The sequence below is a fragment of the Vibrio zhugei genome (assembly GCF_003716875.1).
In the GTDB taxonomy this organism is placed as follows: Bacteria; Pseudomonadota; Gammaproteobacteria; order Enterobacterales; family Vibrionaceae; genus Vibrio; species Vibrio zhugei.
In genome coordinates this window covers 1,845,489-1,903,159 of the sequence record NZ_CP033078.1, presented here as the reverse complement: position 1 = coordinate 1,903,159, position 57,671 = coordinate 1,845,489, and the positions used below count along the sequence as shown (strand labels likewise).

The window sequence follows — 57,671 nt, the reverse complement described above, 5'->3', positions numbered from 1 at the left end:
AATGAAGATGATGTCTTCCGAGCCATTACCAATGTGCACCGCACCATTAAAGGGGCCTATGCGGTCGTAGCAATGATTATCGGTCACGGTATGATTGCCTTTCGTGATCCCAATGGGATTCGTCCACTGTGTTTGGGAAAACGTGACGTTGCGGGTCGCACGGAATATATGGTCGCATCTGAATCGGTTGCGCTTGATGCTGTTGGTTTTGACTTTGTGCGTGATGTGGCTCCCGGTGAAGCGATTTACGCAACCTTTGAAGGCCAGTTATTCACCAAACAGTGTGCCGATTTTCCAGTCCTAAATCCTTGTATTTTTGAGTTTGTTTATTTTGCTCGTCCTGATTCGTTTATCGATAAAGTGTCGGTATACAGTGCACGTGTTGAAATGGGCAAAAAACTGGGTGAGCGTATTCAAAAAGACTATGCCGATTTGGACGTCGATGTCGTGATTCCTATTCCTGAAACCTCGTGCGATATTGCCCTGCAAATTGCTCAGGCCATTGATAAACCGTACCGTCAAGGGTTTGTGAAAAACCGTTATGTAGGGCGCACCTTTATCATGCCGGGACAGCAAGAGCGCAAAAAGTCGGTTCGTCGTAAGTTGAATGCGATTCGCAGTGAATTTAAAGGGAAGAATGTCTTGCTGGTCGACGACTCGATTGTCCGGGGAACCACTTCGGAGCAGATCGTGGAAATGGCTCGTGACTCTGGTGCGAAGAAGGTCTATATGGTGTCTGCTGCTCCAGAAATTCGCTTCCCGAACGTCTATGGTATCGATATGCCAAGTGCGAACGAATTGATTGCTCATGGCCGTGATAATGAAGCGATTTGTCAGCAAATTGGTGCGGATGCCCTAATTTTCCAAACGTTAGATGATCTTGTGGCAGCGGTCGGTGAAGGTAACCCCGATATTCAACAGTTCGAAACATCGGTATTTAACGGCGAATATGTAACTGGCGATGTTGATCAAAATTACCTTGAGTTTCTTGAGTCGATGCGCAGTGATGACGCGAAGCTCGAGCGCGATATACAGCAAGAGCTGGTCAATCTGGAAATGCACAACGAAGGTTAAACGTGCCTCACAGAGACAAAAAAGCAGCATCTAGGATGCTGCTTTTTTTTATGGGTAAGAGTCGGCGTATCGGTTGATGAGTCATGATACTCGCCTGACGCTCACGCCTAACGAGTATCAACGACGACTCGAGATTTTTCGGCTACAGGACCATAGCGGCAATCCAGCCCGCGATAATCAGTGGGATATTGTAGTGTAAGAAGGTGGGAACAACGGTGTTCCAAATATGCTCATGTTGACCGTCGGCATTCAGACCCGATGTTGGCCCTAAGGTTGAGTCCGACGCCGGTGAGCCTGCATCACCTAACGCTGCCGCCGTGCCGACGAGCGCGATGGTGGCCATCGGTGAGAAACCAAAAGCCAGCGCTAGGGGCACATAAATCGTAGCGATAATTGGAATAGTGGAAAATGATGAACCAATTCCCATGGTAACCAGTAGGCCAACGACGAGCATCAATAGTGCGGCTAACGGCTTGTTATCGCCGATATTACTCGAGACGGCCTGAACGAGTGTTTCGACGCCACCTGTGTCTTTCATAACGGCGGCAAATCCCGCTGCAGCGATCATGATAAAGCCAATCATGGCCATCATATGAACCCCCTGATTGAACACATCATGGGTTTCCTTCCAAGCAATCACGCCGCCAAAGGTAAACACCATAAAGCCAGCCAGTGCACCGATGATCATTGAACCGGTCAGCAGTTGCACACTCAAGGCCGCTACAATGCCGATAACGGCCACCACAATGTGACGTTTATTAATGGTCACGGCTTTCGTTTCTGTTTGGGTAAATTGAGTTTCACGATAATGACGGGGTTTACGGTAACTGATAAATACGGCAATAAGTAGGCCAGCAACCATGCCGAAACCAGGTAACATCATTGCCATTGGCACTTGCGCCGCGGTAATGTCTGTTAATCCGTTATCACGCAGATTTTTAAGGAGAATGTTATGTAAGAAAATGCCACCAAAACCGACCGGCAACACCATATAGGGGGTGATCAAACCAAAGGTTAGAATACACGCAACAAGACGGCGATCCAGTTTCAGTTTTGCCAATACGCCTAACAGAGGTGGAATCAAAATAGGGATGAAGGCGATATGTACAGGAATGATGTTCTGAGAAGCCACCGCCATCAAAAGAAATACAACTAAAACGCCATACTTCAGGCCAGTTGTTGCCACACCGTGTTCTTTACCGTGCAGTTTTTTAATGACCGATTGTGCGAGTAGGTCGGTAATGCCTGAGCGAGAAATCGCTACGGCAAACGTGCCAAGCATGGCATAACTTAATGCAATCGTGGCACCACCACCGAGTCCGCCTTCAAATGCGGCGACGGTATCGGTAATGCTCATGCCGGACATCAATCCGCCGACGATGGCACTGAATGTCAGTGCGACGACGACGTTGACTCGCACCAATGCTAATAACAGCATGATGCAAACAGAAATTATTACTGGGTTCATAAATGTCTCAATTAATTAGTTCACTGGGTTAAATCGATGACCTTAGTCTTCTCTTTCGTCATTGGATTGTGTGCTGTCGTCTGCTGGAGGTATCGGCCATCCGCCTAATGCTTTCCACTTATTCACAATTCGGCAAAATAACTCTGCCGTTTGCTCCGTATCGTATAACGCAGAGTGGGCCTCATTATTATCAAACGCCATACCTGCAGCACGGCAGGCCTTGGCAAGGACTGTTTGTCCATAAGCTAAGCCACTGAGTGTTGCCGTATCGAAAGTGGCAAACGGATGAAACGGCACGCGTTTCAAATGACTCCGTTCATTTGCCGCCATAACAAAGCCGTGATCAAACGCTGCATTATGTGCCACCATAATCGCCCGGTTGCATCCGGCATTTTTTTGTTCTTTACGGATCAGCTTGTAGATCTCTTTGAGAGCATGCTCTTCACTGACTGCGCCACGTAGAGGGCTAAAAGGGTCATGAATCCCTGTGAATTCTAATGCCGCTTTTTCAATATTGGCACCTTCAAAAGGTTCGACATGAAAATGAAGGGTAGAAGCCCGATGAAGGACACCGTGTTCATCCATGCGTAACGTGACTGCGCAAATTTCAAGTAATGCATCCGTGTGCGAGTTAAATCCGGCGGTCTCTACGTCAATGACCACAGGAAAATAGCCGCGAAAGCGCTTCTTTAGTGTCAATCTTTCATCTATTTCGTTCATGTTTACTCTAATAGGTGTGACAAGGGCAGCATTATTACAGATTCTGGGAATAAGAAAAACCAATCAGGCGGGTTTGTGCGAATTAATTTGGCTCTCTTGGGTGGAGACAAAGTCGGCCAGATAAGGCACCAAAGCGACGGGGTACAATGGCGGATATATTGTTGCGAATGCGCTATCTCCAAGGAGTTTTGGCTAGATTATTGCATAATTCCAAAGGCACATCAGGGGTCGGCAATTTGCTGCCTATCGTGAACGGCACACTGAAGAGAAGAAAGTTATGAAAAACAGGGTGATGTATGGGCTAGGCGCATTATTCATGATGATGTCATGGCATGCCCTTGCATTTGAGCAGCACTACGTTGCCAAGCCAGAGCAGTCAACATGGACCATGGCAGAAAATACGCCACTAGAGTGTCGTCTGGTACATCCGATCCCGCATTACGGCACTGCGGTATTTTCTTCTCATGCCAGTAAAAAAATCAATTTAGACTTTGAGCTGAAAATGTTGCGCCCTATGGGTAAGACGGAACCCGTCAGTTTAGTATCGATGCCGCCCGCGTGGCGTCCAGGTGACGCTGCTATGCGCATGAGTCAATTGAAGTTCTACCAGCAATTTGATGGGTATGTTGGCGGACAAACCGCGTGGTCGATGCTCAGTGAGCTCGAACATGGTAATTACCCAACGTTTAATTTCCAAGATTGGCATAACTCTGGGCAACATATTTCTGTGGCGCTTTCTTCGGTTTTGTTCCAAGACAAATACACCGCATTTAGCCATTGCTTGGCAAATTTATTGCCTTATAGTTTTGAAGACATTTCGTTTACGATTTTACACTATGATGCAGGTGACAGTGTTGAGCTTAATAAAGCATCGCAAAAGCGCTTGCAGCAAATTGCCAACTATATTCGTTACAATCAAGATATTGATTTGGTGTTAGTGGCAACATATACCGGTGCTGCCATGACAAAAGATGTCAGTCAGGATTTATCTGATAGACGAGCGATCAAACTACGTAAATACTTTGAATCGTTAGGCTTAGCGCAAGACAGAATTCAAGTGCAAGGCTATGGTAAACGTCGACCAGTAGCGGACAATTCGTCGCCGATTGGCAAAGCCAAGAACCGCCGTGTGGTGATTTCCTTGGGACGTACGGACAAGCTTTACTAATCGCGTCGTGGTGGTGTTAAGTATCGAGCAAAAAAAAAGTGGCCAGCAGGCCACTTTTTTGTAAGTCGATTGAGCCACTTAGCCTTCTAAGCCTTTGCTGGCTTGTGAGTTTTGGATAAGCTCGATTTTGTAGCCATCAGGATCTTGTACAAAAGCAATATGCGTGGTGCCGCCTTTTACTGGTCCCGGCTCACGGCTGACAGTTCCGCCCGCAGCTTTGATGTTATCGCAGGTGGTATAGATATCATCAACACCAATAGCCACATGGCCATAGCCGTCACCAAGGTCATAGCTGTCTTGACCCCAGTTATACGTTAATTCGAGCACAGCACCTTCTGATTCGTCGCAGTAACCCACAAAGGCGAGGGTGTATTTGTAGTCAGGGTTATCACTCTTACGTAGCAGCTTCATGCCCATGATATTGGTATAGAACTCGATAGAGGTATCAAGGTTACCAACACGTAGCATTGTGTGTAAAATACGATTGTTCGACATTATGTGCTCCTAATCTTCCGGATAAATTTTGTCTTTGTATTCACAAAGATCTTCGATAATACAACTGCCACAGCGTGGCTTTCTTGCCACACAGGTGTAGCGTCCATGTAGGATTAACCAATGATGGACGTCCACTTTAAACTCTTTTGGAACCACTTTTAATAACTTAGCTTCCACGTCATCCACCGTTTTCCCCATCGCAAACTTGGTTCGGTTTGAGACCCGGTAAATATGCGTGTCGACCGCAATGGTTGGCCAACCAAATGCGGTATTCAATACCACATTGGCGGTTTTACGTCCTACGCCCGGCAGCGCTTCCAATGCCTCGCGATCTTCTGGCACTTGACCGCCGTGCAAATCGACCAAACATTGACATGTTTTAATCACGTTTTCCGCTTTTGAGTTAAATAGCCCAATGGTTTTGATGTAGTCTTTTACACCATCAACCCCAAGAGCCAAGATTGATTCCGGTGTGTTTGCAACCGGATATAACTTGGCGGTGGCTTTGTTAACACTCACATCCGTTGCTTGTGCTGACAATAACACAGCGATCAGTAACTCGAAAGGCGATTGCCAATTCAGTTCTGTCTCTGGATGTGGGTTGTTTTCTCGAAGTCGCTCGAGAATTTCACGGCGTTTTATATTATTCATGATGGCAGCTTTCAGTCCGAGCCGCGTCAGGACGATGACATCATGACGCGAAGGTTTATTATTATGTGGTGTTGATAGAACACTATCCTACGTTGGTCACACGCGCCCGTTCAATTTCCGGTTTATCTTGTTGTGGTTGACGTTCCGCAATGCGTTTATCAATGACATTTTTGAGGGCGATGAGTAAACCAACACCGAAAAAAGCACCCGGGGGGAGTAAGGCCAGTAAGAAACTGTTATCAAAATGAAAAACCTCAATACGCAGTGACGTCGCCCAATCACCAAGTAATAAATCGGCCCCATCAAATAATGTGCCGTTGCCGATGATCTCTCTTAAGGCCCCAAGTACGACGAGCACACTTGTCATCCCCAGCCCCATCCAAAAACCGTCTAAAGCGGACGGCAGCACATCATTTTTCGAGGCGAAGGCTTCCGCTCGGCCAATGATAATGCAGTTGGTGACGATCAGTGGAATAAAAATGCCTAGAGATAAATAGAGCCCATATGCGTAGGCATTCATCAGTAATTGCACGCAAGTCACCAGCGAGGCAATGATCATAACAAACACCGGAATTCGTACTTCTTTCGGCACATGGTCACGGACGAGAGAAACAATGACATTGGAGCCAACGAGAACCAGTAGCGTGGCAATGCCTAACCCGAGCGCGTTGGTGATGGTCGATGAGACCGCCAGTAAGGGACAAAGACCTAATAACTGCACGAGAGCTGGGTTGTTATCCCACATGCCATCTTTGAGTAGTTTTCTATTCGTATCCATCTTATTTGACCTCACATTGGTGAGCTTGAGCAAACAGTTTTTCACGGTTTTGTTTGACGAACTCAACCGTATTGCGTACCGCTTTTACGACGGCTCTAGGCGTAATTGTCGCTCCGGTAAACTGATCGAATTGTCCACCATCTTTACGGACTTTCCAAGTGTCATAGTTTTGCTCGGTGACCGTTTTACCCGTAAAACTTAAAATCCAATCGGTCACACGCAAGTCGATCTTATCACCGAGGCCGGGGGTTTCATTTTGAGCAAGCACACGAGTGCCAGTAATGACACCTTGAGTATTGACCCCAACAATGATTTTGATGGCGCCGTTGTAGCCATCTGGCGCGATGGCTTCAATGGCAATCGCGGACAATTCACCATTTTTTGTACCAAAATAAGCGGGCATGGCTTTCGTGGTACCGAGCTGTGGATCACGGATCATCGCACAGGTATTCGACAGCGTATTATCATGCAATGATTTTGGCACGACTTGATTTAAAATTGAGAGCAGTTGAGCCTGCTCTTGCTCTTGAATTTTATCCTGCGTGAAATAGTCAGTTAGAGCGACAACCCCCGTTGAGGCACAAGCGAAAATGGCTAGGATGGCGCCATTTTTACGAATAGCATTGAGCATACGTTTCCTTAATGACCATAGGTTCGAGGTTTGGTGTAGTAATCAATCATCGGCACGCACATATTGGCGAGCAGGACTGCAAAGGCGACGCCATCTGGGTATCCGCCCCAGTTGCGGATAATCACCACGAGTGAGCCAATGAAAGCCCCATAAATGAGTCGACCTTTATCTGTGGTAGACGCTGAGACCGGATCGGTGGCAATAAAAAAGGCGCCCAACATCGTCGCACCAGATAACAAGTGGATTAATGGGCCTGCCGTGGTTCCGGGGGCTAAGAGAGTAATGATCGAGCTCGTGAGCAAAAGACCCGCCAGAAAGGCGAGGGGGATGTGCCAGTTAATAATGCGCAGGCGCAATAATACTAAACCACCCGCCAGATAAGCGAGGTTGACCCATTGCCAGCCAATTCCTGCAATGAAACCAAACTGTGGTTTTTGCATAATATCGCTTAGCGCCTGCCCGGTGCGAGCTGACGTCTTAATGGTATCGAGTGGCGTTGCCATGGTAATACCATCGAGCCCAGTACGAATTTGTTGTAGTGAATAACCATCAATACTGAAGCCCGTAAAGATCGTCGAGATAGCATCACCGAACGACACACTTTGTGGGGCAAATTGTAATGGCGGCATCCAACTGGTCATTTGTACTGGGAACGAAATCAATAGTACGACGTATCCCACCATGGCTGGGTTAAACGGGTTTTGACCTAATCCACCGTACAATTGTTTACCGATCACAATGGCAAAAATAAGCCCGATCACCATAAGCCACCAAGGGGATAAGGGTGGAATCGAAACGGCGAGTAACCAAGCGGTGACGAGCGCACTATTATCACGCAATGCCAATTTAATGGGGCGTTTACGACATTTCATAACGATCGCTTCAAAGCTCAACGCCACCACAATCGCAAATAGTAATTGTACCAAAGTGCCCCAACCGAAGAAGTAGAGCTGGGTCAACAAGCCTGGAATCGCACACACGGCGACCCATTTCATGATGTCAGCCGTACTTCGCTTAACATGGGTATGCGGGGAACTTGCAATAAAGAAGGCCACTAGTCATTCTCCTCGGAATTAGTCGCTGAATGTTGCTTATTGGCCGCTTTACGTGCTTTGGCACGAGCAATGGCAGCGGCGACGGCGGCTTTTTTCGGGTCGCTGTCTTGCGCAGCCGAGTCGGTCTCAGCGTGTGATGGCGGCGCGGTGTCAGGCGCGGGTGATGCATCGGTGTCTGACGATGTCGCTTGCTGCTGCTTGCGAGCTTTAGCGCGAGCAATGGCTGCGGCAACGGCGGCTTTTTTCGGGTCGCTGTCTTTAGCAGCCGAGTCGGTCTCAACGTGTGATGGCGGTGCGGTATCAGACGCGGGTGATGCATCGGTGTCTGACGATGTCGCTTGCTGCTGCTTGCGAGCTTTAGCACGGGCTATGGCAGCGGCGACGGCGGCTTTTTTCGGGTCGCTGTCTTTAGCAGCCGAGTCGGTCTCAGCGTGTGATGGCGGCGCGGTATCAGACGCGGGTGATGCATCGGTGTCTGACGATATCGCTTGCTGCTGCTTACGAGCTTTGGCGCGGGCAATGGCAGCGGCGACGGCGGCTTTTTTCGGGTCGCTGTCTTGCGCAGCCGAGTCGGTCTCAGCGTGTGATGGCGGCGCGGTGTCAGGCGCGGGTGATGCATCGGTGTCTGACGATGTCGCTTGCTGCTTACGAGCCTTGGCGCGAGAAATCGCTGCGGCGACCGCATCACTTTTGCTTTCACTTGGCGCGGTGTTATTGGTGGAGGAAGCCTGAGACGCCGATTCATTATCGCTGTTGGTCTGTTGTTGCTTCGCCGCCTTACGCTCACGTGCCTGACGTTTACGCTCTTCACGCAATTTCATCATTTCACTATTATCAGGCGCTTCTGCTTCTTGGCCCATGGCTTCGGCTTGTTTGGCTTTGGCGCGAGCAATGGCAGCCGCCACTGCGGGTTTAGGACCAGCCTCTTGTTGGGATGTTTGCTTTTGTGCTTTAACGCGTTCAATCGCGGCAGCCACAGCATCATTGCCGTTATTGGCTTCGGTCATTTTTTGACGGCGTTGTTCCGCTGCTTTTTTAAAGCGTTCCTCACGTTCCGCTTTATCGCGCTCCATCCGTGCTTTCTTCGCCTCAAAGCGCTGTTTGGCACGATCCGCCGCTTCCGCTTCAAGACGGCGTTCTCTGATTTCTGCTTTCGCTTGGCGATAATATTGCACGAGCGGAATATCGCTCGGACAAACATAGGCACAAGCCCCACATTCAATGCAGTCTTTTAGATTGAGCTCTTCACACTTTTCATATTCTTCAGCTTTGGCGTGCCAAAAGAGTTGCTGTGGTAATAACGAAGCAGGGCAAGCATCGGCACACGCGCTGCAACGAATACATGGCATTTCCGGTTTTGGTGGTGCCAGTTCACGACGCGTCGGTGCTAAAATACAGTTGGATATTTTGGTGATCGGCACTTGGCTATGAGGAAGAGCAAAGCCCATCAGTGGGCCTCCCATGATCAAGCGAGGGATTTTTTTGTCTTCTTTGTAGCCAAATTGATCCAATAAAAATTGAATAGGGGTACCGAGCCGAGCCCACACGTTCTGCGGGTGCTTAATGGCTTTTCCGGTTAGCGTCACTACGCGTTGAATCAAAGGTTCACCGTCAATAATGGCATGCTTTATGGCATGCACCGTACCGACGTTAAATACCATTTGCCCAAGCTCTGATGAGCGTCGCCCACTGGGGACTTCTTGATTGGTTAATAATTTGATTAACTGTTTAGCGCCACCGGAAGGATACTTAGTCGGCACCACGCGAATGAGTATATTCTCGTGGTCAGCCGCGGCCGCTTCCAACGCTTTGATGGCTTGTGGCTTGTTATCTTCAATACCAATGACAGTCAGCTTAGGAGACAGAATATGTTCAACAATATCGATCCCTTTGATGATATCGTCCGCGTATTCGCGCATTAGGGCATCGTTGGCCGTAATGTAGGGTTCACATTCTGCTGCGTTAATGATGACCATGTCGATTTTAGCTTGGCCAGATTCAATCTTACGAGCGGTCGGGAAACCGGCTCCGCCCATACCTGAAATCCCTGCACGGCGAATGTGCTCAATTAGCTCCGATGGCGTGGCTAAGCGAAAGTCTTGGTAAGGGGAACGTTCAATCCAGCGATCATGACCATCGGATTCGAGAATCAGACAAGTCTCTTCTAACCCTGAAGGATGGGCGACTGTACGTTGTTCAATAGCGGTGACAATACCCGAAGTCGGTGCATGCACTGGCACGGTAAAACCGGTATTACACTGGGTCAGTGGCTGACCTTTCAAGACCTGGTCACCGACGTTGACAATGACATCGCCCGCTCGTCCGATATGTTGTTTTAACGGAATGATTAATTCGCGGGGAATTCCCGCATCAACAAGCGGTTTTTTGGTGGATTGTTTTTTGTTCTCTGGTGGGTGAATGCCCCCAGGGAAATCCCACAATTTTCCGCTTTTGATTTGTTCGATTAATGACATGTTATCCATTAGTTGACACCTTGCTTGGCGGCCGCATCTGTGACATCGACGATAGGGATCGCCTCCAGTTGCCACTTCCAATTATCCGGTGTGGTTTCAACTGGGATCATTTCAATACAGTCCGTTGGGCAAGGGGCGACACATAAATCACACCCCGTACATTCATCTTTGATGACGGTATGTAAGGCTTTGGTGCCCCCGACAATGGCATCGACAGGACACGCTTGAATGCATTTGGTACAGCCAATACACATGTCTTCATGAATGAAAGCCACGGTTTTGACATTGTCGTCCAGATCGTGCGCCGGTTCTGGTACGTCAACCCCCATTAAGTCGGCCAACTTTTCTATGGTGGCTTGGCCGCCAGGAGGGCATTTATTAATGGTATCGCCATTGGCGATGGCTTCTGCGTACGGGCGGCAACCAGGGTAACCACATTGACCGCACTGGGTTTGTGGAAGAATTGAATCAATTTGATCAACAATCGGGTCTGCATCGACTTTAAAGCGTACGGATGCAAACCCAAGAATTGCACCGAATACTGCCGCAAGAACGGCCAGTGCAATAACAGCAATCAAGATGGTACTCATTACAGTTTCACCAATCCGGTAAAGCCCATAAAGGCAAGAGACATTAATCCTGCGGTGATCATCGCAATCGATGCACCTTTAAAGGGAGCAGGGACGTCGGCAACGTGGATCCGTTCACGCATTGAAGCAAAGAGAATTAACACCAATGAAAAGCCTAATGCGGCACCAAATCCGTAAATGATCGATTCGATAAAATCATGATTTTCATTAATGTTAAGCAATGCCACACCGAGTACTGCACAGTTGGTTGTGATTAACGGCAAAAAGATCCCCAGCAGTCGATACAAAGTCGGACTGGTTTTATGGACCACCATTTCCGTAAATTGCACCACTACCGCAATTACTAAGATGAAACTCATTGTGCGTAGGTAATCAATACCAAGCGGCCGTAAAATATAGGTTTCAACCAGATAAGAGCATACCGACGCAAGCGTGAGTACGAACGTGGTGGCTAACCCCATACCAATAGCGGTTTCTAGCTTTTTCGAAACCCCCATGAATGGGCATAAACCTAAAAATTTTACCAGTACAAAGTTGTTCACCAGCACAGTGCCGATCAACAGCAACACATATTCGGTCATAGTCAGTCTAGGGTGATGTTCTGATCCTGGTATTATCCGGTTTTGTAGCGAAGATAACAACCGAGGAAAGCTAGGGTTTTATACGGCTGGATACAATCTGTCTGCGCGTCGCATGATGGAACACGAATCCGTGTTCTATGCCGTATCTGGATATTGAATTCGACAGTCATTCAATAGCGGTAATTGTAACACAAGACACAAGACACAAGCAAAAGAAGGGAGGGCTTGATGGGAAAAGCGGCGATTAATGTCAAGAGTGGCGATTGTCAGTATGCGCATCAAGTTTGCGACCTTGATGCGCAGGATAGGATGGCGTTAATGATTAGAACAACATGACTCGGCAAACACAGGATCTTGTTGCTGATTGTCACGTGGTACCATCAATTTATAGTTATCGCTGTAGTCCACGGGAATCGCCACCACTGATGGCCCTTCGACGTCCATGGCGGCTTTTAATACCGACTGTAACTCGTGGCGATTGGTCACAGCAAACCCTTTTGCTCCAAATGATTCGGCATACATTTTGAAATCAATTGGGCCAAATTTGACGCCAGAGTAACGCTGGTATTTCTTCATTTCCTGCATTTCTACCATGTTATAGGCGTTGTCTACCCATATGATATGCACAATGTTGCATTTTAATCTTACGGCGGTCTCCAATTCCATGCTCGATTGCATGAATCCGCCATCCCCTGAAACCGAAATAATTTTATGACCCGGTTTAAGTAGGCTGGCGCCAATCGCCCAAGGAAGCGCTACTCCCATGGTTTGCTGTCCGTTGGATACCAGCATTTGGCGAGCTCGGAAGCAGCTTAGGTAACGCGCAATCCAAATATGGAAACTGCCCATGTCTAAACACATGGTGGTATCTGTTGACACTATCTCTTGCATGGCTTTGATAAGGGTCAGCGGATGAAAGCCTTGGGCGGTGTGTTTGATAGGGTAGTGCTTAATCACTTCTCGTTGGGTAGCGACTTCATCCAATATCGACGCAGCCATTGGCGAGAGTGATGTGGCTTCAGATATGGCGTTACTGACCTGTTCGAGCGATTGAGCGATATCGCCGACAATTTCGACACAAGGCTGGTAATTTAATTGGTACTCAGCGGGTTCAATATCGACATGGATGATGGCAGAACGATGACGATTCCACAATTCTGGGTCATATTCAATCGGGCTAAATCCCACTGTGATAATTAAATCGGCATCACGCAGCAGCACATCGCCGGGCTGATTATTAAAGAGTCCGACTCGTCCGGCAAAGTGATCATAGTAAGTAATATCGACGGCGCCAGCGGCTTGATAGGTGCCCACCACGGGCAACTGTGTTTTTTGTAAAAAACGTGCGATAGCGGCTTTGTTGGTGCTGCGGCTGGCATGTAATCCCAGTAAGACGACAGCGCGCTGCGAGTGTTTGATACGACTGATGGCTTCTTCTGTTGCTGCGCTATCCGCGATCCCCGGTTGACTGTAGTGAGACGGAACAATGATGTCCGTTTGGGTTTGGTCGGTTAAGACGTCTTGAGGAAGGCTGACAAAGCAGGCCCCCGGACGACCGGACTCGGCGATACGAAAGGCGTTCGCCATGACTTCAGTGGCGGCATCGGCGTGTTGTACTTCGGCACTGAATTTAGTGATGGAACGAAAGATACTAACGGTATCAATACTTTGGTGAGTCTGTTTTTGTTGGTCAGTACGTTTCACCGCGCCACCAATCGCCAGCATTGGATCGCCTTCTGAGTTAGCCGTCGCCACACCTGAGACTAGGTTTCCGCAGCCCGGTCCTGAGGTCACCAGCGCGACACCGGCTTTACCGGTTAAGCGACCGACGACGCCGGCCATAAAGGCGGCGTTTGCCTCGTGACGTACGGGAATCATATCAATATTGGTATCTTCGATCGCATCAAACAAGGGATCTATTTTGGCGCCAGGAATACCAAAAATAGTTTGGATACCCAATGATTCCAGTTGCTGTGCGATTAACTGGGCGCCGGTATGTTTTGAAGGTTGAGATGACATTTTTTATTCCTTATTAGGTTGACCTAATTGTATTATTTTTCGGCTTTTTCGATCGCGGCGCGAATATTTTCCGGTGCCAAATCGGCGTTAAGGAAGTCTGCGGAGGATGGCGTGTCAATGACCAGTCGCGAGACTTTGCCTATCTGAAGAAAACCGGATGACACGCGATAATCTTGAATGTGTCCGCCGCCTTGTCGGTCATCGGTAATGAAGTGTTCGTGGTAGCCGGGAACATTGATACCCGTGGTGTATTGTGGACTACGAAAGCCTGCCACCACCCCATGTCTTTGATTAAATTTGAAGGTCGGTTGCGCCTCGACCACATCGATCATTGGACGATAAGGGCGAGTTTGTTTTGGAACGGTGCGTGTACGTACAAAGTCAAACACGCCATCGATACGTACGGCGCAGAAGACGTTGTCACTGGGCACCATATTGTCGATGAGCGCATGTACCTCTGAGCGCGACATGGTCGAGGTTAATGGAAGTTCGATGTCCGCTTTGAAGAAAGTCATAACGGCAAAAGGGGTTTTCTGTTCCTTATCCGCAGGATTGGCTGAACCATCGGATTTCAGTTGATAAACGTCTTTATCAAAGGCAATAAGCTCGCCATCAAGCTGGTCAAATGTCCCCAAGCCAAAATCACCGTGTTCGAGCAACTGCGCTATGCTTGTGGTACCTTCGTAGATGCCAGCAATCAGGGCACTCATCAATGAGGTTTGATAAATCTCTCCCTCGCCGGTGGTGTGATGATAAAGCGCATATTCTTTTGCGACATCAAACGAGCAGGCACATTGAGAGTTAGAAAGTTCACGCATGAGTTTATCCATGTATGCAATAGTGTGTATATTTAGATTGACTTTATTGCTCCGATAAATCCAATATAAAAAAGATTTATTTCGATATAGAAAAAATATGGAATTTCGTCACCTAAAGTACTTTGTCACCGTTGCCCAGTTACGCCACTTTACTAAAGCGGCTGACCAGATCGGGATCGCACAGCCACCCTTGAGTCAGCAGATCAAAAAGCTGGAACATGAGCTAGGGGTGGATTTATTTAAACGGTTATCTCGTGGGGTTGAATTGACCCGCGCAGGAGAAATATTTTTAACAGATGCGCAGAATATTTTGGCGGATGCGCAGCGCGCGGAAGCCAGAGTGAGGCAAGTAGCTCGTGGTGAAAATACGCAGGTGAACATTGGTTTTGCCACATCCACTTCAACCTGTATCCCAGTGCTTGAAAAAATGGCAATGATTCAAAGTGACGGTATTCATTTTAATACCGCAGAAATGCCGATGCCCGAGCTGGTGAGTCAGCTTAAAAACAAGCAACAAGATCTCGCGATTATGCGAGTGCCGTGTTACGCCAGTGAGCCGTTTGAACGCAAAAATCTGCTGGATGATCCATTTGTTGCGGTGATCCCAGCCAATCATGTGTTGGCAGAGTGTCACAGCCTTCAACTGCATCAGCTCAAAGAACAAACCTTGTTACTTTTTCCGCGAGAAACGGGGCCTGCACTGTATGATGCGTTGAGCGCGTTATTGAGTGATGCTGGCATACGCATACAGCCACAATTTGCGTCGCCGCAACTGCGCACGACGATTGCTATGGCTCAGGCCGGATTTGGTATCGCCATCGTACCGTATTCTTTGGCGGAGCATTTGGACAATTCAGCGGTCATTGTCAGCATCGAGGATATGACGCTCACGAGTCAAATCGTGGTGGCTTGGCAAGCATCCAATCTAAATCCTCAGGCACTGAAGGTCGTGGCCAAATTAAACGCGATCTCTAAAGCGGAGCGCTTCTGATTACCTTCTATCACGTTCGGCTCTGGCGAGATGGACGCCGAGTGATAGAGAGTTAGGCATGGCATGTTGAAATCATGATACTTTTGTTGTTTTTAAGGTGAGATTGTAAGAATGGTTAGGGAGGATTTTTCTTTTTGTGCTTGAGACGTAGCGGTTCGGTAAACGCGATGCTTCGGTTTCGATCGAGAATATTATCTGCATCAGTTTGTTGCAAACTTAACAGATATTTTTCGGCATTTATTGGGTACACTAGTAACGTTGTTAGATTACGTAAGATTGGGTATGGAAGTAGAAGAGATCTATCGTCGAGATTTAAATCTATTAGTTGCATTGCGCATACTGGTTGAGGAGCGCAGTGTTAGCCGAGCCGCGAACCGTTTAAACCTAAGCCAGTCAGCGATGAGTCGGATTTTAGGGCGATTACGTTGTTTACTCTCTGACCCGCTTTTTACCCGCCAAGGACAGTACTTGATCCCGACGGAAAAGGCGTTGTCGGTGAATCGAGCGTTAGGCGAGCCACTTGAGTCTTTTCGACAACTGTTATCGCCCATCGACTTTGACCCTAAGTATTGCGATCAAACCTTTACCATTGCGACGACTGATTATGCCATGCAAACGCTGTTACCCTTTGCTTTACCGCGCATTTGTCAGGAAGCCCCGAATGTCGCGTTTGACTTTTTGCCGCTACAGAACGAGCATTTTAAAGATCAATTCACTTATGGCCGCGCCGATTTAGCCATTTGCCGTCCCATTCACTCGATTGAACCATTACAGCATGAAATATTGGGACGTGTCGGTGTGTTGTGTTTACTCTCTAAGCAACACCCTTTAGCGAACCAAACGATGGGGCTTGATGATTATTTGAAGTACCCCCATGCCATGATTGCGATTAGTGATGGGGTTAAATCATTGCTTGAACAGGCATTGGAAAACAAGCCTCAACGGCGTATGGTGTTAAGGGCCTATCACTTAGAAGCGGCACTCGCGATCGTGGATATGATGCCATTAATTATCACGGTGCCAGCGGATTTAGCTTACTTAGTCTCTGAGCGTTATGACCTGATAGTCAAACCCCTTCCATTTGATTTTACGCCTTTTGATTATTCGATGATTTGGCATCCTCGCTGTGAACATTCACCGGCCCAGAAATGGTTAAGAAGCATTGTAAAAGAAGAATGTGGCAGGCTCATTGCCAAGCGTGTAGAAGAGATGGGGCTGGACAAATTAAGGCCCTAATAGGGTAGGGCCTTATCGGAGAGTCGCTTAAAGTTTGATAACAACACGGCCAGTATTTTGACCTGTGGTGATTTTCTCGGCATAGAGCGGCGCTTCATTCAACGTGATTTCTGTGCAGGCTTGCTCGAAATATTGAGAAGGCAACAATTGCGCCAGTTTTTCCCACGCAGCCATGCGTTTTTCACGTGGGCAGTTCACAGAATCCACACCTTGTAGACGCACATTGCGCAAAATGAATGGCATCACTGTGGTAGGGAGATCAAAACCGCCCGCGAGACCACACGCTGCAACCGCACTGTTGTAATCCATTTGCGCCAATACTTTCGCTAACATTTTGCTGCCAACCGTATCAATGGCACCTGCCCAAACTTGTTTTTCTAGCGGGCGAGCTGGCTCTTCAAATTCTTTACGATCAATAAGTTGGCTCGCACCGAGTGATTCTAATAATGGGCCGTTCTCTTCAATTCGACCCGTCACTGCCGCCACTTTGTAGCCCAGTGTCGAGAGCAGGGCAACGGCGACAGAGCCGACACCACCGCTGGCGCCAGTCACCAATATGGTGCCGTTTTCAGGTTTGATGTCAGCGTCAATCAACGCCTGAACACACAGCATGGCGGTGAAGCCAGCGGTGCCAACCATCATCGCTTGTTTTGCACTGAAACCCTGTGGAAGAGGAACAAGCCAGTCGGCTTTCAAGCTTGCTTTTTGAGCCATGCCACCCCAATGGTTTTCACCCACACCCCAACCAGTCAGTACCACGGAGTCTCCTTCTTGATAACGAGAATCGTCAGAATGGAGTACTTTGCCTGCTAAGTCGATGCCCGGCACCATCGGGAAATGACGGATAATTTTACCTTTGCCTGTAATAGCGAGACCATCTTTGTAGTTCAATGATGAGTAATCGACCGCGACCAACACTTCTCCTTCTGGAAGTTGTGACTCATCAATCGGCTCTATCGTCGCCATGGTTTTTTTATCTTCTTGATTCAGAATTAACGCATCAAACATACTGTTCTCCATACATAGGAAGTGACAAATTGACGGAAGTCTAGCGCTGATACCAGTATGAATTAAATGAAAGTTTAGCATAGATAACTATGCAAAATAATCATAGCGATTGGTGTGATAGAGACAGGCTAGATTCGGGGTTAACGAGGTGTCGCTTCTGAACCATTGACCTTATGTCGGGCTGTTCACAGCAAGATTTAACGCGTTTATTTCCCTCCGCTCATGAGCCTCAATGTTATTTTTCAGCCTAAGCGTAAGCCGACCACTTCACTTTCCAAAGGCTGCGCATTCTTTATGCACAAGAGTCATGATGTATATGTAAATAAGTCATTTTACTCATAGATTTATTTCCATGATATTACTGTGGTTATTGAATCTCTAAGTTTTCATATCAAACTGGCTAACCATCAAGCATTCACTATGTACTCAAGCTTGAGTGATTGGCGCGTTTAACATGAGAATTAATCTATTAGAGGAACAATCTATGACTCAGTTAACCGATGGTATCGTATTCCAGTCTGGTGGGAAGCTTCATAATCGTATCGTGATGGCGCCCATGACGATTCAATCTGCGTTTTTTGATGGGGGTGTGACCGATGAAATGATCACCTACTACGCGGCTCGTGCCGGCGATGCAGGAGCGGTGATCGTCGAAAGCGCGTTCGTTGAAAAATATGGTCGAGCCTTTCCCGGGGCTTTAGGGATCGATACGGATAGCAAAATAACCGGTTTACGCAAACTCGCTGAAGCCATTCAGGCCAAAGGGTCAAAGGCAATTTTACAGATCTATCACGCAGGTCGAATGGCCAATCCCGAAATTAACGGTGGCCATCAGCCGATCTCGGCAAGTCCAGTGGCTGCGTTGCGTGACAACGCAGAAACCCCATTGCAAATGACCCAAGAGCAAATCGAAGACATGATTGTACGCTTTGGTGATGCAGTGAACCGTGCGATTCTTGCTGGCTTCGATGGCGTCGAAATTCACGGCGCAAACACCTACTTACTCCAGCAGTTTTTCTCTCCCCATTCAAACCGTCGAAGCGATCAATGGGGCGGTGATATCAATAAACGGACTACCTTCCCGTTAGCGATATTGGCAAAAACAAAAGAGGTCGTGCAATCGCACAATAAATCCGACTTCATTATCGGGTATCGTTTTTCTCCTGAAGAGATTGAACAACCGGGTATCCGCTTTGATGACACCATGTATTTGCTAGAGAAGCTCGCGGCATATGGTTTGGATTACTTGCATTTCTCCATGGGGAGTTGGTCTCGTAATTCGATTGTGACCCCAGAAGATCTTGAGCCGATCATCACCAAGTACCGTCAGCTTCAGTCTGAAACGTTAGCCAAAGTACCGGTGATTGGCGTTGGCGGCATCGCTCAGCGTAGTGATGCGGACAAAGCACTGGAAAATGGGTATGACATCGTGGCGGTAGGCAAAGGTTTCTTGGTCGAGAAAACTTGGGCTGAGAAAGCGCTTAACGGTGAAACGTGTGCCGAGTTTGCTGATATTGAGCAACAAGCCGCGTTAGAAATTCCTACGCCATTGTGGGAGATCATGGACTATATGATCGTCGACAGTGCCGCTGAGGCCATTAAGCACCAGCGCATTAAAGAGCTACAGAACATCCCGATCAAATTTAACGCGGGTGATTATACCGCCTATGGCCGTGGTCATAACGATGATTTACCTGTGACTGTCACGTTCTCTGAAGATAAGATTCTAGATATCATTGTGGATTCATCGAAAGAATCAGACGGCATTGCTAACCCAGCCTTTGAGCGCATTCCGCAACAGATTCTTGATGGTCAAACACTGAATATTGATGTTATCTCGGGGGCGACCGTCAGTAGCCAAGCGGTGCTTGATGGGGTGGCTAATGCTGTGGATCTTGCTGGTGGTAACTCTGAAGCCCTTCGTTGTAAAGCAAGAGAGGCCGTTGAGTGGTCTACTAAGACCATAGAAGAAACGGTTGATATTGTGGTCGTTGGTGGTGGTGGTGCCGGTTTAAGTGCGACATTAACCACTTTAGATGAAGGGAAATCCGTTATCTTGCTTGAGAAATTTCCAGCGATTGGCGGCAATACCGTGCGCACCGGTGGTTGGGTGAATGCGGCTGAACCGAAATGGCAAGGCGAGTTTGCTTCACTGCCAGGCGAAAAAGAAACGTTGATGCATTTGGCGAATACACCTGAATCTGAGTTTGTCGACGGATATTTGGCTGATTTTAGAACCTTGAAATCACAACTTGATCACTACTTTACCGATCTTGAAAAAGGTAAGCCGTACCTATTCGATTCAGAAGAGCTGCATCGTATCCAAACCTATTTGGGGGGTAAACGTACTGACCTTAATGGACAAGCAATCCATGGGCAGTATGATCTGGTACAGACGCTGACTTCACGTTCTATGGAATCCATTGATTGGTTAACGGAGAAGGGCATTGATTTTGACCGCAGTGTGGTTGAAATTCCCGTTGGTGCATTATGGCGTCGAGCGCATAAACCAAAACGCCAAAAAGGCGTAGAGTTTGTTGATAAGCTGTCCAAACGTATCCAAGAGCAAAATGGCCGCATCATCACGGATACACGGGCGACCGATTTGATCGTCGAATCGGGTAAAGTGGTTGGCATCAAAGCGATGCAAGCCGATGGTACGGAACTGATTCTGCACGTGAACAATGGTGTGGTGATGGCGTCTGGCGGATTCGGTGCCAATACGCAGATGATTAAAAAGTACAATACGTATTGGAAAGACATTGCTGATGATATTAAAACAACAAACTCACCCGCACTGGTCGGTGATGGTATTGAGATTGGCGAAAAAGCGGGAGCCGAACTTGTCGGCATGGGCTTTGTTCAGTTGATGCCTATAGGTGACCCTAAATCTGGGGCATTGTTGACGGGCTTGATTGTACCACCTGAAAACTTTGTGTTTGTTAACCAACAGGGTAAACGCTTTGTGGATGAGTGTGGCAGCCGAGATGTGTTATCTGGCGCCTTTTTCGATAATGGTGGTCTCGTGTATATGATTGCGGATGAAAATATTCGTCACACGGCAGCCAATACGTCAGATGAAACCATCGAGCGAGAAATCAAAGAAGGTACCATTATTAAAGCGGATTCTATTGAAGAGTTAGCGGAAAAAATTGGGGTACCAGCAGAGGCGTTATCGAACACCATTACTCAATACAATCATTATGTGGAGCAAGGGCATGATCCTGAGTTTAATAAGAGCGCCTTTGGGCTCAAAGTCGTTAAGGCGCCTTTCTATGCAACGCCACGACAACCGTCGGTTCACCATACCATGGGTGGCCTGAAAATCGATACGCAAGCACGCGTTATTGATAAAGATGGTCAAGTCATTCAAGGCTTATATGCGGCTGGTGAAGTCGCGGGTGGGATCCATGCCGGTAACCGCCTCGGTGGTAATGCATTGATTGATATCTTCACATATGGTCGTATTGCGGGAGCGAATGCGGCCAATCTTGTGTAGTGTTATCTCAATAAAATCGGTCATGATAAAGGGGAGCTTTGCTCTCCTTTATTACTTAACATTCCATTGAGATAGAACGATGAACAGCTATAGCGCAAGATTTGAAATGATGGGGACCTTTATTGATTTGGTGGTCCATCATCAAAAGGGTGAGCAGCTTATCAAGCAAGCGTATCTTCAATTGCAGGATTATGCCGATCGGTTTACGGCCAATCGCGCTGATTCTGAGTTGATGCGAGTGAATCAAAATGCTGGGATCGCGCCAGTGAGGGTTGCCCAAGATTTGTTTGAGCTTATCAAACTGGGTAAACACCATAGCGAAGATAGCAATACACCGTTCAATATTGCGATTGGCCCTTTGGTTAAAACATGGCGGATTGGTTTCAAATCCGCGACGATACCTTCACAAGCGGTGATCAATGAAAAGTTGGCGCTGGTCGATCCCACACAGATTGTCTTGAATGAGCAAGACCATTCCGTATTTCTGCGCCAAGCAGGAATGGAAATAGATTTAGGTGCCATTGCCAAGGGGTATTTTGCCGATCAAATCAAGCGCATGCTTATAGACGCGGGGGTTGAGCACGGCTTTATCAGTTTGGGGGGGAACGTCCTCACTCTAGGACATTCACCAAATAACATGAACCGGGCTTGGAATGTAGGCATTCAGAACCCTTTGTCCAAACGAGGCGATGTGATTCGAGTAGTGCCGTTGCAGGATATGTCGATGGTCACCTCCGGTATCAACGAGCGTTTCTTTGAATTGAATGGTCGGCGTTATCATCACTTGTTGGATGGGGAAACCGGTATGCCGCTGGCAACCGATATCGCGAGTCTTACGATTGTGTCCAAACGTTCGGTGGATGGTGAGATTTGGAGTACCGCAGGGTTTCTACACTCGGCGGCACAATCGATCAGCTACTTAAATTCAATTGCAGGTATTGAGGCGGTGGTTATTTCGGTAGATGGCGACGTGATGACGACGAACGGATTTCGAGGTCCTCAACAAGCGACCGATTTAGCGAGCAACGTTTAGTCGCGAGCGGTCGCGTCAGCGTTTATATAAAGATACGGGATAGTATTGAGCGAGAAAATCCATCAGTGTGACATCATCTGTGTTATCAGATAAGTCCTTAAGCGTGTAAGTTCATCCGTTGAGCTCGCTCAACATCGACCGTATCAACAACGTGGATCAGTAAAGTACCGAGTTAGTTGCATAAACTACGAGAAATACAAGCAGAACGAGGGAAATGAGAGAGGTGATGATTATCGCCAATTTCTTCATGTAGCTTACTTTATCAAATACTTCGCCTTTGGCTTCTCTTACTCTTCTATCTTCCTCAAAATGCCACTTAATCGCAAAATAGCCACCAATACACATGACAATAATCTTGAAAGCGCCTGCAACGTATGGGAAAGAGTCACCTAAAATATGGCCCATTACTTATCTCCATCAAATACAATATTGATTTCATAATAACATAATTGCAAAGGCATGTTTACTTTGAGTATCGTTAGACGGTCGTCTTTTTATGGCTAGTATCCGTGTGCTATGACGTTAAGGTTCACTCACTCAATGTGCAAAGCGAATCTTTCTGATTCCGTGTCGTGACCGCTCCCGCCCTCGTTGAGTCGTTTTTCTATCATTTTTTCATCCTTGCTACGAAGCGAGTTATGGACCACAACAGGATTGGCATCACGGACTGTCGATACCATCTCTCTCTACTACAAACACACCACAAAAAGGCAGGTAAATTAAGACAGAACGGCTTCGGTAGAGCTCGGGCTTTACTTAGGAAAAAAATTGGCGTGTATCAGGGATAATAAGGAAGGTTTATGACTGGCAACACATTTCGCTGGGGAATCATCGGCCTAGGTCGCATAGCACATAATTTTGCTAAAGCATTAGACGTTGTCCCTAATGCTCGCTTATATGCCGTTGCGAGTTCGAATCGAGAACGTGCGAATACCTTTGCGCAAGAATACGGGAGTGAGCATGCTTACGATGATTATCAACCTTTAATTGATAATCCACACGTCGATGCCATTTACATCGCCACCCCACATCGGTTTCATTATCAATGGGCAAGGCAATGTTTGATGGCTGGCAAGCCTGTATTGTGTGAGAAGCCATTGACAGTGAATGAGGTACAGGCGCGCGAGCTTGTTGCTTTGGCTGAAAAGCATCAAACGTTCTTGATGGAAGCGTTATGGACACGTTTTTTGCCGACATGGCAGCAGGTATTCACTTGGCTCAGCGAACAACGCATCGGTGACTTACGTTTATTGAGCTCCTCATTCGCCTTTAACGTCCCCCGTAATGAAGAAGACCGCCTGTTAAATAATGCGCTTGCTGGCGGAGCTCTGTTAGATATGGGCATCTACAACCTTGCCATGTCACAGTTTGTGATGCAGCGTGAACCCAGCGTCATTGTTGCCAATGGCATGATTGGTGAAACTAACGTAGACGAACGTACTAGCGTGATCCTTGATTATGAGGGGGTCGCCAGTCAGTTCACATGTGGTTTGAATACCACATTAGAAAATGGCTTTACCCTCTATGGCAGCAAGGGAAGTATCCTTGTTGAGTCGATGTTTTGGGCGGCAACGCAAGCGGTATTATGCGTGGATGGCGAAGAGCCACAACGGGTCGCGTTTCCGTTCAGAGCGACAGGTTTTGAATATCAAATTGAAGAGGTCATGAGCTGTATAGCGAAAGGGCAATTGCAGAGTGATGTAATGAGCTGGCAGCAAACCATCAATACGATGAAAACAATGGATGAGATTCGCCAACAAATTGGGCTTGAGTATCCTTTTTTGCATCGGACTTAACCGTATTGATATGTATTATTGCGTATCGACGCGGCCACCGCGCGCGCTGCAGAGGGAGTGCATTGAAGGGATGATGCCGCGTGACGTTTAACCTGTGGCTCTTAGCTGTAGCCGATTAATATAGTGATTCATCAAGTCATGCTCGTCTTCTCATGTTATAGAGGTGAGTTGCATGACTTGGATATTTCGCGAGCGGTTACGCGCGTTTGACTAAGCAAAAATGTTTTTTACCACGCTGAAGCAGCCAGTACTGGTCAAACAGGGGAAAACCGAGTTGTGAATGCACAGGCGTTATTTTTTCACCATTGACACGAATGGCATTGTTTTCAATGAGTTCACGAGCGATGCGTTTTGATTTGGCGAGCCCTGACTCGACCAACACGTCTACCGTATCTTGCTGATGACTTGTGATGCTAGGTATACCATCCAGCTCTAACTGTTTAAGTTCACTGATATTAAGAGTGTCGACACCCCCAGTGAACAAAGCGTGAGTAATCCGCTCTGCACTATTTAATCCAGCCTCACCGTGAACAAAGCGCGTCATATGTTGCGCGAGAATGTTTTGTGCTTCAGGTTTGCGATGACTGTTTCGGTCGCTGGATTCAATCTGAGCGATCTCATCGCAGGATAAGAAGGTGTAGTAACGAAGTAGATTGTAGACATCGCTATCTTCAGTCGACAACCAGAACTGATAAAACATGTAAGGCGAGGTTTTTTCTGGATTCAACCAAACGGCGCCGCCTTCTGTTTTACCAAATTTGCTCCCATCGGATTTGGTGATCAGCGGTAGAGTTAAGCCAAACACGTGTTCGCCATTTTGACGACGTGTTAAATCAATACCGCTGACGATATTTCCCCATTGATCATTTCCGCCAATTTGTAGGCGACAGCCATAGTTACGATTAAGGACGGCAAAATCATAAGACTGCAGCAGACTGTAGCTAAATTCTGTGAATGAAATACCCTGTTCAGGTCGGTGTAAGCGTTGCTTCACCGACTCACGATTGATCATGGCGTTGATTGAAAAATGCTTACCGATATCTCGAAAAAAATCGATAACATTGATGTCTTTCATCCAAGCGGCGTTGTTAAGAATCGTTATCGGTTGGTTAAGATGGGGCGCGAGTAACTGCTCAATTTGCGTCGTGAGATCGTCAACCCAACCGTTAACCGTCGCTTCATCATTGAGATTACGCTCAGCGGCTTTGAAACTTGGATCGCCAATCATCCCTGTTGCACCGCCAATCAGCGCGAGTGCCTGATGTCCGGCGTCCTGAAATCGTTTGAGCATAATCAGTGGCACCAGATGCCCAATGTGTAGGCTACCTGCCGTTGGATCGAAACCGCAGTAAACGGTTTGTGGTTGGCTCATCTGTTGCTGTATTTGTTCTAAGTCGCTCGCTTGAGCGATTAAACCACGCGTCTGTAATTCCTGAATCAATGTCATTTTAGGCGTCTTATCGATATGAGTGAGGTGACGTACAGATTACGAATAGACGCAGAGAGGGGATATATCCCTAAAGGGATAATATGGGCATTTATCGAGTGATCAGATGGTTGAGGAACACTTGGAAAAGTTCACTGAGCGATGTAACGCGTAGCTGAGCGTAAATGCGCTTTCGGTGATTTTTCACCGTGCCTTCTTTAATGTTTAATTGTTGTGCGATTTCTTTACTATCAAGACCTTGTACGATTAATCGGGCAATTTGTTTTTCTCGGTTCGAGAGGACACCGTGACCAAAAGAATGCAGACTTTCCTCAACCATTTCACGTCTTTGCAGGGAGTAAGATTCAGGGTGAAAGAGCGGTTCTGCGAGAAGGAATTCCGTGTCTCTCCAATGCTGCTGACATAAAGATTGGATGATGGCGAAGTGGGAGTGTAGCTGTTCAACATTGTAGGGCGAAAAGGTGTTATCTCTTTCGGTATACCCCAAATAAATCACCACCCAGCGATCGGGTTCAATTTCAATGAGAATGCTTAATTCATCCTTCCAGCCCGTTTGCCGATAAAATTGAGTACAGTATATCTGGTAATCCATATCGTGTTTGCTGGCATCTTTTAATGAAAAAACACCTTGCTGTTCGTCAACGGTGAGCATTTTGTAGAATGGGTCGTCTTGAAATGCGGCGGTGAGATAACGCTCGAAAAGCAAATGACGATTGTTCTCAATGGAATCGTAAAGATAGATAGGGTGTTTACCTGTACGCAAGCCAAGAATCACTGCGCTGTCATAGCTTTGTATCGAAGCAATGAGAGCCATGAGCTTAGAGGTGAAACTCGGCGATTTGAGCGACGATATCGATTCTGCGAGTAAACGATTAAATTGCGATTGGGCCATATCACGTAAGAGGATTAAGACAGGCGGACAGCATACCGCAATTCCCCAGAATGCTCAAAATTGAGTGCCGAAGGCGGCGGTTTTTTTACTACTGTTGTGATGTGAAATTTTGCAACTGCAAGACCTAGATACAAAAAAAGACGTCCTAGGACGTCTTTTTTCTGGAATTTGGCTCCCCCTGCGGGGGCAAAACCCAAACAGATAGATACTATGTCCTGCTTGGCCTAAGCCTATATTGGGATAGCTTAGGTTTAAGGCAAATGTACCTATCTGTGTACCTAAAGTCAATTGCTAGCCTTTTCCTTGTTCTTGATATTCTCTTCAGCTTTCCAAAGCTTGTGTTTTGCTCGGATCATTTTATTGAGTTCTTGTTTTATCTTTGAATGAGCCTTTGAGTCAGCGATATCAACAAGCATGTTCCACTGTTTGTCAGAAAAATCTAGAGTGAAATCCTCACATTCACTTTTATCTAATGAAAATTTATCCCTTATGAGTTTGAATCGCTCTTGGAACTCATCCTTATTGGTCGTGATACAAAGAACATCTAGAAAAGCGACTATACAATCTTGTCTTATCACAGGGTTTTCGACAGGGGGGAAAAATCTAAGAAGACCAAATTGCTTAATCAGTCTTTCATAAGTTTTATTGATCCCGAATTCAACTGCGAAGTGCGACACTCTCCAATATCAAGAAGCTAAAGCCATCTCCTCAAATATAATGGCTGCCTGCTTGAAGCCTAAACACTTTCTCGGACGGTAATTTATCCGCGATAAAGCGAACTCTATATCGATGTCCGTCACTGTCGTTAGATCGGTTCCTTTCTTCACATATTGCCTTAAAAGACCGTTCGCATTCTCATTAGCACCACGCTCCCAAGAACTGTACGGATGAGCAAAGTACACATCAGCCTTTAATTCTTTTGCGATGGTTTCATGACCTGCAAACTCTCGCCCGTTATCTGCCGTAATGGTATGGACATGTTTCTTATAGGGCTTCAGTAGCTCTATTGTCGCTTTGGTGACATCATCCGCTGACTTAGATGGCACTTTCTTTACCACGTAAAATCGAGTCTTACGCTCTAAAATAGTCACCATTGCACCTGTACCATGCTTACCTAGCACAGTGTCGATTTCCCAGTCACCAAACCGCTCCTTACTGTCAACGATGCTTGGTCTATCATCAATCGAAACGGCATTTTTTATCGCTGGAGCTTTCTCTTGTTTACCTCGGCGATACCGCTTATGACCTTGTCTCAAGTGACGATATAACTTACCGCCCAAGCGTTTATCTTGAGCAACAAAGCGATAGATCCACTCATGACTGACAGATGCACCAATTTTCGTTAATACATTAGAAATCTGCTCTGGACTCCAATCTGTTTCTAAAAGAAGGCGGATAAAATCGACACGTTCCTTTGGTATTCGGTATTTACGTGCTGTTTTGCGCTTTTTGGTAGACGACATCTGGGCTTCGTTAGGGCAATAATGCTCTCCCTTCCGACCGCGTTTAAGCTCACGGTATACCGTCGAGCGGTGGCACTGAACTGTTTTAGCTATTTCAGGAACCGAAATTCCCCGTTCCAAAAGAGCAGAAATCTGGTATCTTCTGCCTTCGGTCAACTGTTGATAATTCATGGTAGTACTGCTTGTTTCTTTGGCGAGAAGAGCGTACCACTTTCAGCAGTTGGCTTCCTCTTCTACATATTTCCATGAATGTCGCACTTATTATCTGAAATCGGGGATTAACTCATGGTTGTCATTTTTTATGATTCCTCGATATGAGGACAACTCACTGTAGGATTGTCTATAGAGTCGTTGTAACTGTTCCAAGAAGCGAGCATTTTCACCTCGGTAGGCCTCTTGAGTGAATGCAATGATATTGAAATAGTCAATGATTTTGTTTTTGGCATATAGGTCATTGACAGGATCGTAATTTTCTAACTCTCTTAAAGCGTCTAGATAAGGTGAGCCTTCACTACGTATCTTTTCGATAGTTTTTTCTTCGTCTTTTAAATACTGTTCAACTTTCTCATCGGTAAGGTTTTCTTCTGTTAGATATGGCTGTTTGTCATCGCCTTCACGAAAATATGAATTTCGTTGTCTGTCTTCTTGACTCAACTCTCTAATGAACATATCTCGAATTTTCTTTTCATGTTCTTCTTTTCTTTCTTGCTGACCACGTGAGTTTAACGTGGGTCATAAAAACTGTCCTATGTACACTTTAGAAAAACGGCTGCTTGTTATTAAAATGTTGCTTTTTATTGAAATTTTAATGATTAGATAAACAAAGAAAAGCGCTCTATAGCTGTTGATCCACGACGTACAATAATGTGGAAGCATGTATTTTTGAGTAGCGCTGTTTAGGTCATTTAGTAGATAGCGTATCTCTCTTTTTTTCTCATCCCTAAGAATTCCGTTTTCTAGATCTTCCGTAAGTATCATAAGGCTTTCTGCAACAATCTCGGTGAAGTGATGTTTTAACCCACTGCGTTGTAGCACGGATAAGTCATAACCGTTTAATAGATTCCTATGTTTTTTGAAATACAGGTAACTGATGTAAAAGCGCAATTCACTGTCGTGAGAGTTATCTCGAAAGAGAGTGAATCGATGGGTTGGGCCTTTCATGATTGATGTGTGCTCATTAAATCTTTGTGGAAAAACAGAGTAATTTTTTAGATTGAATATCGCAAACTTTTAACAAGAAAAATCGAAATATTTCGACGATTTTTTTTATTAAAATTGAGGGCTGTTGGGCTCTGTATGCTTATTAAGTGCAATAAAAGTGGTTTTTAGAAATCTTATATTGTTAATTCGATTTTCTTTCAAATAATCTTTGATGTTTGATCGAATAGGTTCTTGATTTAGACGAGCAGTTAGAGCTTCTGTTGTTCTGCAAAAATTTACGGCGCTTGCCTTTGATGTGAACGAAATAACCAAAGGATTCACATCATGCAACTTATCAGACGTAAAGAGCTATCGGAGCTGACGGGCATCAGCCGAGCTCATTTATACTTATTGATTGGAGAGGGGAAGTTCCCAAGGCAAATTCACATTGGTAAACGTGCTTCTGCATGGATAGTGGAAGAAGTACAAGCCTGGGTCGATGGTGTTTGGCATGAAGGTATGATAACGTCACCGAATCTCGAAAATTCAATGAAGTTGGTTGACCGGAAAACGTTGCTGAACATGATTGGCTTTAACAAAGATACCTTGTATCGAATGATTAAAGCTGGAGATTTTCCTCCGTGTGTCTCGAAAGACATTCCTCGATGGAAGTACAACGACATTGTTACTTGGGTCGCGAAGAAAATTACTATCCGCGATGCAAACTGCTTCTAAACACAACGGTATCCTCCCTTCTTTTTTCTCTCATCTCTTGTCCTTTAATTTGATAGTAAGTCAAATTTGCTTTTTGCCATGCAAGGCTGAATGTTTCTGAAATTTTGCGTAATTGTTAATTGTGATTCGATTTTTGTGTGTCTGTAAAGGGCTAAATGTTAAAGGAATTAAGTGTCGTTAATGTCTGTCTGGTTAGTATTATTACTGTCATATCTACCATACCTACTCACCCATTACATCGACATATTACCCTCTACTGAGTCACCATAGTGACTCACAGTACGCAATTAAAAATTAACGACACAGACCTATCTATGAACCTAAACACAGGAGTAGATAGGAATGAATGTACGTTCTAGAAAAAACAAAAACCTCAGACTAACCACCAAGAAAACGTTTCTGGGTAGACCTATCCAGACCGAGCATGGTCCACTCTATATCGACTACTTAGAGAAAATGCACAATACGATTGATCTCGCATTGGACGAGTATCCTCGGCTAATGGCTGTTCGTGTGGATTTGAGGTTTCCCAAGCTAAGGAAAAACGAAAAGAGCGGTAATGTCATGACCGACTTTCTACGCTCATTACAGTCGCAGATTGATCACTCGGGAAAACGAAAGAAAAGAGAAGGGAGTGCTAGAGTGCATCCCTGCAAAGTGCGGATTGCTTGGGTGAGGGAGCGCTCTACTTCGATGAATGAACACTATCACCTAGTACTCATGTTCAACAAAGATAGATTTAACTGGTTGGGGAAAACTCAAACGCAACAGGAGAACTTAGGCTCTTTTATCGTAGAGGCATGGGCGAGGGTGGCCGGTGTCGACTACGAAGAAGCAAATGGATTAGTCCATTTTTCAAAGAGAAAGAATAGCGACAGTGTGGTCATCCACCGCTTGAATTGTAACTCTGATGACTTTGATGATGCGTTTGATGAGTTCTTCAAGCACATTAGCTATCTAGCAAAAGAGAGCACGAAGCACTTTGGTAGCGGTAGACGCAATTTCGGCCATAGTCATAAGTAGCTTAAAAATAACGGCAGTCTCAGTTCCTGTGAGAATGACAGTAAACCACAGGAACTCATCATCATACCAAATCACCTCAGCCTTATTCACAATCGCTCAGAAGCGTCTAACCACCTCACAATCACTCATGACCGAACGTTTAATGGGAAACCGCTCTACTACCACAAAGATGGCCTTGTCCTTGAGTACTTGGAGGGAATCGACCGAGTGCTGACTGAAGCGCTCGGCCAATATCCTAAACTTTGTGTCGCTCACTTTAATGTACGTCTACCAAGTGACTTCGATGGAGACCATTCTGAGGTCTTCAGTCATTTCTTTCGTACCTTGGAGTTGGAAACCAATGAGTTGTGCCTAATGAAGTACAGGCGTAGGCCTCACCAATATCACCAAACGGTCATTTGCCATGTTTGGTTCAAGGCGTGTGAGTCCACCAGCCAGTATCACCTTGTCTTGTTCTTTGATAAGCGGTTGTATCTTTGTTTAGGCAAAAGTGGGTGCGGGAGGAGTCGCTACCTGTCCAGAGTCAGAAAAGCATGGGATAGAGCAGTCGAAACCAGCTACGGTAGAAGGTGCTTAGGGCTGGCGTATTCCCCTGCTGATGACATGTACGAACTTCTAAAAGGGGATGAAGCGTTTCCATTGCAGTTAAATGAACTCTTCTATCGGATGAGTCGTCTCGCGAGGCCCGTCCCCCTAAGCGACGATAACCGCAGCATGAGTTTTGGTCGCAGTCACGACTCACCTTAAAAAATACAGCGCGAGTAATGCCTATGTTATTCACACACAAAAAGGCATTACTCATGGCGAATAGAACCTACCTCCCAAGCATTACTCTTGATAGAACTTTTGAAGATTACCCGCTGTATTACAGCGACAAGGGGTTATACGAGTCAGCACTGACCTCAATGGTCGATGTCTTTGAGCAGGCACTCAGTCAGTTTGACATCGCTCTCGCCACACGTTTGGACTTGTTTTTGCCAGAAGACCATCAAGATACCGACCTCAGTATCCTCAACGATTACTTTAAGTTGCTTAAAGAAAAACTTAATACGGATTCTCTGTTCTATGTATGGCGTAAGCGGGAAGATAAGGTGCCATCCCACAACTATCGCGTGATGCTGTTTACTGATTACAGCCAGTATTTTGGTGATGCTATTTGCTGGGAAAAACGCAACGAATTGGCTGAGCATCTTAAAACGGCTTGGCAAGAAGCGATAGAAAAGCACTACAGCGGCAAAGAACGTTCAATAGTGCTTCTCAATGACCGTGGTCACTATGGCTTGGGGACACGCTGTCGAAATAAAGACATGAACATCAAACACAGTGTCTTCTATCGCATGAGCATTCTTGTTGAAGCGTGGAAAGAAGCGCGTTACTTCTTTGGCTCTAGCTTGGAATAGACCGACTGCATTTTTTTACAGTTGCGGCTTATCCCATGGGTATATACAAGAGGAGACAATTCCCATGAGATTTCTACGACTTAAAGAAGTGATGTCACTAACAGGACTAGGCCGTTCAACTATCTACAAGTTCATGGCAGATGAAACCGATTTTCCTAAGAGTGTCCCACTCGGCGGACGAGCGGTAGCTTGGGTCGAAAGCGAAATAGAGGAATGGATGGAATCGCGTCTGAGCATGCGAGACAACCAAGAATCCTTTCAGTAACACAAACATCAAATCACATCAGCAACGGGGCGCTGGCTAAGCAAAGTCATGCGCCCTTTTTACAATTAGAGAGAGATAAAAAATGAGCTATTCAATTTACGTAGACGGCGCTGCACCAAACAACCAACACGGATGTACACGAGGTGGTATCGGGCTGGTGGTTATGGATGAAGACAATGAGATTGTTCATGAAGAGAGTTTTACCATCAATCGAAAAACCGACAATGCTGAGCTGGAACTACTGGCCTTAATTGAAGCATTGGAATACGCAGAAGATGGGGACGTTATCTATTCGGACAGCGATTATTGTGTGAAAGGTTTCAACATCTGGATGGATGATTGGAAAGACCGAGGTTGGCGTCGAGCGGATAAGAAACCGGTTAAAAACCGCCAGCTTTGGCAACAAGTGGACGAGTTGAGTTCTAGGAAGTACGTCGAGGTATTTAAGGTCAAAGCACATTCGGGCATTGAAGGGAACGAAAGAGCTGACCTGTTGGCGGTTGAAGCGGCGGAAGCTGACTAATACAAGAAGTCATAGTTTGGGAGGATAACACCTCCCAAACTATGCCCTATTTTTATTTGGGGTATGTTGGTTAATGATTAAGTCATTATCAACGTGGTTGTATTCAGTGAATAAAAATCACAATGTTTGCAATTGGTAGACTGAACTTATGGTTATAAATCCTGCAACTCCCGCTGGTTAGGTAGAATACGTCCATTGAAAGTAGCGGATGGATTTAACTGTGGGTTATCGAGTGGTACGGTTAACCGAACTAATGGCATATGAGTTCGGTCAGGTTGAAGGTGATATTGGAAGGTTGGACGAAAGAGCGTTAGGCTCAGCACTCCCTCAGGGGATGAGCTATTCCAGTTTTATGGACAAGCTGAAAAGTGGTGAGTTAGCACTATTGACGGATTCCCCTTCTAAGCCTGTGATGCTCCGAGATGGCATGAGCAAATCATGGAGCTTGTCGGCGGAAGGGCAAGAGGTGTTATCGCCAGAAGCGAAAAGTGCCTACCTTTCCAGAACGAGAATGTTAGGCGGTGCGGCTGGCAGTGCTACGCCCACTCAAAACGCCGCGGGCTATGCGCCTAACATTGAAGGAACCTATGTTCCTGAGCCCGTAAAACCCGATACCTCAGATGCACCACCAAAGCTGCAATACGAATATTGCTTTGAAGTGGCTTGCTCCGATGAGACGTTTCGAAAAAGCGTGGGGTATGCGTTTGAACTGGCGAAAACCCAACAAGAAGCCCTGATTGGCCGTTGGCAGACGGAGGCAACCGAGCACGGTACCAAATATATCGCTCATACCGCCTTTGATGAACCGAAAAAATTGGTCGCCAAAGTGGCTTCCAATGCTTTGGGAATTAGTGTCCCCGACACTGTGCAGGTAAAGCCTATAGGCTCTGGTATAGTACGAGAAGCCTTTATCCCCGTTGTTCCTTCCGTGCAGCTTGGTGAGCGTTTGGGGCTACCAACAGAAGGCTACTACTACCATTTCTACAATGGTCGTTTAGTTCAAGAGTACAAGCTGCTAGGAAATGGCAAGTGGGCCTTCTACGCGACACGTTCCACTCACGAGCAGCTCAATGATGAGCAAGGTTACAACATCTATCAAAGTGCTATTCTGGTTTACTGGAAGCTCGAAGGTAAAGACGTTGAAAATCAATATCTGATTTATCTTGAACAGCCAATTACCCGAGAAGAGCTCGACAACCTCAATGATGACTGGTTGGCTCAACATGGTATTAAACTTGATATCAACGAATTGCTTGCTGCGCCCAAGCAACCTGTCGCAGAAAGACAAACCATTCAGCCTGCGGACACAGAGAAAGCAGAGAATAAACCAGAAATGCATACTGTTGGGACGGATTCTAAAACCAACCAACGAGAATCATGGGGAGCCATTGCAGAGCAATATGGTTTGTCGGCGAAACAATTACTGGATTTGAATCCACAGTACAACGCTGACCCGATGTCGTTGAAAGTCGGGGATACGCTCAAGGTTCAAGAGCCTGTAGATCTTGATAGTACCAAAATAGTTCAACGTGATTTACCGCCAGTGGAGCCCAAGACATACAATCAAGCTGCAAACACTCACTATGCTTACAACGGTGATTTTCAGGGAACGTCACTTAAACCTATCGGTAGTGAGAATGTTTTGGATAATGACCTCGTTGTGGCAAACTTAGCCAGCATATCTCCTCAGGACGTCGATGATGTGTATCTTGTCTTCGCTGATAAAAAAATGAGTGTGGAGGATTTTGCCCAAGAAACGTATCTATCGAAAGATAAAAGCATTATTGATCATGTATTAAAGTCAAACCCTCATCTTAAACGTAGCTTTAGCCAGATTATTGAGGGTATGCCTTTAGTTGTATCGCCATGGATAGAAAAACACCCAGATGAAGAGCTCGCTATCAAACAAGCTAATGAACTTATGACTGAGTTTTTGCAGCTTTCTAGTGAAGAGAAGAAATGGTTTGCAGAGCATCATGAAACGGCCACCAATGCTTTACTTGTTGCGGCGACATCAGGTCTAGATGTTTACCAAGATGAGTCAGCATCATCAGGCCTTCGTGATTTTAGCCTAAATGATATCGTTGCCGGAGCGGGTGCTGTGGTTGCGGGAGCTCAGGTTCAAGGAGATAAGCTTAGCCAGCGAATGAAGTCATTTGCAGAATATTCACGTTATATCGCAGAGAAAACCAAAGGCTTATCAGGGCAGGCTCTTTATTCTAACCCTGACTATAAAGCATGGAGAAAAGAAGCGAGAGCATTTCAAAGTGAGATGAAATCGATGCTCTCCGAGGTTGGCAAACCGGGCTACATTAAAAATGTTCAGGCTAAGCGCATTAATGACTACCTAAATGTCGGTAAGCGACAATTGTATCGCGCGAAAGATTTCTCTAAAGCGGTCTCAGGGATTGAGATGACAAGTTTGTATAAGCAAGCGATGTCGTTCAGTCGATTTTTGGGTGTGGCCAATGGGTTAGTGATTGGGGCTGGCTTGTATGGTAATGCTATGGATGTAGCCAAAACATGCAATACGAGTGGTTGGTTTGAGGAAACCTGTAACCGTAGCTTGGTAAAAAATACCGTTTCCGGTGCTGTAAATGTTGTTTCAGGTATTCGGATAGGTATCGCTTTAGCAGCTATTCCTGTTACAGGAGGCTTATCGATAGCTTTAGTTGCAGGAGGAACACTCTTTTGGGGATTATATGGCAGTGACATATCGAATAACGTTGGCAAATTTGCAGAGGAAGTGATCTTTGATTGATAAAGTGCCTGAAGTAAGTTTATATGTTTTTTTACTTACTTTTTTTCCATGGATGATGCTATTAATATATTTGTCTATTAAGTTTAGAAAAAATAAATATGCGTTGATATACAGTATTTCAGATAGTGCTCCAGATCGGTTTCGTGAACGTTCAAAAATGATGATGGAAAGTAATTTATCTTGGCTTGCTGCGAGTTGCTTTGCGTTTGAGATCTTTGGGTATGTGATGCTCAGGTATGCTTGGAAAATTTCTCATTCAGATATATATCTTTGGAGAAAAAGCATTAAGTCTATATTGGGAAAAGATTTTCCACCTTATTTTATTATGACATGCTTCATGGATATCTCGTTGGCAAGCCTCTCAATAGTTTTGATAAGTCTGCTGTTTCGTTAAAAATAATGCTAGTGATGCTGTGAGATGCGTCATTGGTTATGGTTGGGGCCTTATTTCTGTAGCAGGGGGTCTATCCTTTTAATCGCAGGTGGAGCTTTTATGTGGGGAATGTACGGAACTGATTTTTCAAACGAAGCAGGAACATATGTAGAGGAACTTCTCTTTGATTGACGTAATGATTAAGTTAGGCTTTGTTCTTTTTTTACCTACATTTTTTCCATGGCTGGCTATGTGTATATATTTAACAGTAAAGCTTAAACGCCGTAAATACCAGATGATAAAGGCTATATCAGAAACAGCTCCAACCAAGTTTCAAGATAGATCAAGACTGCTCATGGAAAGTATGGCATCGTGGGTATTCGCTAGCTCTGCGGGCTTCATATGGTACGCATACCTCATGCTTAGGTTCGGTTGGCGAATACCGAAGGAAGAGATTCAAGAGTGGCGTCAAAGCATCCAATCTATTTATGGTTCTGATTATCCTATATATAGACTGTCGACTCTATTGGCTAATGTGTGGCTAACAGGTCTCCCTGTTTTGTTATTAATCGCTTTTCGTGGATAGGTTTCTTAATCGATAACATCATTGATGTAAATATCATGGGAAGCAATAATACTTCTCTTGCACCTATAGTTGCTTGGCGAACACGCATTATGATTACTCTGATTCGCTTATCTCAGGAACCCAGTTTAAGGCGATAAACAGCGTAAGCGCACCACAAACCCCACATTCTAATCAGGCTTTGCCCACTCTATGATCACATCTCCAATCCAAAGGAGATGTGACATGAATAAACGACGCACCGATCAAGAATGGCTTTCTCTGATTGAGCAATGCCAAGCCAGTTCGCTTACACAACAAGATTTTTGCCAAAAACACGACATTAGCGTATCGACGTTTTACGCTAAGCGGCAGCAGTTGAGTGTTAACCCATCTCCAACTCAGAGCGGCTTCGTTAAGGCCGAAATTATTGAAAAAACCACCTGTCGCAAGGTGACCCAGACGTCGGTAGCCAACATGACTTTGATAGTAAATAACATCGAATTGAGTATTCCTCAAGGCACGCCACCACACTATCTTGCTGAGTTGATTGGAGCCTTGTCATGAAGCGCATGATGACCGCGCCAGTGGTGTATTTATACCGCGAGTTTGTCGATTTCAGAAAATCTATCAATGGTCTGGCGCTGTTGATTGAATCCGACACCGACCTTGAGCTAGGCTCAGGGGCATTGTTCCTCTTCACCAATAAACAACGCGATAAAATAAAAGTGTTGTATTGGGACCAAACGGGTTATGCGCTCTGGTATAAACGCCTCGAAAAAGCCAAGTTTAAGTGGCCCACGCAAGAGAAAAATACGGTGTTGACCTTAACGCAATTTGACCTCGACAGACTGCTTTCTGGCTTCACAATAATCGGCCATAAATCGGTAAAAATCGACAGTTTTACAATGGGTTAATGGCAATAAAAGTCAGATAAACCAAGCCTTTTTTATCGGTATTCAGTACAATGAATACCATGAAAAAGACGACCCCCGACATCAATCCAGACAGCCAAAACATCGCGGAACTTCAAGCGATGGTGAAGGCGTTGATGTCTGAGCAAGAAGCTTGGCAGCAAAAAGAATCACAATGGCAACAAGAACGCCAATCCTTGATTGAGCAGTTCAAACTGGCACTTGACCGTCAGTTCGCCAAGCGCTCTGAAGCGTTAAAACCGTATAACGAAGCTCAGGGCGACTTCTTTAATGAAGTGGAATGCGAAGCGGAGAACGTCGACGAAGACGTGGTGACCACGACGACCACAACAAAGCGCCGTGGTAAACGCAAGCCATTACCGAAAGACTTACCTCGCGAAACCGTGGTTCTTGACCTGGACGAGCACGATAAACAGTGTCCTTGCTGCCAACATTCTCTGCATCAAATCGGGGAAGACCGTAGCGAGAAACTGGAGTTCACGCCTGCGATACTCAACGTTATCGACTACGTTCGTCCTAAATACGCGTGCCGTCATTGTGAGCAACACAGTGAGACTAACCCAGTTCACCAACAGCCAGTACCCGAAAGCATCATCCCCAAAAGCTTCGCCACAGAAAGCTTGCTGGCCCATATCATCTTAGGTAAATACCAGTACGCCTTGCCGCTGTATCGACAAGAAACCTTGTTCACGCAATCGGGCATCGACTTATCAAGAACCACTATGGCTCGCTGGGTTATCCAAGTGAGCGAGAAGTTCCAACCCTTGTACCAAGCCTTAAAAACGCACTTACTTGAGCAAGTGGTGGTGCATGCTGATGAAACCCCATTGAATGTGCTGCAAGAAGAGAAGCGCAGTTACATGTGGCTTTACTGCTCAGGAGCTGACTCTCCGCAAGCTTGTTTACCGGAGATGAAAAACATCGTCTTGTACGACTATCAAAACAGTCGCGCGAGAGCGTGCCCAATGGACTTCTTGGGCGATTACTCGGGTTACCTGCAAACCGATGGTTATGTGGCGTACGATGGTCTCACTCAAGTGACAAACGTCGGTTGCTTCGCTCATGCTCGCCGTAAGTTCATGGAGGCAAAAAAGCTCCAGGGAAAAGGCAAGACTGGAAAAGTGGATATCGCGCTGGCGAAAATCCAAAAACTTTATGCGCTTGAAGCTCACTTAAAACCGTCGTCAGCCGAAGAGCGTTGGTCAGAGAGACAATCACACGCCAAACCGATATTGGACGACCTGTATCAATGGCTCACGACACAGAAAGTGTTCGAATCCAGCCCACTGGGTAAAGCGATTAAATACACCTTGGGTCAATGGCCAAAGTTGGTGCGTTATGTGGATGATGGGCACGTATCCATCGACAACAATCGAGCAGAGCGTGCGATAAAATCGATGGTCATTGGCCGAAAAAATTGGCTCTTCGCCAACACATCAAGAGGCGCCGATGCTAGCGCATTACTCTATAGCATCATCGAGACGGCTAAAGCCAATGGACTCATTCTCTACGATTACATGGTCAAGTGCATGAAAGAGCTGGCGAAAGCAGAGCCCGACATTGACTCACTTCTTCCGTGGAACTTCTCACACTAAAACGCCCCGTGTGTTCATGGGGCGCTTACTAAACAGCGATAGTCTGTTCGAGAAAGAATTGCCCGTCACGAACTTAACCACCATCACCACGGCTTCTAAAGCCACCGACTATGGAAAAACGGCACTCCTTGCGATCCCCGCAAATGGCGCGGCAACGAACCTTGGTATTCTCAGTAGCAATACGACCAATACGATAGGTACGTGGTCGATTTCAGGAGAAGCGTTAGCAGGCTTTGCGCGAATGGGGGGCTTTCTAGTGGCCGCCTTATGGCCGTCTCAGCTTGCGGATGGTACCTTAGACGGAAATCCAGATTTTGCGACCGGTGACACCACGACGATGCGTGTCCGTTTCAATATGTATACGGACGAAAATGGTAAACAGCAAGTGGTTGGCATCAAAACGGGAGAGGGTAGCGTCTATGGTGAGCGAGTTGCGAAGCGTAAGGCGGTACAACAAGGACAGCACTTTGTTGCTAAGCTAGAGAATGGGATTACCATTACATGGACACCGGACGGTTCAACGGATGTACTGACACCTGATACTGTATTGCCCGAAAATGATCAGCTCGATGTACACAACATTTGGGTGCGCCCGATTGAAGAGCATGAACAAGAGATAGGTACAGCGCTCTATCCCGAGGAAGAGCTTGCTGAGTATATTGTGACTTTCCCTGCGGATTCTGGCGTGTCCCCCTTATACTTAGTATTTAATAAGCCTAGTGGTGATATTAAATACATTCCAGCGCCTAGAAGCAATCCGCCATTACCTGCATTTCCAGATGCTATAAAAGCAAAGAAAAAAACAGCAGTGCAAGGTGGTGGCAAGTTAAGAGAGCGTTGGAAAGACAGGAAGGGGCGTATCTATGAGTGGGACTCTCAGCATGGAAAAGTCGAGGTATATACAAAAAATGGAAAACACTTAGGTGAGTTTGACCATATTACAGGGGAACAGACAAAGGATGTAGATCCTTCACGAAAGGTAGAAAAGTAATGAAAGTTGTAGTTGAAGCGTTTGACAAAAAAAGTGAGCTTTTGGTATCGGAAATCGAAGTGCAAAGTACATATGTTGATCAGGTCTCAAAAGTACTAGATTTAAGTGACGATGATCTCCGGTTTCTTTTAGCTGGTGCCGGTGGATTTGATATCTCGATTGATCAAGTTAAGGCAATTGAGACAATAATTGGTGAGAGTTTTTATAGCGCCCAATGTGACTATCAACTTGGAACAAGTTAACTATGACTTAGTGTTTAACTCTTACATCTATTTTTGAACAATTATATTTAAAACAATATCGGTACTCATAAGATGAAAAATGATATCTCAGAGTACAATCAATCAGAGTTTTTTCAATTGGTTAATAGAATTTGTGTTGAAGATTACGCTACTGAACAAGAACATATCGATGCAGTTTTACATTTCGAAGAAATGACAGGGCATCCAGACGGCTCTGATCTGATTTATTACCCAGAGAATCCTGAAGATGGAACGCCAGAGAATATCGTTAGAATCGTCAAAGAATGGCGCTTTTCGCAGGGGTTACCTTGCTTTAAGGATTAAGTCGCTTTTTAACAGATAACATATACCTTCAAACTGGTGTATTGATACAAAAAAAAGAATGGTGGTATTACTTTTCTGTGATGGCTTCACAGCCTTTAAACAGTGTGATAGCTGGAAAAAGAAAGGCTGGCGTAGAGCAGATAAAAAGCAGATTAAGAATAGTCGCCTGTGGCAGACAGTCGATGCGCTTCGCGCAGACAAGGATGTCGAAGTCAAAAAGGTTAGAGCGCATTCTGGTGTCAGAGGGAATGAGATAGCGGACTCGCTAGCAGTTGATGCTGCTAGAAGGGAATTCGATTGATGTAATAATGCGATTTGTAGGCTCAATCTAACAAACCGCTATTATCCCGTTATTTGCGTTTTTCTAGATAACATATATCTGAAGGTGGATGCGATGAGGAAGCGAGAGCGGTCATGAGACTAACCGCTCTCTTAGCAAGTTTTTTCCCAAAAATCATTCAGCCAACCAGTGTCAAACTTTTAGAACAGGATAAAGCATATTTTTCAAAATGAATAAATATGCTTTTAGCCATTTTCCTTATACACATTCGATTAATTAAATGATCAAAATTGCTCTGTTCCTAAAGTAGAAATAAATCACTCTGTTTTTGTCAGAGCGAGACTGATTCCAAGCACAACATTGCGTAATCAACATGTTGTCGTAATTTTCAAAACACAGATAGGGTTATGTTAGTTGTCAGGCTCAACCGGCAATAATCACTAAGATTTTGAGTGATACATGGGTTGATGTTTTTGACTCGATTCTGACCAGAAATTGATGTTGAACTGAGCATCATCACTGAGTTCAATTCGATGCCAATATTGTGGTGGGCTGGTCGCAAATTGTCCTGCGTTAATAACCACGACCGCTTCTGGTTCAGTGGTGTTTTCATCAGCAAAGCCGTAGTAAGTCACCTGACCTTCCATCACACATAACTGACCAAATACACCTTTAGCTGTATTGTGATGATTAAGTAGTGCCTGAGGGACATTCTCTTTAGTGAAAAAAGGGGTTGAGCGTTGAATCGTCCAATTTTTTGGAATACGTAGATGTGACATAGTTATATCCTCTCTGATTTAAATCGTATTCAGTTTAATACTTATAGCATCTGGGCTTTATTTCGTTTGAGACAACTCACGAAGCAGTGAAAATGCTTGAGTGATTTGTTCGCCAGCTACGATAAAACCCGCCATTTGATTACGTTCATTTTCCGCTTTTGCCACAATGCCAGACTGAGAAAACTGCACATTCCACAGTACAATATTGTCAAAGTTGCCCGCAAGCTGAATGGGATAACTTGGTGTTTTCACTTTTATCATCGTAGGCGGAAGTGCTAATTGTGCATCTTGCCCTAATAGCTGCTTGCCCAGAACATTGGCGCTTAACACGATCGGCTGAAGATAAGGCATCAGGCGTCCCTGAATTTCAGCGCAATCGCCCAGTGCGTAAACATTGGCAACTGAAGTCTGTAGATGAGCATCAACAGCGATGCCCTTGTTTACTTCAATTCCCGACTCTATAGCTAACTGGGTATTTGTACGTAAGCCGGCAGCAGATATCACTACGTCTGATTCAATCACTTGACCACTAGTCAATGTAGCAACGTACGAGTTCTCTGAACAGTTCAACTCGGCGACACTATTACCCAGCGCCAGTTGAATGCCTTGCTGTTTAAGCTGATTTTCTAGTGGTAACGCAATGAATTCGGGGATAAGATTAGCTAACAGGTGCGGGTTTGGTTCAACAACCGTCACTGCTTTACCCGCACTTGCCAGATCCATGGCAATCTCAACACCGATCAAACCACCTCCTACAACTAATACGCGTTTCGCGCTGCTAAGTTTTACTTGTGCTAATTGATACTCTTGTAATGAATTCAGCGTAATAACTTCATTACTTGCATTACCCGACATAGGGGGTACAAACGCTTTTGCTCCTGTCGCAAACACTAATTTTGAATACTCATAAGAACGACCATTTGCCATCACTTGCTGCGCCCGTGTATCCACATTTTCGATTAAAGTGTTGGCAAACAGCTCAATATTCTGCTCTTGGGCGAACTCTTCACCGTATTTCACGACTAAATCAAGAGCTGTTTGTTTTTTACTGAACACATGGCTCAAGTCTGGTTTGTTGTATTCCGCTCCGTCATCGGCAGTAAATACTTGAATCGGGATATGTGCGTCCATTCGACGCACAGTTTTAACTAACTGGTAAGCAGCAAAACCACTACCAATAATGACGATTGGTGCTTGCATCGCAGTCTCCTTAACCCTTGTATTCAACAAATACGTCTTTACCCAAGTGACATTCCGGGCACAGGAAATAGTCCGGAACGTCACTCCAAACAGTTCCTGGCTCAATGTATTGATTTGGCTCACCTTTCGCAGGATCATATACCCAGTTACACACAGTACATACCATGCATTGGCAATCAGCAGAGTGTGCTTGTGCGCTTTGAGTGCCGGGCTGATCGTTGACTACCGCGTCTGGTACTACTTGTTCAACCGGTTGAAATACTTGAGGCTGTTCAACGACAGGCGCAACAACCGAATTTAACAGTGTTTTCTTTGCCCATAACTTAGCTATATTCTGACCATGCTCACGGCATTCGCGCATAGCCTTACCATCAGGTCGCCATTTGGCTTTCAGACTCACAGCGGTTTCAAATCCTGCATCAGTTAAACGAGCATGAATACGGTCTACTGCACCACCGTTCCAACCGTAGCTGCCAAAAGCAGCGGCTTTCTTAGCTTTGAAGCGAAGACCGGTGATTTCTTCCAGCATGCCTGCAATTTTTGGCATCATCACATTATTCATAGTCGAAGAACCAACCAAAATACCTTTTGAGCGGAATACATTGGCCAGTATTTCATTCTTATCATGTTTAGAAACATTAAAGACTTTCACTGCAACACCCGGGTCCACATCATGAATACCCTGTGCAATCGCATCCGCCATCATACGCGTATTATTCGACATAGAATCGTAGAAAATGGTGATACGATCTTCTTGATAGTCACCCGCCCACTCCAGGTACTGATCAATGATTTGCACCGGGTTATCACGCCAAACAATGCCGTGAGACGTCGCAATCATATCGACAGGAAGATTGAAGCTCAGAACCTCTTTAATTTTCGCAGTCACTAGGCTACTGAATGGTGTCAGGATGTTTGAGTAGTAACGTAAGCATTGTTCCATTAACTCGTTTTGGTCCACTTCATCGTTAAATAAACGTTCATCGCAGTAATGCTGACCAAATGCGTCATTACTAAATAACACGGCATCACCTGTCAGATAAGTCATCATACTGTCTGGCCAGTGAAGCATTGGCGCTTCCACAAAGACCAGTTGCTTGCCGTTACCAATATCAATCTTGTCACCTGTTTTTACCGTGTTGAAATTCCATTCCGGATGATGGTGGTGACCAACAATCGAATCGATTGCCGCTTCGGTACAATAGATTGGGGTATTTGGGATTTTCGCCATTAACGCTGACAACGCCCCAGAATGGTCTTCTTCTGCGTGGTTAATCACAATGAAATCTATCGACTTAAGGTCGATTTCCATTTCTAGGTTTTGAATAAATTGCTGACTGAACCGATGATCCACAGTATCGATCAATACGGTTTTCTCTTCGCGGATAAGGTAACTATTGTAACTGGTGCCTTTTGTTATTTTGTATTCGGTACCGTGAAAGTCCTGAACTTCCCAATCACGTTGACCAACCCAATGAATGTTATTTTTTACATGTATCGTCATTCTTTCTTACCTCAAATTAAATGTGATGTTTGTCTTCAAAGAGCATGAGGCGTGCCAATATTATTTATTGCTTAAATAACAGTTAGATAGGACTTTTTTCTACCTATGATTATCATTTTGATACTGCTTTTGTTTTTGTCATTCTGACAAATAAATTATCATTATGGTAAATTGGAGTTTTACTTAGATAGTTGTTATGGGGTGCAATGAGTGATGGTTATGGACCAGGTAGGAAAAGAGTGGGTTCAGGTAGCTCTGGATATTACTTCCGGTATTTCTCATCAGGACAGATTTGATCGGTTGCTTTCTACGATTAGGAATACATTGAGATGCGACGCTTCTGCTTTGCTGCTCTTTCGCGATCAACAGTTTGTACCTTTGGCGATAAACGGATTGAGTGTTGATGTACTTGGGCGTCGCTTTAACATCGAGCAACACCCAAGACTTGAAGCCATAGCACGGGCTGGTGATATAGTTCGTTTTCCTTCGGATAGCGATTTGCCTGACCCTTATGATGGCCTTATTCCTAATCATGCAGAAGAACTCAAAGTGCACTCCTGTATAGGTCTGCCGCTTTTATTTGATGATCGCCTACTCGGCGCAGTGACCATCGATGCATTTGATTCGACTCAATTTGATAATTTTGAAGATGATGATCTGCGTATTATCAGTGCATTGGCCGCCAGTAGCCTGAATACCGCACTGTTGATGGAGCAATTGGAAAGAACTTCAGGTGTGAATGTTAATCAGACGAGGCCGTCGGGAAAATTTATTCAGCTTGGAGAAATCATTGGCCAGTCTCCGGCCATGCTGGATTTAAAATCACAAATTGATGCCGTTGCCGATACCGATCTTTCCGTACTTATTATGGGAGAAACAGGTGTGGGAAAAGAACTTGTGGCCAACGCACTTCATGCTCAATCCAAACGTTCTGAGAATACACTCGTTTATCTGAATTGTGCTGCGCTTCCGGAGTCTGTTGCTGAAAGTGAATTATTCGGACATGTCAAAGGGGCCTTTACCGGAGCCATTAGTCATCGTAAAGGTAAGTTTGAGCTGGCAGATAAGGGAACGCTTTTTCTGGATGAAATTGGTGAACTGTCACTGCCGTTGCAAGCTAAATTGCTGAGGGCTCTCCAGTATGGCGATATACAACGAGTAGGTGATGATAAAAATATTAAGGTAAACGTGCGCATTATTGCTGCGACCAACCGAGTAATGCACGAAGAAGTAAAAAAAGGGAACTTCAGAGCCGACCTGTATCACCGTTTGAGTGTCTTCCCCATATTTGTTCCGCCATTAAGAGAACGAGATAAAGATATCACTCTGCTCGCTGGTTTTTTTGCCGAGAGATGCGCACATAAGTTCGGTGTCACAAATGTCAGCCTGAGTGGAGCAACATTGAGTCTTCTCCAGACTTACACCTGGCCTGGTAATGTACGTGAACTGGAACATGCGATAAACAGGGCTTCTGTAATAGCAAAGTCTGACAGTCAGTCAGAGCAAATATTATTACTGCCACAGTATTTTTACTTATCTGGGGAAGCAACGTCTCCACAGCCAATTGACTATGAACCAGACACACAGACAGAAAGTGGTATGACCGAATACCGAGAATTGGGACTAAAAGAGGCTGTCGAGCGTTTTCAGACCCAATTTGTACAAAGAGCCTATCTGGAAAACGATAAAAATCTTAGTGCCGCAGCCAAGCAGTTAAAAGTTAATTCTCCCAACTTACATCGATTGATGAAACGCCTGAACCTGAAATAGCAACAAGAGAATTGGATTCTCCAAAAGTTGTCAGCCCTTTTTTCAAATACTCATTATGACAATAATATTGTCATAATGAGTATTTGAAATATGCTCTTTTTGATAATTAGAAATTCTTATTGATGACTAATTGTTGATAAATCAATAAGTTAATCCCATGGCATAATTAATGCTATGTAGTATCCGTCGTCATACAAGCTACTAGGCGCGGATGAACGGCTCTAATAATCATAGAAATTATCTGTTATCCGAAAAGGGTACAGATAATGAACTGGACTTAGTCAGTCAGAAATTACTTTTTGATCGTAATTTCAATTATCGAAAGAGAGATATTATGAACGACCTGCAAAAGGCACTAGTTTCGAATACGGTTCCCGTTTTACGTGAAAGTGGGGTTGCCTTAACTTCGCATTTTTACCATCGCATGCTCACACATAATCCCGAACTAAAACACATTTTCAATCAAGCAAATCAGGCGCAGGGAGCGCAGCAACAAGCATTAGCGATGGCTGTACTTGCATACGCTGACAATATTAACAACCCTTCTGTGTTGCTCCCCGTAGTTGAACGTATCGCACATAAACACACGAGTCTTGGTATCCGTGCTGAACAATATAGTATTGTCGGTAAACACCTGTTAGGTTCGATCAAGGAAGTGTTAGGCGATGCTGCCAGCGATGAACTCATTGATGCATGGGCTGCCGCATATCAACAATTAGCCGATATTTTTATCAGCGTAGAGTCAGGTCTCTACCAAAACTCCGTAGCGAATAATGCTGGCTGGTCAGGCTGGCGACCTTTTAAAGTAACGAAAAAAACACAAGAAAGTAGCGAAATTTCTTCCTTCTATCTGGAGCCCAATGATCAAGGTTCCCTTCCTCATTTTAAGCCTGGTCAATATGTCTCCGTGCGATTATATGTAGAGGATAAGGGCATATATCAACCTCGCCAATACAGTTTATCTCAGGCGCCAGGGAAACAGACGCTACGAATCTCGATAAAAAGAGAATCCGACACTGCTGATAAGCCTCAAGGTGTGATTTCTAACCTGATGCATACACAGGTTGAAGTTGGCGATGTCATTGATGTCTCTGCACCATTTGGGGACTTTGTCTTGGCAGAGCAGTTACCTCGTCCCATTGTAATGATCAGTGGCGGAGTGGGGATCACCCCGATGATGTCGATGAGCGAACATCTTGATCGAATCAACGCCCTATCTCAGGTGCACTTTATACATAGTGCAAAAAATTCACGCGTACACGCATTTAAAGATGTGACGGATGACTTTGCAAGCCGAGGCATGAAAGTGAATTATTTTTACGATGAAAGTGCTAATTTTCAAAGTGATATACAACCAGGGCCGTTTAAGTTAGACGACTTATTGCCTGAGGATCCAACTCGAATGGATTATTACATCTGTGGCCCTCGAGGGTTTATGAAGCGGTATTTTGAAGAACTGCGCGGACTTGGCGTAAAAGAGGAACACATACATGCTGAAACATTCGGGACCGGAGGTTTTTAGTACATTCGATTTTCCAGCCGAGCCTTGGGACGCCGGGGTAATTCCGTATTGATTATAAAGACCCAAGTGACTTCAAGACCTGAGTTTCACTCTTTGAATTTGCTTGGGTATGTACACACGAATAGAGAGAAAAAAAATGGTAAGTTTTGCTGAGCCTGAGAAATTAGCCTTTATATTTGACGGTGAGAACCGACAGCAATGGCAAAATACGGACCATATTCTGGCAACACTGGATATTAAGCAGAATGAGGTGATCGCAGATGTTGGCGCTGGAACGGGTTACTTTTGCCAGCAATTTGTGTCGAGAACCGACGTTGGTCATATATACGCTATCGATCTCGAAGCTAATATGGTTGCTTATTTAGAAAGTAGATTTACCGAAGTGCCTCGAATTAGCTGTCGATCATGCACCGCCGATAATCCTAATATTCCAGAAGGTGTGGACACCGTGTTTCTCGCTAATAGCTATCGATTTATCAGAGATAGAGCGACATTCCTTGCTAAATTGAAAGAACAAATTACACCAGAGGCCCGCGTAGTGATCGTGGATTTTAAAGGCTCAAATGCGCGTGTGACCCCCGAAATGGCGATACAAGAAGTGAAAGATGCTGGGTTTGAAATTGTTAACTTTGATCGAGATGGTTGTCCCGATCATTATATCTTAAGTTCTTGCCTGAAGCCCTGAACTAGCTATCTAATTAAGTATGATGATCGAAGTAGGGATAGGAACACTTTCTCATTTTAATTAATGAATACAAGGAAAAATGAACCAATAAAAATGCTAGGATATTGATTTTTTACTCATAATGGGGAGGCGCAATTTTGTTAGATAATTTTTAAAGACAAAATTTTCTAACTTATTTCTGTCCAAAAACGAGTTTAGAAGGATGGCTTATTGATTGTGCCGCTTGTGTATAGAAGCAAAAAAATGGGGAGCGTGATTGCTCCCCATTGTCATTTTTTATCGTTGCTGGTGGTATTACTTTTCTTTGATTGCGTCACAGCCTTCAGGAACGGTGATGGTCGATACATCCTTGCCTTCCTGTTGCGCCGCTTTCACATCCATTTTGTATTGAGTGCATTTGCCCACACTGGTGTTGACGGCTCCCGAATCTGCGGATGGGGTGGCGCCCAGTGTTCCACCAGCAAACGCGGAAGAGGTTGAGAAAACTAACGCTGCTGTGATGAGTAGAGATGACTTGTTCATAGTTTATCCTTACGAGTTGGTTGAGTGTGTTATTTGGGAATTGGACATTAGAAGGTGTAGACAAAGGTGCCAGCACTGGAGGTGACTTCGATTTCTTTCACGTTGTCTACGGTGCAGTTGTTGCTGTATCCGGTGTAGGTTTGGCCGAACTGCAATGAAACGTTTCTTGAGAGCTCTGAGGCTGTGCCTGCGGGTAATCGGCAGTTGCCACGGTTAATCACCACATCGCTAATTACGGTGCTGTCGGTGATGGCTTGCAGGTCAAAAACCAATGTTCCCCAATGCGAGTTAGTCGATATCGACACTTCAATATCTGCTGTTGCTGCTTGAGTCTCTTCTTGGTCGCCACAAGCGGTGAGTCCGATAAACAGTACGCTCATAGCGGCGTATCGGAGATAGGGTGTTGATTAATGTCATAACGGTGCTCTCCTTATCGGTGAGTAAAATTCAGGATGCACTGACTCCATCGTGTTCACTCATGAACCGCTCAAGATTGAAATCAGTGGGATAGGTAAAAGAAAACGTCGATACACTGGCCTCATCAATCAAAGGCAAGGCGAGGGTGCGTATCGTGTGTTGACCGGATAATCGAAAGAGCAGCAAGAGCGCGTCACACTGAACCGAGAGTCCCAGTGGCTCGATGAGCGCCTTCTCTTGCTGCAATACTTGGCTCGATATCTTGAGCATACGGTTGTGCAGTAATGCCGTGTGTATCGCATTTAACACGTGCCGTTGCTCGTCACTCCACTCGCGAATAGTGGGTAATGCCACATGTACTTTGGCTAACCATGCGTGCTCTTTTGAATGTGCTGAACCCTTTTGTGACAAGGGTTTGTCTCTCTCCGAGGAGGACCCTTGTCCATGATTCAGTGCATCAGGAACCAGCGGTAGTAAGTACTTGTTGGTCAGTTGCCAATAGAGCATTTCCTGCTTGTTGAGCTTCAGTAATTGCTCTGAGGTTTTTCGATAAACATGGGGCATGCTCATCGAATCACACTCGACGTTAAACACGTCCACAATGATGTCATCGAGGTAGCGTTTAATGCTGCGCGTGGTGCGGTGGATATCAAGTAGGGCTAACTGCTGCTGCAACTCCCTAACGGTAATCCATCGATGTTGAGGAATAAGCATCAGCGTGTGCAGCAAAGCGGATAACCCTTCAATGCTGGTTTTATTGCTCATGACTACGCTCTCAATACATCAAAGCTCCACACCGGAGTCGGACATTTAATGTCGGGAGAATAGAGGTGGGTCAGACACATAATGTCCAACGGTGAAAACAGCATCAATCGGCATCACAAAAGCGTGAGCCGATTAACATTAACGAGGCTTATGCTTATCACTGAGCTCGGCAATCGCTGCCAATAACCCAATCAACAGCACCACCAGAAACCCTAAAGTGGATAGGGCTCCAATAGCGCCGAAGAACGGGGAAAGTGAAAACAGCGTAATGAGGGCAGTGACAAGTTTGATGGTTTGTAGAAGAAGGGAAGTCATGAGTTATTGCGGGGTGACGGCTATCTCGTTGTAAGCGTCCGTATCGACATAGGCAAGAAAGTTATTCTCCCATAGTCGATACAGCTCTTTGGCATCATGGCTACCTTGCATTGGTAGCCAGCCACGATAAGCCACAAAGAACTGCCCAACCCGAAAATCAAAATCCAAGTTGCGCTCTAGCTCTGGATAGTAATTCGCCATATAAGCAAAGTCGGTGATGTACTCAATACTCCATTCCCCTGTTGAGGTTTGGCAAATCGCCATCTCAACCGGATGAAAGCCGCCTTCTTCCGCGCTGTAACTTTTATCTCGAAAGTTAAACACCAGATAACGGCTGGTGGTCACTGCTTCATTACTCAGCAAATGAGCGGTGAGCTGCTCACTTAGCAGCTTATGCAGTTTCTTCGACACAGGTAGTGATGATGCTGTGAAGGTTAATTTAGACATAGTGAGTCCTCCTTGTTTCAGGATTCAAATAAGAAATGAGAGAGTGAGAATTTAGTGGAACGTACCGACCATCGTCAGTTGCACGTCATCAAAGACGTTTCTGGAAAGGTGGCGAGCAAAGGCTTTCATCCAGACCGAGAGCAGCTCTTGTACCTCTGGGTGGGATAAATCCGTGCTCCCCACATCGGGTTGATAGCACCAGCGATTAGCAAGGTGAAAGTACAACTCAGGCTCAACAGTTGTGCTGCTGTCATCGGGATAAGAGAAGCTGGCAAAGAACACCACCAGCCAAGGACTTGAGGCTGACTCACGTTTAAGCTGTACTTCAATGGGATGCAAACCTTGTCGATGTCGGTAGTAACTCATTTGGCGACTGTTCAGCACGAGTCGTTCAGCGTTCTCTGGGAGAGTGTACCGATTCAACAGTGCTTCCAGTGACGCATGTAAAGCGTCATCAATAGAAAGCTCACCATAATGTTGCTCAATCATAACCACCCCCTTTCGGCAAATGAGGTGCAGGTATTGCCTGTCACGATATGGTCGAGAACGCGAACATCCACCAGCGCAAGCGCGTCTTTGAGTCTGTCGGTTATGCGTCTATCGGCTTGAGACGGCGTTGAGTCACCGGATGGATGGTTATGGGCAAATATCACCGCTGCGGCATTCACTTCCAGCACCGCTTTCACCACTTCACGTGGGTAGACGCTGGCCGCATCCACCGTTCCGTGAAACAGCTCTTTAAATTCAATCAATCGGTTTTGGTTATCCAGTAGCAATAAGGCAAACACTTCACGCTCATAGCTACCTAGCTTACAGCGCACATATTCTTTGGTGGCATCAGGATTGGTTAGGGCATCACCACGCACGTAGCGCGTAGCCAGTATCTCAGCGGCATGCTCCAGGATTTCATTTTCCTGATAGCGTTGCTGCTTTTGGTAATCGGAAGTTTTGGGATTCATTTCAGGCTCCTGTCGGAATCAATGATGGGTATTCACATTGATGACATATGCCTGAGTTTTTTTTGATTCAACCTGGCGCGACAAGGCTTAACACATCACCGTCTTTTTTTACGCCAGCGCTTTATCCCATGAGATTTTTAAAGCTAAAAGAAGTAATGGAAAAGACTGCACTAAGCCGCTCAGCGATTTACCGCAAGATGAATGACGGAGAGTTCCCGCAATCAGTGAGCTTAGGTGACAGGGCAGTGGCTTGGGTGGAAAGTGAAGTGGAAGATTGGATGGTAGCGTGCTTGACTCAACGATAGTGGTTATTCGAAATTATCTGCTTATATCTTCTGGATCCATGTGCAGTAACATTATTTTTTGTCCACTGGACTTTTCTATACTTAAAAAGTGTTCGCAAATGATTTTGAAAGGATTGGAAATGAAGATTGGCCAACTAGAGCGTGTTGATCTTTGTTGTGCATATATTAATCAACCCACATAGGTAGCCACATAAGTGAGAATGCCAGAGCAACCACACTTTCATAGTTTCTGGCTAATTTTTCGTACCTAGTGGCAACCGCTCAGTATTTCTTGACCTTGAGAAAAGCATTTTCAACCAAATGGCGATATCGATATAAACACCAGTCAATATCGTCATTACCTTGTTTGCTATTGCCTTTTCTTGGTATCACATGTTGAGCATTACGGCTTTTAATAAAATCTCGCAAAGCTTGGCTATCGTAACCTTTATCGGCAACAACGACTTCGGCTTCTGGTGAGCTGAGAATCAAAGATTCGCCATAGCTCACATCATGAGCTTGTCCTCCTGACAATTCAAAATAGACAGGAAGACCTCCACTATCGACTGCGAGATGGATTTTGGTCGAATTACCACCTCGGCTTTTCCCTATGGCTTGCTCTGATGGAGCTTTAACATTGGCTCCATCTTGATGTGTTTTAACAATACAACCATCAATGAATAGCCATTGAGGGTCATTTAAACGGGAAAGAAACTGAAAAATTTCAGTCATTATTCCCTTTTTTGACCATAAATTAAAACGTCTGAACACGGTATTCCAATCCCCCGAATTCTCGCAGCAAATCTCGCCATTGGATCCCAGTTCTCATGCGGAACAAGATACCTTCAAGAGTCATTCGGTGTTCGGGTTTATTATAAATACGTCCAGTTAAGTACATTATTCTTGATAGCAACTTGCAGCTATCATCTGTTAACATTAATCTCGGCATTTGGGGTAGTTGTTATGTTGATTTTTGGCGAAACCATTATAACACCCCCATTTTCTGTTTACTTTTCATACCGCAAAGATCAACACGCTCTAGTTAAAGCACAACTACCCCTGATCTTAAAGTATTGTGATACACAAGATCATGAAGAATTCGTACGATTGTGTAATCCTGAATACTCAAAGAAGCAAATCAATTAACGGGTGATCTATCTCTGGGAGAGGTCGTGAACGTTTTTTAGTCAAAATAACGATCAGCTTGACGGTTATACTCAGTTGTGATCTTGAAGAGGGAGACCATCTACATTGATCATTTCAAAGAACATCGTCACTCGCTTAATGATGAACGGCAGATGCTTTGCATTGTGACCGCTCTTTAAAAATGCATCTCCAACGAGTTGCTATCCATTTATGGCTATTTCGGCCTTTTTGATTTGGCCACTTTGCGTTCTTCTATAATGTGTTTGATTCTATCACGTTGGTGGATATCCCCTTAGCTTGCTATTGAACTCAATGCCACTGCCTGTTCTGTTTCCGTCAATTTAAAGTGAAGAAAAGAGTTCGGTCAAGGCTTGCAGCTCAGCCTCAATCGGTTGAACCACAACGGTAAAATCTCATTTTTAAAAGTTCATTCAATGGCTTTTCTGGTTTTTGTCACTCTGTTACTCTATTATGCTTATCTATGTAGTGCGCTTCTTGTTGATTGTTGATTTAGCGAGATCAGTGAAATCGTTACGTCGTATTCCTTCCTACTTCGCCAGAAATGGCTATAGCCCCTTTGCTTTAGGTGGTTTATGAAAGATAAAAGTAAGTACCGATATAATTTTAAGCGACTGGCTTGCAATAGGTTTATCAAAATAATAGGTAGTGAGAACGATGTTGATGGATGATTTAAACTCTAGTGAATCTTATATTGCCCACCCAGATATCAAGCATGGACATCACCAAAGTGTTTATGATCACTTAACAGCGGTTAGTGAATTAGCTGGTAGGCTTGCTGCAAAAATAGGTTTTGCCGAGCAAGGGCAACTAATTGGCTTAATGCATGACTTTGGTAAATACAGCAGAGCATTTCAAGAGTACATGCGCCTGATTATTACAGAGCAAACGGGCTATAACCCAGATAATGATGAGGTTAGCTCTGAAATCTCAACCAGCAAAAGCTTAAAGGGTAAAATTGACCACTCAAGTGCAGGTGCACAATGGGTTATTAATGCACTCTTACCCCATTTAAATCGGTTACAGCAAGAAGACCAAACTCTTATTCCTTACGGGTTAGCCATTGCTCAAGCATTGAGTATGTGTATTGCGTCACACCACAGCGGGTTGATTGATATCTTGTCAGAAAATGAAAACGTTTTTGCAAACCGGATTAAAAAGCATGATGAATTAACCCATCAAAAAGAGTGCACTAAAAACGCTGATCCTGATTTACTTTCCCAAGCGCAGTCACTCGTAAGCTTTGAATTTCTTTTAGGAAGCAGCTGTAACCTCAAAAGCATGTTTGATCGATACGGACTTTCAGCTATTGAGCATGATTACTACCTTGGTATGTTTACAAGGATGCTGTTTAGTTGCCTGATTGATGCCGACCGAATTGATAGTGCCGACTTTGAACAGCCAAGCAATAAACCTGAGCGTTTTAAGCAACCTAATTGGGCATCTGCTTGCGATAAAATTGAAAGTTTTATTGCACAGATTGAGCCAGTCAATCCCATCGATCATATTCGTGCTGAAATATCAGACAATTGTTTTAATCGCGCACAAGGCGAAACGGGCATCTACAGCTTGACTGTCCCAACGGGTGGCGGAAAAACTTACGCTAGCCTCCGTTTTGCACTGCATCACGCTAAAAAACATAACTTTGATAGAATCATCTACATCATTCCGTTTACCTCAATCATTGAGCAAAATGCTAATGCCATTCGTGAAGTTTTGGGTGAAATAAACACAGATGATTGGGTATTAGAGCACCATTCAAATTTGGAACCAGAGCAACAAACGTGGCGTTCAAAACTGGCATGCGAAAATTGGGATAAGCCCATCGTGCTCACCACCATGGTACAGTTTCTTGAAAGTATGTTTGCAAATGGTACGCGTGGATCAAGGCGGTTACATCAACTTAGTAATGCTATACTGGTGTTTGATGAAATCCAAACACTCCCTATTCGTTGTGTTCATTTATTCAACAACACCATTAACTATTTAACGCGGTTTTGTAACACCACGGCGGTAATGTGTACCGCGACCCAGCCTTTACTCAATCAGTTACCCGAACAAATCAAGCCGTTTGGCGAATTGCAATTACCGCTAGAAAATGAACTAACCCCTAATATTGAAAAGCTTTATCAACAGCTAGAACGAGTGACAATAAAAAACGTCACCAAAAAAGAGGGTTGGAATGAGGTCGAAATCACTGAACTAGTACAACAGCAATTATCAGCGGTACAAAGCTGTTTGGTGATTGTAAATACCAAAGTTTGGGCAAAGAAACTGTTTCAAGCATTGCAAAGTCAAGTTCTGGATGGGACGAAAATATTCCATTTAAGTACGGGCATGTGTTCGGCTCATCGCAAGCAAATTCTAGATGAAGTTAGAGCGCGGTTATCAGGCGGGTTGGCCACTTTATGTATCAGTACTCAGCTTATTGAAGCCGGTGTTGATGTTGATTTTGGCTGCGTTATCCGTTTTGTCGCTGGCCTTGATTCAATCGCTCAAGCTGCTGGGCGTTGTAATCGAAATGGCAAACAAAAAAGGGGGCATGTGTTCGTGCTTAACCCTGTCGAAGAAAATGTCGGTATGCTACACGATATTAAAACAGGCATTGCTGCTTCAAACCGAATATTCACCGAATTTACCGAAGAAGAGCTGCTTAAACCGCAAGCAATGAGTCAATATTTTCAATACTACTTTTATGAGCGCCATAAAGAGATGAGCTATCCGGTTAAGCAAGATCAAAGCTTACTTAACTTGCTAAGTAGTAATCAAAGAAATATCAATAAAACACCGTTTGCTCTGAGACAGTCTTTCATGACCGCCGCGAAACAGTTTAAAGCTATTGATGCACCTGTTCATTCCGTGATCGTGCCATTTAATGAAGAAGCGCAAAGCATAATCACACAATTGTGTGCGCTTGATAAGCGCTTTGATGCGGCAAGTTACCGCGGCTTATTAAAAGCTGCACAAAAGTACAGTGTGAATATTTTCCCTAATGTATGGCAAAAACTCACCGATCAGCAGGCGGTGTACCCAATAGCTCAAGACGAAGCTGTGTTTTATTTAAGTGAAGAATTTTACAGTCAAGATTTTGGTTTGAGCTTAGAAGTAACAAATGTTCAGCAAGATTTAATTTTTTAAATGCAACCATGTTTTTAACAAGGAGAGCCATGTGAAAAACAGTATTAGTTTTAGATTATGGGGCAGGTATGCGTTATTTACTGACCCTATAACGAAAGTGGGAGGTGAAAAGTGTACTTACCACATTCCTACTTACGAGGCGATTAAAGGGATTTTAAAATCCATCTACTGGAAACCAACCCTTATTTGGCATGTTGATAGAGTCAGGGTAATAAAACCACTGCGTACCCAAACGAAAGGAACAAAGCCGTTGAACTGGGGTGGTGGTAATACTTTGGCGTATTACACCTTTTTGCATGATGTTGAATATCAAGTTGAAGCCCATTTTGAGTGGAATGAACATCGCCCTGAATTAGCGAGAGACCGTGTTGACGGTAAGCATTTTGCCATTGCTAACCGCATGTTGGAAAAAGGCGGACGACAAGACATCTTTCTAGGTACCCGTGATTGCCAAGCTTATGTTGAACCTTGTGTTTTTGGGGAGGGCAAAGGGGCTTACGATGATATTGATGAGCTGGGTTTTGGCTTAATGTTCCATAGTTTTGGTTACCCTGATGAAACAGGCAACAACGAACTAATTAGCCGATTCTGGCATGGGGTAATGAAAAACGGCGTCATTGAATATCCTCATGTAACAGCATGCCCAGTAACGCGTCACGTGAGAAAAATGGACGCAAAACGTTTTGAGCTTGAACAAAATCTGCAGGGTGTTGAGCAAACGGAGAGTATCTTATGACTTGGCTAACGACGCTCTATAAAACTTACGATGAGCTTGAAAAACTCAATGATATGCTGCCATTTGAACAGCAAGTGATGCCGATTTGTCATACCCCACAAACAGCACATATTCACATCGTGATTAACAATCAAGGTGCGTTTGTTCGCGCCGAAGTATTAGAAAAAACGGTTTTAGTGCTCCCAGCGACTGAGTCATCAGCGGGTAGAGCAAGTGGGTTAGCACCACATGCATTGGCAGATAAAATTCAATACGTTGCGAAAGATTACGCTGATTACGGTGGTATTAAAAAGTCGGGCTTTGAGTTGTATCAAGCGCAATTAAAAGCTTGGTGTGATTCAGAGCATGGCCACCCAGCAGTGCGTGCTGTCTACCAATACATAGAGAAAGGCACTGTGGTTGCAGACTTGGTCGCTGAAAATGTGCTA

The 57,671-nt window shown here is 45.1% G+C and carries 55 protein-coding genes and 4 pseudogenes (2 of these 59 cut by a window edge); 29 read left to right on the top strand and 30 right to left on the bottom strand.

The window, feature by feature from the left end; all coding sequences use genetic code 11:
- Positions 1-1,074, top strand: the 3' portion of a protein-coding gene (purF, locus tag EAE30_RS14100; RefSeq protein ID WP_123016490.1) for an amidophosphoribosyltransferase. It extends 438 nt beyond the left edge of the window; 1,074 of the gene's 1,512 nt are visible here — the last part of the coding sequence; its start codon lies off the left edge, out of view; it ends in the stop codon at positions 1,072-1,074.
- 142 nt (positions 1,075-1,216) lie between these two features.
- Here purF and EAE30_RS14095 read toward each other — a convergent pair whose 3' ends face one another.
- The gene (locus tag EAE30_RS14095) at positions 1,217-2,542 is read right to left on the bottom strand and encodes a Na+/H+ antiporter family protein (protein ID WP_123016489.1); all 1,326 of its coding nucleotides are present in this window, start codon (positions 2,540-2,542) and stop codon (positions 1,217-1,219) included.
- A 42-nt stretch (positions 2,543-2,584) separates the two neighbouring features.
- Complete coding sequence (gene rnt, locus EAE30_RS14090; RefSeq protein WP_123016488.1) at positions 2,585-3,262, bottom strand: ribonuclease T; 678 nt, start codon at positions 3,260-3,262, stop codon at positions 2,585-2,587.
- Positions 3,263-3,608: 346 nt separating this feature from the next.
- Here rnt and motY point away from each other — a divergent pair.
- Positions 3,609-4,430 (top strand): annotated as a pseudogene (gene motY / locus EAE30_RS14085) (flagellar protein MotY); the annotation flags it as partial.
- 78 nt (positions 4,431-4,508) lie between these two features.
- On the opposite strand, the gene gloA reads toward motY, so the two are convergent.
- The 10 genes from gloA to budA all read right to left on the bottom strand — a co-directional run bounded on the left by gloA (position 4,509) and on the right by budA (position 14,522).
- Entirely contained in the window at positions 4,509-4,925 is a 417-nt protein-coding gene (gene gloA, locus EAE30_RS14080; RefSeq protein ID WP_123016486.1) for a lactoylglutathione lyase, read from the bottom strand.
- Between the two features lie 9 nt (positions 4,926-4,934).
- Positions 4,935-5,576, bottom strand: coding sequence for an endonuclease III (gene nth, locus EAE30_RS14075; RefSeq protein WP_123016485.1), 642 nt, complete (start codon positions 5,574-5,576; stop codon positions 4,935-4,937).
- Positions 5,577-5,658: 82 nt separating this feature from the next.
- Positions 5,659-6,354 (bottom strand): electron transport complex subunit E, encoded by a 696-nt coding sequence (locus EAE30_RS14070; RefSeq protein WP_123016484.1) that lies wholly within the window; start codon positions 6,352-6,354, stop codon positions 5,659-5,661.
- Between the two features lies 1 nt (position 6,355).
- Entirely contained in the window at positions 6,356-6,985 is a 630-nt protein-coding gene (gene rsxG, locus EAE30_RS14065) for an electron transport complex subunit RsxG (protein WP_123016483.1), read from the bottom strand.
- Positions 6,986-6,993: 8 nt separating this feature from the next.
- The gene (gene rsxD / locus EAE30_RS14060; protein ID WP_123016482.1) at positions 6,994-8,040 is read right to left on the bottom strand and encodes an electron transport complex subunit RsxD; all 1,047 of its coding nucleotides are present in this window, start codon (positions 8,038-8,040) and stop codon (positions 6,994-6,996) included.
- Positions 8,040-10,523 carry an electron transport complex subunit RsxC gene (gene rsxC / locus EAE30_RS14055; RefSeq protein ID WP_123016481.1) on the bottom strand — a complete coding sequence of 828 codons (2,484 nt, stop codon included), beginning with the start codon at positions 10,521-10,523 and terminating at the stop codon, positions 8,040-8,042. The genes rsxD and rsxC overlap by 1 nt, the downstream gene beginning before the upstream one ends.
- The gene (gene rsxB, locus EAE30_RS14050; RefSeq protein ID WP_123016480.1) at positions 10,523-11,104 is read right to left on the bottom strand and encodes an electron transport complex subunit RsxB; all 582 of its coding nucleotides are present in this window, start codon (positions 11,102-11,104) and stop codon (positions 10,523-10,525) included. The genes rsxC and rsxB overlap by 1 nt, the downstream gene beginning before the upstream one ends.
- On the bottom strand, positions 11,104-11,685 hold the full coding sequence (gene rsxA / locus EAE30_RS14045) for an electron transport complex subunit RsxA (RefSeq protein ID WP_123016479.1): 582 nt from the start codon (positions 11,683-11,685) through the stop codon (positions 11,104-11,106). The genes rsxB and rsxA overlap by 1 nt, the downstream gene beginning before the upstream one ends.
- Positions 11,686-12,000: 315 nt before the next feature.
- Positions 12,001-13,704 (bottom strand): acetolactate synthase AlsS, encoded by a 1,704-nt coding sequence (gene alsS, locus EAE30_RS14040; RefSeq protein WP_123016478.1) that lies wholly within the window; start codon positions 13,702-13,704, stop codon positions 12,001-12,003.
- A 32-nt stretch (positions 13,705-13,736) separates the two neighbouring features.
- The gene (budA, locus tag EAE30_RS14035) at positions 13,737-14,522 is read right to left on the bottom strand and encodes an acetolactate decarboxylase (RefSeq protein WP_123016477.1); all 786 of its coding nucleotides are present in this window, start codon (positions 14,520-14,522) and stop codon (positions 13,737-13,739) included.
- A gap of 97 nt (positions 14,523-14,619) precedes the next feature.
- Between budA and EAE30_RS14030 the strand changes: the two genes are divergently transcribed.
- Positions 14,620-15,513, top strand: a complete 894-nt coding sequence (locus EAE30_RS14030) for a LysR family transcriptional regulator (protein WP_123016476.1) — start codon at positions 14,620-14,622, stop codon at positions 15,511-15,513.
- A 282-nt stretch (positions 15,514-15,795) separates the two neighbouring features.
- Entirely contained in the window at positions 15,796-16,749 is a 954-nt protein-coding gene (locus EAE30_RS14025; RefSeq protein ID WP_123016475.1) for a LysR family transcriptional regulator, read from the top strand.
- Between the two features lie 27 nt (positions 16,750-16,776).
- Here EAE30_RS14025 and acuI read toward each other — a convergent pair whose 3' ends face one another.
- On the bottom strand, positions 16,777-17,757 hold the full coding sequence (gene acuI, locus EAE30_RS14020) for an acrylyl-CoA reductase (NADPH) (protein ID WP_123016474.1): 981 nt from the start codon (positions 17,755-17,757) through the stop codon (positions 16,777-16,779).
- 484 nt (positions 17,758-18,241) lie between these two features.
- On the opposite strand from acuI, the gene EAE30_RS14015 reads away from it, so the two are divergent.
- Complete coding sequence (locus EAE30_RS14015; RefSeq protein ID WP_123016473.1) at positions 18,242-21,256, top strand: flavocytochrome c; 3,015 nt, start codon at positions 18,242-18,244, stop codon at positions 21,254-21,256.
- A gap of 79 nt (positions 21,257-21,335) precedes the next feature.
- Positions 21,336-22,289: an FAD:protein FMN transferase gene (locus EAE30_RS14010; RefSeq protein ID WP_123016472.1), complete on the top strand. Its 954-nt coding sequence runs from the start codon at positions 21,336-21,338 to the stop codon at positions 22,287-22,289.
- A 156-nt stretch (positions 22,290-22,445) separates the two neighbouring features.
- On the opposite strand, the gene EAE30_RS14005 is transcribed toward EAE30_RS14010, so the two are convergent.
- Positions 22,446-22,694 carry a hypothetical protein gene (locus tag EAE30_RS14005; RefSeq protein WP_123016471.1) on the bottom strand — a complete coding sequence of 83 codons (249 nt, stop codon included), beginning with the start codon at positions 22,692-22,694 and terminating at the stop codon, positions 22,446-22,448.
- A gap of 395 nt (positions 22,695-23,089) precedes the next feature.
- Here EAE30_RS14005 and EAE30_RS14000 point away from each other — a divergent pair, with 395 nt between their 5' ends.
- Positions 23,090-24,085: a Gfo/Idh/MocA family protein gene (locus EAE30_RS14000; protein WP_123016470.1), complete on the top strand. Its 996-nt coding sequence runs from the start codon at positions 23,090-23,092 to the stop codon at positions 24,083-24,085.
- A gap of 196 nt (positions 24,086-24,281) precedes the next feature.
- Here EAE30_RS14000 and tyrS read toward each other — a convergent pair whose 3' ends face one another.
- The 5 genes from tyrS to EAE30_RS19060 all read right to left on the bottom strand — a co-directional run bounded on the left by tyrS (position 24,282) and on the right by EAE30_RS19060 (position 28,556).
- Positions 24,282-25,532: a tyrosine--tRNA ligase gene (gene tyrS, locus EAE30_RS13995; RefSeq protein ID WP_123016469.1), complete on the bottom strand. Its 1,251-nt coding sequence runs from the start codon at positions 25,530-25,532 to the stop codon at positions 24,282-24,284.
- Between the two features lie 91 nt (positions 25,533-25,623).
- Positions 25,624-26,424: a helix-turn-helix domain-containing protein gene (locus tag EAE30_RS13990; RefSeq protein WP_123016468.1), complete on the bottom strand. Its 801-nt coding sequence runs from the start codon at positions 26,422-26,424 to the stop codon at positions 25,624-25,626.
- A gap of 284 nt (positions 26,425-26,708) precedes the next feature.
- Entirely contained in the window at positions 26,709-27,101 is a 393-nt protein-coding gene (locus tag EAE30_RS13985) for a hypothetical protein (RefSeq protein WP_241967667.1), read from the bottom strand.
- A 9-nt stretch (positions 27,102-27,110) separates the two neighbouring features.
- Entirely contained in the window at positions 27,111-28,058 is a 948-nt protein-coding gene (locus EAE30_RS13980) for an IS30 family transposase (RefSeq protein ID WP_123014135.1), read from the bottom strand.
- A gap of 90 nt (positions 28,059-28,148) precedes the next feature.
- Positions 28,149-28,556: a hypothetical protein gene (locus tag EAE30_RS19060; RefSeq protein ID WP_241967666.1), complete on the bottom strand. Its 408-nt coding sequence runs from the start codon at positions 28,554-28,556 to the stop codon at positions 28,149-28,151.
- Between the two features lie 816 nt (positions 28,557-29,372).
- Between EAE30_RS19060 and EAE30_RS13970 the strand changes: the two genes are divergently transcribed.
- The 15 genes and pseudogenes from EAE30_RS13970 to EAE30_RS13895 form a co-directional block, all read left to right on the top strand.
- Complete coding sequence (locus EAE30_RS13970) at positions 29,373-29,762, top strand: helix-turn-helix transcriptional regulator (RefSeq protein WP_123016467.1); 390 nt, start codon at positions 29,373-29,375, stop codon at positions 29,760-29,762.
- A gap of 342 nt (positions 29,763-30,104) precedes the next feature.
- The gene (locus EAE30_RS13965) at positions 30,105-30,785 is read left to right on the top strand and encodes an inovirus Gp2 family protein (RefSeq protein ID WP_123016466.1); all 681 of its coding nucleotides are present in this window, start codon (positions 30,105-30,107) and stop codon (positions 30,783-30,785) included.
- Between the two features lie 63 nt (positions 30,786-30,848).
- Positions 30,849-31,532, top strand: a complete 684-nt coding sequence (locus EAE30_RS13960) for a YagK/YfjJ domain-containing protein (RefSeq protein ID WP_123016465.1) — start codon at positions 30,849-30,851, stop codon at positions 31,530-31,532.
- A 53-nt stretch (positions 31,533-31,585) separates the two neighbouring features.
- Entirely contained in the window at positions 31,586-32,185 is a 600-nt protein-coding gene (locus tag EAE30_RS13955) for a YagK/YfjJ domain-containing protein (RefSeq protein WP_123017387.1), read from the top strand.
- A gap of 64 nt (positions 32,186-32,249) precedes the next feature.
- Positions 32,250-32,450, top strand: coding sequence for an AlpA family transcriptional regulator (locus tag EAE30_RS13950; RefSeq protein ID WP_001211744.1), 201 nt, complete (start codon positions 32,250-32,252; stop codon positions 32,448-32,450).
- An 82-nt stretch (positions 32,451-32,532) separates the two neighbouring features.
- On the top strand, positions 32,533-32,973 hold the full coding sequence (locus EAE30_RS13945) for a ribonuclease HI (protein ID WP_005496785.1): 441 nt from the start codon (positions 32,533-32,535) through the stop codon (positions 32,971-32,973).
- Positions 32,974-33,181: 208 nt separating this feature from the next.
- Positions 33,182-35,734 carry a LysM peptidoglycan-binding domain-containing protein gene (locus tag EAE30_RS13940; protein WP_123016464.1) on the top strand — a complete coding sequence of 851 codons (2,553 nt, stop codon included), beginning with the start codon at positions 33,182-33,184 and terminating at the stop codon, positions 35,732-35,734.
- Positions 35,727-36,128: a hypothetical protein gene (locus EAE30_RS13935; RefSeq protein WP_123016463.1), complete on the top strand. Its 402-nt coding sequence runs from the start codon at positions 35,727-35,729 to the stop codon at positions 36,126-36,128. The genes EAE30_RS13940 and EAE30_RS13935 overlap by 8 nt, the downstream gene beginning before the upstream one ends.
- A 787-nt stretch (positions 36,129-36,915) precedes the next feature.
- Entirely contained in the window at positions 36,916-37,236 is a 321-nt protein-coding gene (gene tnpA / locus EAE30_RS13925) for an IS66 family insertion sequence element accessory protein TnpA (RefSeq protein ID WP_123014138.1), read from the top strand.
- Positions 37,233-37,586: an IS66 family insertion sequence element accessory protein TnpB gene (gene tnpB / locus EAE30_RS13920; protein ID WP_164711751.1), complete on the top strand. Its 354-nt coding sequence runs from the start codon at positions 37,233-37,235 to the stop codon at positions 37,584-37,586. Before tnpA ends, tnpB begins: the two co-directional genes overlap by 4 nt.
- Before the next feature lie 59 nt (positions 37,587-37,645).
- Positions 37,646-39,199, top strand: coding sequence for an IS66 family transposase (gene tnpC / locus EAE30_RS13915; protein ID WP_123014139.1), 1,554 nt, complete (start codon positions 37,646-37,648; stop codon positions 39,197-39,199).
- A 22-nt stretch (positions 39,200-39,221) separates the two neighbouring features.
- Positions 39,222-40,190: pseudogene (locus EAE30_RS13910) on the top strand (colicin E3/pyocin S6 family cytotoxin); the annotation flags it as partial.
- Positions 40,190-40,432 carry a DUF7683 domain-containing protein gene (locus tag EAE30_RS13905; RefSeq protein ID WP_019827560.1) on the top strand — a complete coding sequence of 81 codons (243 nt, stop codon included), beginning with the start codon at positions 40,190-40,192 and terminating at the stop codon, positions 40,430-40,432. The pseudogene EAE30_RS13910 and the gene EAE30_RS13905, both read left to right, overlap by 1 nt.
- A 72-nt stretch (positions 40,433-40,504) precedes the next feature.
- The gene (locus EAE30_RS13900; protein WP_123016461.1) at positions 40,505-40,756 is read left to right on the top strand and encodes a bacteriocin immunity protein; all 252 of its coding nucleotides are present in this window, start codon (positions 40,505-40,507) and stop codon (positions 40,754-40,756) included.
- Between the two features lie 106 nt (positions 40,757-40,862).
- Positions 40,863-41,057: pseudogene (locus EAE30_RS13895) on the top strand (RNase H family protein); the annotation flags it as partial.
- Positions 41,058-41,476: 419 nt separating this feature from the next.
- Here EAE30_RS13895 and EAE30_RS13890 read toward each other — a convergent pair.
- From EAE30_RS13890 to norV, 3 genes are read right to left on the bottom strand one after another with little or no spacing between them, the layout of a single operon-like run.
- Entirely contained in the window at positions 41,477-41,815 is a 339-nt protein-coding gene (locus tag EAE30_RS13890) for a TehB family protein (protein WP_123016460.1), read from the bottom strand.
- A 57-nt stretch (positions 41,816-41,872) separates the two neighbouring features.
- Positions 41,873-43,015: an NADH:flavorubredoxin reductase NorW gene (gene norW / locus EAE30_RS13885; protein WP_123016459.1), complete on the bottom strand. Its 1,143-nt coding sequence runs from the start codon at positions 43,013-43,015 to the stop codon at positions 41,873-41,875.
- A 10-nt stretch (positions 43,016-43,025) separates the two neighbouring features.
- A complete protein-coding gene (gene norV / locus EAE30_RS13880; protein WP_123016458.1) occupies positions 43,026-44,519 on the bottom strand; it encodes an anaerobic nitric oxide reductase flavorubredoxin in 1,494 nt (497 codons plus the stop codon).
- A 219-nt stretch (positions 44,520-44,738) separates the two neighbouring features.
- Between norV and norR the strand changes: the two genes are divergently transcribed.
- The 3 genes from norR (at position 44,739) to EAE30_RS13865 (ending at position 48,496) form a co-directional block, all read left to right on the top strand.
- The gene (norR, locus tag EAE30_RS13875; protein WP_164711868.1) at positions 44,739-46,289 is read left to right on the top strand and encodes a nitric oxide reductase transcriptional regulator NorR; all 1,551 of its coding nucleotides are present in this window, start codon (positions 44,739-44,741) and stop codon (positions 46,287-46,289) included.
- A 211-nt stretch (positions 46,290-46,500) separates the two neighbouring features.
- Positions 46,501-47,811 carry an NO-inducible flavohemoprotein gene (gene hmpA / locus EAE30_RS13870; protein ID WP_199287055.1) on the top strand — a complete coding sequence of 437 codons (1,311 nt, stop codon included), beginning with the start codon at positions 46,501-46,503 and terminating at the stop codon, positions 47,809-47,811.
- A gap of 136 nt (positions 47,812-47,947) precedes the next feature.
- Positions 47,948-48,496, top strand: a complete 549-nt coding sequence (locus EAE30_RS13865; RefSeq protein WP_199287054.1) for a class I SAM-dependent methyltransferase — start codon at positions 47,948-47,950, stop codon at positions 48,494-48,496.
- Between the two features lie 294 nt (positions 48,497-48,790).
- On the opposite strand, the gene EAE30_RS13855 is transcribed toward EAE30_RS13865, so the two are convergent.
- The 7 genes from EAE30_RS13855 to radC all read right to left on the bottom strand — a co-directional run bounded on the left by EAE30_RS13855 (position 48,791) and on the right by radC (position 51,921).
- A complete protein-coding gene (locus EAE30_RS13855; RefSeq protein ID WP_123016455.1) occupies positions 48,791-49,018 on the bottom strand; it encodes a hypothetical protein in 228 nt (75 codons plus the stop codon).
- Between the two features lie 47 nt (positions 49,019-49,065).
- Complete coding sequence (locus EAE30_RS13850) at positions 49,066-49,398, bottom strand: hypothetical protein (protein WP_123016454.1); 333 nt, start codon at positions 49,396-49,398, stop codon at positions 49,066-49,068.
- Between the two features lie 67 nt (positions 49,399-49,465).
- Complete coding sequence (locus tag EAE30_RS13845; RefSeq protein WP_123016453.1) at positions 49,466-50,200, bottom strand: WYL domain-containing protein; 735 nt, start codon at positions 50,198-50,200, stop codon at positions 49,466-49,468.
- A gap of 138 nt (positions 50,201-50,338) precedes the next feature.
- The gene (locus tag EAE30_RS13840) at positions 50,339-50,515 is read right to left on the bottom strand and encodes a hypothetical protein (protein WP_004724457.1); all 177 of its coding nucleotides are present in this window, start codon (positions 50,513-50,515) and stop codon (positions 50,339-50,341) included.
- A gap of 3 nt (positions 50,516-50,518) precedes the next feature.
- The gene (locus EAE30_RS13835) at positions 50,519-50,962 is read right to left on the bottom strand and encodes a DUF2787 domain-containing protein (RefSeq protein WP_123016452.1); all 444 of its coding nucleotides are present in this window, start codon (positions 50,960-50,962) and stop codon (positions 50,519-50,521) included.
- Positions 50,963-51,013: 51 nt separating this feature from the next.
- Positions 51,014-51,451, bottom strand: coding sequence for a DUF2787 domain-containing protein (locus tag EAE30_RS13830; RefSeq protein WP_164711867.1), 438 nt, complete (start codon positions 51,449-51,451; stop codon positions 51,014-51,016).
- On the bottom strand, positions 51,448-51,921 hold the full coding sequence (radC, locus tag EAE30_RS13825; RefSeq protein WP_123016450.1) for a RadC family protein: 474 nt from the start codon (positions 51,919-51,921) through the stop codon (positions 51,448-51,450). Before radC ends, EAE30_RS13830 begins: the two co-directional genes overlap by 4 nt.
- 128 nt (positions 51,922-52,049) lie before the next feature.
- On the opposite strand from radC, the gene EAE30_RS13820 reads away from it, so the two are divergent.
- Positions 52,050-52,226 (top strand): AlpA family transcriptional regulator, encoded by a 177-nt coding sequence (locus EAE30_RS13820; RefSeq protein WP_123017385.1) that lies wholly within the window; start codon positions 52,050-52,052, stop codon positions 52,224-52,226.
- 165 nt (positions 52,227-52,391) lie between these two features.
- Here the strand turns inward: EAE30_RS13820 and EAE30_RS13815 are convergent.
- A pseudogene (locus tag EAE30_RS13815) lies at positions 52,392-53,154 on the bottom strand (IS5 family transposase).
- Positions 53,155-54,026: 872 nt separating this feature from the next.
- On the opposite strand from EAE30_RS13815, the gene cas3 reads away from it, so the two are divergent.
- The 3 genes in view from cas3 to cas8c are tightly spaced (at most 31 nt apart) and all read left to right on the top strand, a layout consistent with a single transcriptional unit that may run on beyond the window.
- Positions 54,027-56,507, top strand: coding sequence for a CRISPR-associated helicase Cas3' (gene cas3, locus EAE30_RS13805; protein ID WP_241967665.1), 2,481 nt, complete (start codon positions 54,027-54,029; stop codon positions 56,505-56,507).
- Between the two features lie 31 nt (positions 56,508-56,538).
- On the top strand, positions 56,539-57,243 hold the full coding sequence (cas5c, locus tag EAE30_RS13800; RefSeq protein ID WP_123016448.1) for a type I-C CRISPR-associated protein Cas5c: 705 nt from the start codon (positions 56,539-56,541) through the stop codon (positions 57,241-57,243).
- Positions 57,240-57,671 carry the beginning of a type I-C CRISPR-associated protein Cas8c/Csd1 gene (gene cas8c, locus EAE30_RS13795; RefSeq protein WP_123016447.1) on the top strand. The gene runs 1,536 nt beyond the window's last position, so the window shows 432 of its 1,968 coding nt (coding positions 1-432); the start codon lies at positions 57,240-57,242; the stop codon falls past the right edge of the window. The genes cas5c and cas8c overlap by 4 nt, the downstream gene beginning before the upstream one ends.

Coding starts and splice junctions, on each gene's coding strand:
- EAE30_RS14095 (WP_123016489.1), bottom strand. CDS start 2,542: ATGAACCCAGTAATAATTTCTGTTTGCATCATGCTGTTATTAGCATTG.
- rnt (WP_123016488.1), bottom strand. CDS start 3,262: ATGAACGAAATAGATGAAAGATTGACACTAAAGAAGCGCTTTCGCGGC.
- gloA (WP_123016486.1), bottom strand. CDS start 4,925: ATGTCGAACAATCGTATTTTACACACAATGCTACGTGTTGGTAACCTT.
- nth (WP_123016485.1), bottom strand. CDS start 5,576: ATGAATAATATAAAACGCCGTGAAATTCTCGAGCGACTTCGAGAAAAC.
- EAE30_RS14070 (WP_123016484.1), bottom strand. CDS start 6,354: ATGGATACGAATAGAAAACTACTCAAAGATGGCATGTGGGATAACAAC.
- rsxG (WP_123016483.1), bottom strand. CDS start 6,985: ATGCTCAATGCTATTCGTAAAAATGGCGCCATCCTAGCCATTTTCGCT.
- rsxC (WP_123016481.1), bottom strand. CDS start 10,523: ATGGATAACATGTCATTAATCGAACAAATCAAAAGCGGAAAATTGTGG.
- rsxB (WP_123016480.1), bottom strand. CDS start 11,104: ATGAGTACCATCTTGATTGCTGTTATTGCACTGGCCGTTCTTGCGGCA.
- rsxA (WP_123016479.1), bottom strand. CDS start 11,685: ATGACCGAATATGTGTTGCTGTTGATCGGCACTGTGCTGGTGAACAAC.
- alsS (WP_123016478.1), bottom strand. CDS start 13,704: ATGTCATCTCAACCTTCAAAACATACCGGCGCCCAGTTAATCGCACAG.
- budA (WP_123016477.1), bottom strand. CDS start 14,522: ATGCGTGAACTTTCTAACTCTCAATGTGCCTGCTCGTTTGATGTCGCA.
- EAE30_RS14030 (WP_123016476.1), top strand. CDS start 14,620: ATGGAATTTCGTCACCTAAAGTACTTTGTCACCGTTGCCCAGTTACGC.
- EAE30_RS14025 (WP_123016475.1), top strand. CDS start 15,796: ATGGAAGTAGAAGAGATCTATCGTCGAGATTTAAATCTATTAGTTGCA.
- acuI (WP_123016474.1), bottom strand. CDS start 17,757: ATGTTTGATGCGTTAATTCTGAATCAAGAAGATAAAAAAACCATGGCG.
- EAE30_RS14015 (WP_123016473.1), top strand. CDS start 18,242: ATGACTCAGTTAACCGATGGTATCGTATTCCAGTCTGGTGGGAAGCTT.
- EAE30_RS14010 (WP_123016472.1), top strand. CDS start 21,336: ATGAACAGCTATAGCGCAAGATTTGAAATGATGGGGACCTTTATTGAT.
- EAE30_RS14005 (WP_123016471.1), bottom strand. CDS start 22,694: ATGGGCCATATTTTAGGTGACTCTTTCCCATACGTTGCAGGCGCTTTC.
- EAE30_RS14000 (WP_123016470.1), top strand. CDS start 23,090: ATGACTGGCAACACATTTCGCTGGGGAATCATCGGCCTAGGTCGCATA.
- tyrS (WP_123016469.1), bottom strand. CDS start 25,532: ATGACATTGATTCAGGAATTACAGACGCGTGGTTTAATCGCTCAAGCG.
- EAE30_RS13990 (WP_123016468.1), bottom strand. CDS start 26,424: ATGGCCCAATCGCAATTTAATCGTTTACTCGCAGAATCGATATCGTCG.
- EAE30_RS13980 (WP_123014135.1), bottom strand. CDS start 28,058: ATGAATTATCAACAGTTGACCGAAGGCAGAAGATACCAGATTTCTGCT.
- EAE30_RS19060 (WP_241967666.1), bottom strand. CDS start 28,556: ATGTTCATTAGAGAGTTGAGTCAAGAAGACAGACAACGAAATTCATAT.
- EAE30_RS13970 (WP_123016467.1), top strand. CDS start 29,373: ATGCAACTTATCAGACGTAAAGAGCTATCGGAGCTGACGGGCATCAGC.
- EAE30_RS13965 (WP_123016466.1), top strand. CDS start 30,105: ATGAATGTACGTTCTAGAAAAAACAAAAACCTCAGACTAACCACCAAG.
- EAE30_RS13955 (WP_123017387.1), top strand. CDS start 31,586: ATGGCGAATAGAACCTACCTCCCAAGCATTACTCTTGATAGAACTTTT.
- EAE30_RS13950 (WP_001211744.1), top strand. CDS start 32,250: ATGAGATTTCTACGACTTAAAGAAGTGATGTCACTAACAGGACTAGGC.
- EAE30_RS13945 (WP_005496785.1), top strand. CDS start 32,533: ATGAGCTATTCAATTTACGTAGACGGCGCTGCACCAAACAACCAACAC.
- EAE30_RS13940 (WP_123016464.1), top strand. CDS start 33,182: ATGGATTTAACTGTGGGTTATCGAGTGGTACGGTTAACCGAACTAATG.
- tnpA (WP_123014138.1), top strand. CDS start 36,916: ATGAATAAACGACGCACCGATCAAGAATGGCTTTCTCTGATTGAGCAA.
- tnpB (WP_164711751.1), top strand. CDS start 37,233: ATGAAGCGCATGATGACCGCGCCAGTGGTGTATTTATACCGCGAGTTT.
- tnpC (WP_123014139.1), top strand. CDS start 37,646: ATGAAAAAGACGACCCCCGACATCAATCCAGACAGCCAAAACATCGCG.
- EAE30_RS13905 (WP_019827560.1), top strand. CDS start 40,190: ATGAAAGTTGTAGTTGAAGCGTTTGACAAAAAAAGTGAGCTTTTGGTA.
- EAE30_RS13900 (WP_123016461.1), top strand. CDS start 40,505: ATGAAAAATGATATCTCAGAGTACAATCAATCAGAGTTTTTTCAATTG.
- EAE30_RS13890 (WP_123016460.1), bottom strand. CDS start 41,815: ATGTCACATCTACGTATTCCAAAAAATTGGACGATTCAACGCTCAACC.
- norW (WP_123016459.1), bottom strand. CDS start 43,015: ATGCAAGCACCAATCGTCATTATTGGTAGTGGTTTTGCTGCTTACCAG.
- norV (WP_123016458.1), bottom strand. CDS start 44,519: ATGACGATACATGTAAAAAATAACATTCATTGGGTTGGTCAACGTGAT.
- norR (WP_164711868.1), top strand. CDS start 44,739: ATGGACCAGGTAGGAAAAGAGTGGGTTCAGGTAGCTCTGGATATTACT.
- hmpA (WP_199287055.1), top strand. CDS start 46,501: ATGAACGGCTCTAATAATCATAGAAATTATCTGTTATCCGAAAAGGGT.
- EAE30_RS13865 (WP_199287054.1), top strand. CDS start 47,948: ATGGTAAGTTTTGCTGAGCCTGAGAAATTAGCCTTTATATTTGACGGT.
- EAE30_RS13855 (WP_123016455.1), bottom strand. CDS start 49,018: ATGAACAAGTCATCTCTACTCATCACAGCAGCGTTAGTTTTCTCAACC.
- EAE30_RS13850 (WP_123016454.1), bottom strand. CDS start 49,398: ATGAGCGTACTGTTTATCGGACTCACCGCTTGTGGCGACCAAGAAGAG.
- EAE30_RS13845 (WP_123016453.1), bottom strand. CDS start 50,200: ATGAGCAATAAAACCAGCATTGAAGGGTTATCCGCTTTGCTGCACACG.
- EAE30_RS13840 (WP_004724457.1), bottom strand. CDS start 50,515: ATGACTTCCCTTCTTCTACAAACCATCAAACTTGTCACTGCCCTCATT.
- EAE30_RS13835 (WP_123016452.1), bottom strand. CDS start 50,962: ATGTCTAAATTAACCTTCACAGCATCATCACTACCTGTGTCGAAGAAA.
- EAE30_RS13830 (WP_164711867.1), bottom strand. CDS start 51,451: ATGATTGAGCAACATTATGGTGAGCTTTCTATTGATGACGCTTTACAT.
- radC (WP_123016450.1), bottom strand. CDS start 51,921: ATGAATCCCAAAACTTCCGATTACCAAAAGCAGCAACGCTATCAGGAA.
- EAE30_RS13820 (WP_123017385.1), top strand. CDS start 52,050: ATGAGATTTTTAAAGCTAAAAGAAGTAATGGAAAAGACTGCACTAAGC.
- cas3 (WP_241967665.1), top strand. CDS start 54,027: ATGTTGATGGATGATTTAAACTCTAGTGAATCTTATATTGCCCACCCA.